Annotated in this window: 37 protein-coding genes and 1 tRNA gene (1 of these 38 only partly in view); 18 read left to right on the forward strand and 20 right to left on the reverse strand. The window is 56.5% G+C overall.

Annotated features, from left to right (window positions below; all coding sequences use genetic code 11):
* Window positions 1-50: 50 nt before the first annotated feature.
* Complete coding sequence (locus tag D0Y96_RS15175; protein ID WP_117301533.1) at window positions 51-1,670, reverse strand: SpoIIE family protein phosphatase; 1,620 nt, start codon at window positions 1,668-1,670, stop codon at window positions 51-53.
* A 208-nt stretch (window positions 1,671-1,878) separates the two neighbouring features.
* Here D0Y96_RS15175 and D0Y96_RS15180 point away from each other — a divergent pair, with 208 nt between their 5' ends.
* A complete protein-coding gene (locus D0Y96_RS15180) occupies window positions 1,879-4,146 on the forward strand; it encodes a serine/threonine-protein kinase (protein WP_147325088.1) in 2,268 nt (755 codons plus the stop codon).
* A gap of 442 nt (window positions 4,147-4,588) precedes the next feature.
* On the opposite strand, the gene D0Y96_RS15185 is transcribed toward D0Y96_RS15180, so the two are convergent.
* Window positions 4,589-6,037 (reverse strand): C25 family cysteine peptidase, encoded by a 1,449-nt coding sequence (locus D0Y96_RS15185; protein WP_117301537.1) that lies wholly within the window; start codon window positions 6,035-6,037, stop codon window positions 4,589-4,591.
* Window positions 6,038-6,156: 119 nt separating this feature from the next.
* Here D0Y96_RS15185 and D0Y96_RS15190 point away from each other — a divergent pair, with 119 nt between their 5' ends.
* Window positions 6,157-8,637 carry a CHAT domain-containing protein gene (locus D0Y96_RS15190; RefSeq protein ID WP_117301540.1) on the forward strand — a complete coding sequence of 827 codons (2,481 nt, stop codon included), beginning with the start codon at window positions 6,157-6,159 and terminating at the stop codon, window positions 8,635-8,637.
* 21 nt (window positions 8,638-8,658) lie between these two features.
* On the opposite strand, the gene D0Y96_RS15195 is transcribed toward D0Y96_RS15190, so the two are convergent.
* The 6 genes from D0Y96_RS15195 to D0Y96_RS15220 form a co-directional block, all read right to left on the reverse strand.
* Entirely contained in the window at window positions 8,659-9,822 is a 1,164-nt protein-coding gene (locus tag D0Y96_RS15195; protein WP_117301542.1) for a tetratricopeptide repeat protein, read from the reverse strand.
* A gap of 136 nt (window positions 9,823-9,958) precedes the next feature.
* Complete coding sequence (locus D0Y96_RS15200; protein ID WP_117301544.1) at window positions 9,959-13,705, reverse strand: carboxypeptidase-like regulatory domain-containing protein; 3,747 nt, start codon at window positions 13,703-13,705, stop codon at window positions 9,959-9,961.
* A 454-nt stretch (window positions 13,706-14,159) separates the two neighbouring features.
* On the reverse strand, window positions 14,160-15,026 hold the full coding sequence (locus tag D0Y96_RS15205; protein WP_147325089.1) for a hypothetical protein: 867 nt from the start codon (window positions 15,024-15,026) through the stop codon (window positions 14,160-14,162).
* Window positions 15,027-15,286: 260 nt separating this feature from the next.
* Window positions 15,287-17,467, reverse strand: a complete 2,181-nt coding sequence (locus D0Y96_RS15210; RefSeq protein ID WP_117301549.1) for a pyrroloquinoline quinone-dependent dehydrogenase — start codon at window positions 17,465-17,467, stop codon at window positions 15,287-15,289.
* A gap of 102 nt (window positions 17,468-17,569) precedes the next feature.
* Window positions 17,570-18,715 carry a mannonate dehydratase gene (locus D0Y96_RS15215; protein WP_117301551.1) on the reverse strand — a complete coding sequence of 382 codons (1,146 nt, stop codon included), beginning with the start codon at window positions 18,713-18,715 and terminating at the stop codon, window positions 17,570-17,572.
* Window positions 18,716-19,081: 366 nt separating this feature from the next.
* Entirely contained in the window at window positions 19,082-20,458 is a 1,377-nt protein-coding gene (locus D0Y96_RS15220) for a mandelate racemase/muconate lactonizing enzyme family protein (RefSeq protein WP_117301553.1), read from the reverse strand.
* A gap of 448 nt (window positions 20,459-20,906) precedes the next feature.
* On the opposite strand from D0Y96_RS15220, the gene D0Y96_RS15225 reads away from it, so the two are divergent.
* Window positions 20,907-21,755 carry an IclR family transcriptional regulator gene (locus D0Y96_RS15225; protein ID WP_117301555.1) on the forward strand — a complete coding sequence of 283 codons (849 nt, stop codon included), beginning with the start codon at window positions 20,907-20,909 and terminating at the stop codon, window positions 21,753-21,755.
* Between the two features lie 144 nt (window positions 21,756-21,899).
* On the opposite strand, the gene D0Y96_RS15230 is transcribed toward D0Y96_RS15225, so the two are convergent.
* Window positions 21,900-22,997 carry a mannonate dehydratase gene (locus D0Y96_RS15230; RefSeq protein ID WP_252263820.1) on the reverse strand — a complete coding sequence of 366 codons (1,098 nt, stop codon included), beginning with the start codon at window positions 22,995-22,997 and terminating at the stop codon, window positions 21,900-21,902.
* A 458-nt stretch (window positions 22,998-23,455) separates the two neighbouring features.
* Here D0Y96_RS15230 and D0Y96_RS15235 point away from each other — a divergent pair, with 458 nt between their 5' ends.
* Window positions 23,456-24,409 carry an RraA family protein gene (locus D0Y96_RS15235; RefSeq protein WP_117301560.1) on the forward strand — a complete coding sequence of 318 codons (954 nt, stop codon included), beginning with the start codon at window positions 23,456-23,458 and terminating at the stop codon, window positions 24,407-24,409.
* Between the two features lie 160 nt (window positions 24,410-24,569).
* On the opposite strand, the gene kdpC is transcribed toward D0Y96_RS15235, so the two are convergent.
* The 5 genes from kdpC to D0Y96_RS15260 form a co-directional block, all read right to left on the reverse strand.
* Window positions 24,570-25,139 carry a potassium-transporting ATPase subunit KdpC gene (kdpC, locus tag D0Y96_RS15240; protein WP_252263821.1) on the reverse strand — a complete coding sequence of 190 codons (570 nt, stop codon included), beginning with the start codon at window positions 25,137-25,139 and terminating at the stop codon, window positions 24,570-24,572.
* Window positions 25,140-25,159: 20 nt separating this feature from the next.
* On the reverse strand, window positions 25,160-27,190 hold the full coding sequence (gene kdpB, locus D0Y96_RS15245) for a potassium-transporting ATPase subunit KdpB (protein WP_117301566.1): 2,031 nt from the start codon (window positions 27,188-27,190) through the stop codon (window positions 25,160-25,162).
* A gap of 17 nt (window positions 27,191-27,207) precedes the next feature.
* Window positions 27,208-28,923 carry a potassium-transporting ATPase subunit KdpA gene (kdpA, locus tag D0Y96_RS15250; RefSeq protein ID WP_117301568.1) on the reverse strand — a complete coding sequence of 572 codons (1,716 nt, stop codon included), beginning with the start codon at window positions 28,921-28,923 and terminating at the stop codon, window positions 27,208-27,210.
* Between the two features lies 1 nt (window position 28,924).
* On the reverse strand, window positions 28,925-29,014 hold the full coding sequence (gene kdpF / locus D0Y96_RS15255; protein ID WP_117301570.1) for a K(+)-transporting ATPase subunit F: 90 nt from the start codon (window positions 29,012-29,014) through the stop codon (window positions 28,925-28,927).
* A 391-nt stretch (window positions 29,015-29,405) separates the two neighbouring features.
* Complete coding sequence (locus tag D0Y96_RS15260) at window positions 29,406-30,095, reverse strand: response regulator transcription factor (RefSeq protein WP_117301573.1); 690 nt, start codon at window positions 30,093-30,095, stop codon at window positions 29,406-29,408.
* Between the two features lie 31 nt (window positions 30,096-30,126).
* Between D0Y96_RS15260 and D0Y96_RS15265 the strand changes: the two genes are divergently transcribed.
* Window positions 30,127-31,584 (forward strand): ATP-binding protein, encoded by a 1,458-nt coding sequence (locus D0Y96_RS15265; protein ID WP_158562424.1) that lies wholly within the window; start codon window positions 30,127-30,129, stop codon window positions 31,582-31,584.
* Window positions 31,585-31,685: 101 nt separating this feature from the next.
* On the opposite strand, the gene D0Y96_RS15270 is transcribed toward D0Y96_RS15265, so the two are convergent.
* Complete coding sequence (locus tag D0Y96_RS15270; RefSeq protein WP_117301579.1) at window positions 31,686-34,145, reverse strand: PKD domain-containing protein; 2,460 nt, start codon at window positions 34,143-34,145, stop codon at window positions 31,686-31,688.
* 299 nt (window positions 34,146-34,444) lie between these two features.
* Between D0Y96_RS15270 and agaR the strand changes: the two genes are divergently transcribed.
* The 6 genes from agaR (at window position 34,445) to D0Y96_RS15300 (ending at window position 46,601) form a co-directional block, all read left to right on the forward strand.
* Window positions 34,445-35,221, forward strand: a complete 777-nt coding sequence (gene agaR, locus D0Y96_RS15275) for a transcriptional repressor AgaR (protein ID WP_350449090.1) — start codon at window positions 34,445-34,447, stop codon at window positions 35,219-35,221.
* Between the two features lie 526 nt (window positions 35,222-35,747).
* The gene (locus D0Y96_RS15280; protein WP_117301581.1) at window positions 35,748-38,990 is read left to right on the forward strand and encodes a TonB-dependent receptor; all 3,243 of its coding nucleotides are present in this window, start codon (window positions 35,748-35,750) and stop codon (window positions 38,988-38,990) included.
* Between the two features lie 132 nt (window positions 38,991-39,122).
* Window positions 39,123-40,235: an amidohydrolase family protein gene (locus D0Y96_RS15285; RefSeq protein ID WP_252263822.1), complete on the forward strand. Its 1,113-nt coding sequence runs from the start codon at window positions 39,123-39,125 to the stop codon at window positions 40,233-40,235.
* A 638-nt stretch (window positions 40,236-40,873) separates the two neighbouring features.
* Window positions 40,874-44,227 (forward strand): TonB-dependent receptor, encoded by a 3,354-nt coding sequence (locus D0Y96_RS15290; RefSeq protein WP_117301586.1) that lies wholly within the window; start codon window positions 40,874-40,876, stop codon window positions 44,225-44,227.
* A 107-nt stretch (window positions 44,228-44,334) separates the two neighbouring features.
* Window positions 44,335-45,819, forward strand: a complete 1,485-nt coding sequence (locus tag D0Y96_RS15295; RefSeq protein WP_117301588.1) for a hypothetical protein — start codon at window positions 44,335-44,337, stop codon at window positions 45,817-45,819.
* 182 nt (window positions 45,820-46,001) lie between these two features.
* Window positions 46,002-46,601, forward strand: a complete 600-nt coding sequence (locus D0Y96_RS15300; protein WP_147325090.1) for a hypothetical protein — start codon at window positions 46,002-46,004, stop codon at window positions 46,599-46,601.
* A 66-nt stretch (window positions 46,602-46,667) separates the two neighbouring features.
* Here the strand turns inward: D0Y96_RS15300 and D0Y96_RS15305 are convergent, their stop codons facing one another.
* Window positions 46,668-47,129, reverse strand: a complete 462-nt coding sequence (locus D0Y96_RS15305) for a MarR family winged helix-turn-helix transcriptional regulator (protein WP_117301592.1) — start codon at window positions 47,127-47,129, stop codon at window positions 46,668-46,670.
* A gap of 45 nt (window positions 47,130-47,174) precedes the next feature.
* On the opposite strand from D0Y96_RS15305, the gene bioB reads away from it, so the two are divergent.
* On the forward strand, window positions 47,175-48,146 hold the full coding sequence (bioB, locus tag D0Y96_RS15310; protein ID WP_117301594.1) for a biotin synthase BioB: 972 nt from the start codon (window positions 47,175-47,177) through the stop codon (window positions 48,144-48,146).
* Entirely contained in the window at window positions 48,146-49,942 is a 1,797-nt protein-coding gene (locus D0Y96_RS15315; protein WP_117301597.1) for a TonB-dependent receptor plug domain-containing protein, read from the forward strand. Before bioB ends, D0Y96_RS15315 begins: the two co-directional genes overlap by 1 nt.
* 115 nt (window positions 49,943-50,057) lie before the next feature.
* Here D0Y96_RS15315 and D0Y96_RS15320 read toward each other — a convergent pair.
* Window positions 50,058-50,132 (reverse strand) — tRNA-Val (locus D0Y96_RS15320).
* A 161-nt stretch (window positions 50,133-50,293) separates the two neighbouring features.
* Here D0Y96_RS15320 and D0Y96_RS15325 point away from each other — a divergent pair.
* From D0Y96_RS15325 to D0Y96_RS15335, 3 genes are all read left to right on the forward strand, one after another.
* Entirely contained in the window at window positions 50,294-51,088 is a 795-nt protein-coding gene (locus tag D0Y96_RS15325) for an RNA polymerase sigma factor (protein WP_252263823.1), read from the forward strand.
* A 13-nt stretch (window positions 51,089-51,101) separates the two neighbouring features.
* Window positions 51,102-51,605 (forward strand): anti-sigma factor, encoded by a 504-nt coding sequence (locus D0Y96_RS15330; protein ID WP_117301599.1) that lies wholly within the window; start codon window positions 51,102-51,104, stop codon window positions 51,603-51,605.
* Window positions 51,606-51,751: 146 nt separating this feature from the next.
* On the forward strand, window positions 51,752-52,465 hold the full coding sequence (locus D0Y96_RS15335; RefSeq protein WP_158562425.1) for a DUF3106 domain-containing protein: 714 nt from the start codon (window positions 51,752-51,754) through the stop codon (window positions 52,463-52,465).
* Between the two features lie 65 nt (window positions 52,466-52,530).
* Here D0Y96_RS15335 and mgrA read toward each other — a convergent pair whose 3' ends face one another.
* From mgrA to D0Y96_RS15350, 3 genes are all read right to left on the reverse strand, one after another.
* Window positions 52,531-53,562 (reverse strand): L-glyceraldehyde 3-phosphate reductase, encoded by a 1,032-nt coding sequence (mgrA, locus tag D0Y96_RS15340; protein ID WP_117301603.1) that lies wholly within the window; start codon window positions 53,560-53,562, stop codon window positions 52,531-52,533.
* Between the two features lie 179 nt (window positions 53,563-53,741).
* Window positions 53,742-54,581, reverse strand: a complete 840-nt coding sequence (locus D0Y96_RS15345) for a proline dehydrogenase family protein (RefSeq protein WP_252263824.1) — start codon at window positions 54,579-54,581, stop codon at window positions 53,742-53,744.
* Window positions 54,582-55,361: 780 nt separating this feature from the next.
* Window positions 55,362-56,141, reverse strand: coding sequence for a dolichyl-phosphate beta-glucosyltransferase (locus D0Y96_RS15350; protein WP_350449091.1), 780 nt, complete (start codon window positions 56,139-56,141; stop codon window positions 55,362-55,364).
* Window positions 56,142-56,298: 157 nt separating this feature from the next.
* On the opposite strand from D0Y96_RS15350, the gene sppA reads away from it, so the two are divergent.
* Both sppA and D0Y96_RS15360 read left to right on the forward strand, forming a co-directional pair.
* Window positions 56,299-57,219 carry a signal peptide peptidase SppA gene (sppA, locus tag D0Y96_RS15355; protein ID WP_252263825.1) on the forward strand — a complete coding sequence of 307 codons (921 nt, stop codon included), beginning with the start codon at window positions 56,299-56,301 and terminating at the stop codon, window positions 57,217-57,219.
* A 179-nt stretch (window positions 57,220-57,398) separates the two neighbouring features.
* Window positions 57,399-57,671, forward strand: partial view of an integration host factor subunit beta gene (locus D0Y96_RS15360; protein ID WP_117301612.1) — the 5' portion only. Its footprint extends 60 nt past the window's final position; 273 of the gene's 333 nt are visible here — the first part of the coding sequence; its start codon is at window positions 57,399-57,401; its stop codon lies off the right edge, out of view.

Here is a 57,671-nt window from a genome sequence, read left to right on the forward strand (position 1 = left end):
CTGCCTGCCTTCGTCCATATATATAGATATGGACGGTGCCCTTTCCGCTCTTACGCCGTTCGCTGAATAGTCAGAATCGTCTGATCATCCTGTTGTCCGGTTCCCTGGCAGAACGTGTCAAGTGCTGCGAACAGTGCGGCAACGGCGTTCTGTTCGTGCAGGTAATCTTCAAGCTGTGCCGGACCAAACTGCGCGCCGTCGCAGTTTTCCGCTTCCGTAATGCCGTCGCTGAGCAAAATCATACGGTCCCCGACCTCAAGATTTACGGGCACGGAATGGAAGTGTGCGAAATCCATCAGTCCAACGGGAAGATCTCCCTCCCGGACGATTTCAACGACTCCGTTTGCGCGGACAACGAATGGGCAGATATGTCCGCCATTGATCAGCTCGATCTGCGCTTCTCCCGAACCCGAATGGATATAGCGAAGCGCAACCAGCGTCAGATATTTTTCCCCAGGAGTTCGGGAGCAGACAAAAGTATTGATGGACTGCACCATGTCCACCAGCGAGAAGTCTGTCGTCGCCTGCATGCCGACCTGAGCATGAAACATCCCCTGCACCATGGAGGCAAGAAGCGCCGCCGGCACTCCCTTGCCGCAGACATCCGCGATCACGGCGACAAAGCCATCCGCGGTGGTGATCACGTCATAGAAATCCCCGCCGACGCTGGTACACGGAACAGTCCGGGCTGAAAGATGCGCAAACGAGAATTCAGGCAGCGCCTGGGGAATGATCTGCCGCTGAATGGCAGCGGCAATATCGAGTTCCCTGCGCAGCAGGGCAGCCTCGCGTTCTGTTTCCAGCATGCGCAGATTTTCAACCAGCGTTGCCGCCTGATGTGCAATGGCATGCAGAATGTCATTGCCCGTTCGTGTGAAATCGCCGCTGCCTGAATGGCTGTCGAGATAAAGCACGCCGAGAAGCCGCCCTGAGTTCTGACCATGCAGAGGGATCGCGACAACACTGCGAATCGCATTCAGAATGATGCTGTCGCGCCCCTCGACAATCTTTCCCGTCAGATCGGAAAGAATGAATTCAAGCTGGGAAGAAACCGCATCGCGCACAATCGAATAAGAGATGGCTGGATGCCCCGGAATGTCTGTGCCCTCGCGGTCCTGCCCGCACTCGAGGCGGAGACTGTCGGCACTATCTCCAAGAAAGACAAAGCCGCGCTCTGCTCCAGTCAGGCGAAGCGTGTATTCAAGCATGCTGCGGAGCACGTCATGCACAGCGCCATAGGTGTTCAGGCTTTGCGCTGCCTTCAGAAAAAGGGAAAGCTTTTCAAGATCATTCTGGTCTCCGGTGCTCGCGCCGCTCTGCGAAAGCTGGCTGAGCAGGGTGCGCGCCGTGCTTTCTTCCTCGCCTTCCTCAAAACGCAGTGTGTCATGGCTGGTTCCCAGCGTAATGAAGTCGCCCGAGCGAAGGCGCGTTATGGTGACCGCAATTCCATTCACGAAGGTGCCGTGGCGGCTGCCCATGTCGCGCAGCAGGTAGCCATCGGCATCGCGCTCGATGCGGGCATGCTCGCGTGAGATCTGAGGATGATGAAGGATGAGATCGCGGCCCACACCTCGCCCAATCGTAAACGGGAGGGCATCGATTGAAACCGTGCTCCGGCTTCCGTCGACAGAAAGAACGAGCCGGGCATTAGCCTTTTGAACAGGATGCATACTGGCCAGCTCCTTCCCCCGAACTTAACCGGATAGTATCACCAGGAGAAGGCAATTCTGCGTCTTACGCCGCTCAGTACGGACTATAATCCAGTTTCGATGACTCGTGATCCTGTGGTGCCCGCACACCCCCAAAGGCCCCTGCACCTGAGGATTCAACTCCCCTCCGGTTATCCCATGGATCTTGTTCTTCACGGTCGCAGCCCGTATGCACGACGATCCAACGCGTTCCTTTGACGGCCCCGTAACCGCGCCCGCCGGCCTGCCTCCAGGCCGCGATACATGGGGAGATTTTCGCCTGCTGGCGCGCGTCGGACACGGCGGGTTCGGCGAGGTCTACCGTGCCTGGGACCCCCATCTGGAGCGCGAAGTGGCCCTGAAGCTCCTGCTGCCCGGTTCGGTAAATGGTGAAGCGGAATACAGCGCCATATTGCGCGAGGCGCGAGCACTGGCCGCTGTCCAGCATGCGAATATCGTGCACGTCTACGGCATCGACCGGCACGACGGGAGAGTCGGCTTCTGGACTGATTTCGTGCATGGAAAGACGCTCTCCGTGCTGCTGGAAGCCCAGGGGCCCTTCGGTTACCGTGAGGCAGCGCTGATCGGGCTGGACGTGGCAAAGGCCCTGAGCGCAGTGCATCGCACCGGCATTCTGCACCGGGATATCAAGACGGAAAACGTGATGCGCGAAGAAGGCGGACGCATCCTTCTGATGGACTTCGGACTCAGTGCTCTGCCGCAGCGCCTGACAGGCATTGCCGGAACGCCGAACTATATGGCTCCCGAGCTCTTCACAGGTCATCCCGCAACCGTAGCCAGCGATATCTACGCCATGGGCGTGCTTCTCTATCACCTGGTAACAGGCGAATACCCCGCAAGGCTGAGCGGGATAACGCCCGCGGAGGCCGCGGACGCAATCGGCAAAAGAAAGCCGCTGCTTGATGTCAGGCCCGATATTCCGGAACCATTCCTGAAAGCCGTGAACATGGCCATGGAAGTTGATCCGGCGAAGCGGTTCGGCAGTGCCGGGCATCTGGCGGCAGCACTTACTGAGTCGCTCGGTGCCTCTGTATCCGACAATGCATCTGGTCCAAAGGCCGGACCAGCGCCGCGCAGAAAAATGTTGTTTCCGGCCGCTGGCGTGGCGGCCATTATTCTCGCGGTTGCGGCACTCGCCGGTATGCGAAGCGAATCTCTGCGGCGATGGCTTCATCTAGCCGGCAACCAGACCGCATCCGTAGTGCCTGCAAACGTCTCAGACGAATTTCTCAAAGCGCAGGACTTGCTGCAGCACTCCTACAAGGGTGCCAATCTCGCCGCTGCTGTGACGGGCTTTCAGCAGGTGCTTCAGAAAGATCCTTCCTTTGCCCTGGCCGAGGCCGGTCTGGGAAGCGCGTATTTCGGCCAGTTCAGGAACAGCCGGGATCCAAAGCTCCTCGATCAAGCGACAGAACATATCGACAAGGCTCTCCAGCTTGATCCAAATCTTGCCTCGCCCTACGTAACGCAGGCCAGAATCGCCGCGATGGAAGGGCACACGTCTCTCGCAATGCAGCAGATAGAGAAAGCTATCAGCCTCGACCCGCACAACGCCGAGGCCTACGGCTCTCTGGCGGAAATCTATAAGGCTAACGGACGGCTAAACGACTCCTTCACCGCCCTGCAGAAAGCAATCGACCTCGCTCCGGATGACTCACGATGGCCTCTTCGGCTGGGCTCGTACCAGTTTGGTGCAGGCAATCTGCAGGAAGCGGTTCGTCAGCTTCAGAGCGCCATCAGCCTCGCTCCCGATAATGCGACTGCATATTTTGATCTCGGGGTTGTCGATATGCAGCTGGACAAGCTGCCGGAAGCAAAAGCGAATCTCGAGAAGTCTCTTGCGCTCGATCCCTACTTTGACACGTATCAGACACTTGGAACCTTAGCCGAGCTCGAGGGCCGGTTCAGCGATGCTGTCGCGATGTACCGGAAGGCAATCGATCTCAACCCGAACAGCTATGAGACATGGGGAAATCTCGGAAGCGCATATCTATGGAGTGGCGCAGGAAAGGACAAGACTGGCCAGGCATATCGTAAAGCGATAGAGATCGCCGAGGCCGAGCGCAAAAAAACTCCGGAAGATGCTCGTCTTCTTGGAGAGCTTGCAAATTACTATGCCTCCATCGGCAACAAGACGCAAAGCAGCATTTTTGTCCGCCAGAGCCTGGCATTTTCCAATGACGATCCAGCAATTACCTATCGCGCCGGGGAGACGTATGAGATTCTCGGGCAGCGCGAGAAAGCCATTCCACTGATAGCGGAAAGCGTAACCCGGGGCTATGATCTGAACGAATTCCAGCGCAGTCCGGAGCTTGCGTCCCTCCGCAGCGACCCGGCCTTCCAGGCAGCACTCGTTATGGCGAAAACCCCAAAAATGATCACCATGCAGACAGCAAAACAAAGTGAACCGAGGTCAATTACCAATGGCAAACACTGAAATTACAATCTCAAACAGCGAAGGCACATTGCTTGGCAGTCAGCCTTCGGTTACTGTGACGGACGGCGATATAGTAACTTTCTCAATCGGCAGCGGTCAGGCCTTTCTCTTCTTCTCACCCGGTGCAGCCGCCGTTCTTTCTCCTTCACCCAGGGGCCCGGTTCCAGTCGGTCCCTCCGCTCAAGTCGCGTTTACATTCACTTCTTCTCAGCCGGGTGCATACAGCCTCTTTTTCGGAACGGATGCCTCTTTCGCACCACCAAATTTTCAGGTCGAGGAATCCAGGCAGCTTTGGTTCGGGATAAATGCTCCTGCGCCACCAGTGGAGGCGGTACCAGTACCACCGGATATCAATTTCGGCGGTCCCAGTACCGGGACAAGAGACATTACTTCAAAAAGTGGCTCTTAAGCACCGTTACGGATTGATCAGCGCCACTGGCGTTCACTTCAGATCGGCGATCCGCAGCCTCGCTGCCGGGTCGCCGAGCACAATGTAGTTGCGGGCATCGTCGCGTGCAATGGTAAGAGCGCTGTGAGCAGCGGCACTCAGCGGCTGTGGTGCCTTTGGATCGCTGGACGCAGTGCGGTTTTCAGCTTCAATCAGCTGCGAACAGAGGTGGCTCCAGCGATCGCTCAGACAGTCAGCGGCATAACCGGCGCGGCGGCCCAGCATCAGATACGTCAGCGGGTCGCGGATAGCCTGCACCTGCGGCGTGCCGGTGACATCCTGAAACGCATAAGGGAAAGCCATGTCGATATGGGCAATCACAGCAAGCGCTCCGTGACTCAGAAGCGCCTGAGGTAAAGCCGCTACCAGCGGCGCAGGTGCAACTGGAATCTTCGAGCCATCGGGCTGAAAGTAATAGTTATTGTCCGCGGGGCAGCCGCCGCTGTAACAGGCAAACAGGAAGGCCATGGTTCCCTGCAGCCGCGCGTCCGCCGGAATATCCTCGGCAGAGAAGAGATTATCCGCTCCCGCCGGCGTTCCGCGAACCCACTCCTGGGTAAAAAGTGAGCCCTGCATTCGCCGCTGCAGGGCCGGATCAGCGATCGGATACTCCGCACCGTGCGAGCCGGTAAAGAAGACCGCTGGCGGCCCGCCCGGAATATCTCCGCGCAGGATATCGATCAGCTGCTGTTTGGTAGCCTGTTTGGCGCTTGAACCGGTAAACGCATCGAGCGTGAACCGTGCAGCTCCCGAACCCAGCGGCCTGTGCACATCCAGAAAATTCGGGCAGAGCGCGCCCGAGAGCATGGCCGTGGCCACGTCGCCCTCATTGCGCGTAATCCACACGGCCGCATTCTTACGTTGCACAGGCTGAAAGGCCGGTGCCTCGTACTGAACGACCGCTTTTGCATAGCGCCCGTAATCCTCGATATCGTCGAAGGCCAGCCGCCCGACCGCCCACTGCATCTTGAGCAGATTCTGGAAGTCGAAAGGGATGCGATCGGGATGCCCTATCAGAAGCACGTAATAGGGAACACCGGCGAAGGGATCGACCTGCGCAGTGAGCGATACCCCCCGGTACTCCGCCCAGTTATCCGCAGTCTGTCCTGGCTGAACGCCGGTATTGCCCTCAAAGACTTTGAAAAGGTTGTCGTCGCCGACCTGGCTGCGTCGAAGATCGATAAGCGGCTGAAGCTGCGCCTTGATCGCTGGATCGGCATCCGAGGCGAAGAGGATGCACCAGCCTGTCTGGCTCAGATCATCGGGGTCGCCAACGCTGGAATCCGCAGCCAGATGGCTGGAATCGCGGCTGCGCTGGTCGGCTCCGGGAAGATCCCTGCCCACCGAAGGAATGCTCTCATGCGAGAGCGCCTGCGCCGGCGTCCCGGTCTGTGCATGAACCAGCAGTGGAATGGGAAGCGTATCCATCGGGGGCGTATTCATGAGTGACCCTGCGGAGTCGCCGTTTGATCCTGAGTCTGCATCGCTGTATATGGTAGCGTGTCTGCATGCCGTTTTACCGGAAGACTGCGATTGTTCAGTTTGAGCTCCCGAGCGGCGCAATGGAAAGCAGCCTGCCGCTGACCTGCGAGCGCGCATTCTCCGTCATTCTGCTCATTGAGGGAAGAACGCATCCGGCGCAGACCTTCCGGTCTCCGATCAACGATGAGCAGTGGCGCGAGTTCATACGCCAGCTCCGCGACTGCAATGTGAACCGCGATGTAAAGACGGGCTATCGCGGTGCGACGGCAATTCGCGCCCTGGCCCGCTCGCTCTATCAGGCGCTGGCGCAGATAAGCCCGGCCCTCCGCGAGTTCCTCGATCGCGCAGGTGTGCCGCGCCGGCTCGTGATACAGACCACCCGTCCGGAGCTGCATCTGCTGCCCTGGGCCGCGATGTACGACGAGTCGGGTCATCCGCTCGCCGCGGGCGATCTGTCTGTCGTGCAGTCATGGCAGGATTTCGACGAGTTACCCGTATCGATGGGAAGCCGTCTGCAGTTGCTGAAGGTGCTCGGCGCGGATACAAACCAGCGAACCGCGGCGGCGCTCGATTCCCTGAAGCGCACGCCCGAGATCGTTCAGATCGATGCAACCAATGCCTTTGACGCAGGCCGCGCCGTCGATCAGATCGATATTCTGCATCTAGAAGAGCATGGCAATGCCGTTCGCGGCACAATCGGTGATGTGTCGGCTGCAGCGCTTGGAGCCGAGTTCGCAAAGGCGAAGATAGCTCTCTTGTGGAGCTGCTATTCGGGCGCAGCCGATTCATGGGGAGAATCGCCGGCGCTCGCACTGCATCGAAGCGGTGCGGAGCTGGTCTTGTCCTTTCTCGCCGAGCTGCACAACGAAGATGCCGGGTCGATTTCAGAGGCATTCTATGGCGATGTCTTCGGCCCCGCTGCAAGCCGCGATCCTGAGTCGGCTCTTGTCCGCATCCGTACCGCGAAAATGGCAACGGAGTTTGGCTTCGCCAACTGGGCCTCGATGACCGTCTGCCTCCGCAGATCTCTCGACCTGAGCGCACTGCCGCTGAATGGCCCGAGAGTCCCGGCACAGGCATGGGTCGAAGACACAATTCCGGAAGGCACCGCAGCCGCCGGTTTCTGGAAAGACGTCGCAGCACAGGTGAGCCGGCTGCAGCCCGGAACGAAGAACGTAATCGACGCATCCTCGATCGCATACGCGAAGCTGCCGGTGACCGCATTCCAGGCATGGCGCGGGAATGTGATCCGCATAGACGAAGGTATGGACGTCATGCCCGATGACGCCACGCTGCGCGAACTGGGACTGGCCGCCGAAGCTGCGCCCAACGCCGATCCTGTCGACAGGCTGACATGGTTTTTCGCGCAGATCGCCCGCTTCGGTTCGCCCCTCATCGTATGGACCGGTGCCGAGCCGCGTCATCTGGAGTTCCTGAAAACGGTTGAGCCGGGAGCGCAGCTGACCTTCCTCCTGCTGTATGGGCTGAAGCCGAATCAGCCAGGCCTGATGGAGCTCGTGGACGAAAATCGTCTGGAAGAGGCGCTGACCCTTTGCGGCGGATTATCGCAGGACTGCGGCGATGAGCAGTTATACGCGGCATACTACGCCTGCGTGCGAGGCGAGCACCCGGAGCAGGCGCTGTCGTATCTTGCGCGCATTCAAAGCAGGCAGGAACGGCTGCTGCTGATGGGCAATTATCTAAGCCGTAATCCGGTAGTTCCGCTGAGCGAAAGCCTGCTTTCATCGTTTGGTGAATGGGCCCGGGGGGAGCGTCCCACGCGTCCGGAAGACTTCTATCGGCTGGCAATGAATGTGCCGGAAGGCGAATCGTCTCTGCGTGAGACAGGCCGGTCAAAACATGAGCTTGCCTGGATGATGCAGGCTACCGGACAGCCGGATACGGCTGAGCTGCTCTTCCGTCTTGCGCTTGCAGACATAGAGGCATCCGGGCAGGACCCGGATACAAGACGCGATTCGCGGTGGTATTTTGCCCTGTCATCCATACTGCGCGATTGGGCCGATCTGCTCGCGCAGACACCGGAACGGCTTGAAGAGGCTTCGCAGCTTCTTCATCGCGCGATGGCCGTCCAGTCATTTCACGGAATGCGTCTCGAGCTGGCATATTCCACGATGACGGCAGCGCGCATCGCACTTGCGGGGAGCCATTACACCAAAGCGATCGATCTCGCCGTCGATGCAGCAAATCGTTTTGTGGAATGCAATAACGGACGTGGCTGGTGCGAAGCGCTCAGCATCCTGTTTGACACCTTCGCAGAGACACGTCAGACGGCCCGTATGTTGAGCCTTGCGGCTCTGGCAGAAGAGAAATTAACGCTGTCGAATCTTCCCGGAAAAATACGTGAAGAACAGATGCGGGATCTGGCATTTCAGCAGGCGCGAGCCTTCTGGATCGCAGGCGACCTTATCAATGCCCGCGAAAAGCTGCAGGCTCTGCGCAGCGCAGCGGATCTAAGACAGGTGAATCTCGATCCAAAGATTCTTCGATTGTATGACTTTCTCCGTCCTTTTCTTCATTCTGATCCGGCTCAGCAGCACTAAGCGGACCTGGAAAGGAGCCGGCTAACGCGCATCGACCACCCCTGCATCCTTCAGGGCTCGTCGCTCTGCTTCCAGTGCTGTTGTATGCAGTTCGATAACGCGATGCATCGCCGTCTCCGATTCCTGTGTCTTGCCTTCTGTCCGCAGTGCTCTGGACAGCAGATAAAAGACTTCCGACTCATCCGGATTCATCTCTGCCGCCTGGCGAAGCAGCCTGATCGCGGTAGATGTATCGTGCAGCTGGAACTCCGCCTTTCCCAGATAGAAGGGAATCGCCCAGGAATCAGGCGTCATCTCCTGAGCCTTTTTGAGGTAAGGGATGCCCTCCTGATAGCGATTCGTCTGAATCAGCAGCGCTCCCAGGTAATAACAGGCGCTTCCATCCTGTGCATCGGCATCGATTGCCTCATGCAGCTCCTTCTCTGCAGCTCCGTACTGCTGAAGACTGATATCCACCTTCCCCAGTTCGCGATGCGCACCAGGAAAGGTTGGGTCTGTCTGCAGAACTGACTGGAAAGATCCTTCTGCATCGCGAAAGCGTGTCGCGTCGTAGTAGGCCTTTCCCAGCAGAAAATTAGACTGAGCCGGACTGACGGCATTCGAGAAAATCTTTGCGAAGAGCTCCTTTGCCTGCTGTGCCTGTCCCGCGCGTGAATAGGAGACGCCGAGAAGATAGAGGGCCGCCGGATCGGGATGATCTTCCTGCTCAAGCGGCTCCAGAAGACGGATGCCCTCGTCAGCGTCCCCGCTGAAGGTGAGGCAGGTAGCCAGAAGCATCGTTGCCTGCGGGTCCGAGGGGTTCTGATGGTGCAGCTCGCGAAAGTAGGGCAGCGCCTGATCGTAATCATCCTGCTTCAGATAAGCCAGGCCCAGATCCAGCTCGATCGCTCTCTGATGAGGATCAATGCGCAGCGCATGCTCGTAGGCATCGATCGCTTTCGCATAACGATGCGTTCGCGAATAAAGAACGCCGAGATTGGCAAATGCGCTGATATTGTGCGGATCAAGCTGAAGCACTTTGCGAAGCCCTGCCTCCGCTGCCGGATAATCGCCGGCATTCAACGCCTGCATTGCCGCGTCAAAATTTTGCTTCGCTGTCTCGGTGCCCGCGCCAAAGCATGGCTCTGCGGCAGCGAAACTCAAAAGAAGAAACAGCGCGGTGATGGCGGCTGAGCGAACTCGCATAACAAACTTTTGTCGTCCAGTTTAGATCACTCCCCCGTATGCAGGAGAGCGCTCTCCGTCGTCAGGAAAAAATCATATCTGCGCCAAAGAAAAAGACCGGGCTCTGTGAAGAACCCGGTCTGAAGATGAAGAGAGATCAGAAGTAGAATTTTCCTCCAAGCTGAATCTCGCGAGGGTCGCGTGCAGCATTGATCTGACCCGCGTTCCCGGCATTGGCACCGGAGAACGGAGTGCCTGGATTTGGTGCGGACAGGCTGTTATTGACCGTCGCCCACTGTGTGTGATTGAAGACGTTGTAGAACTCAAACCGCAGCTGGAACCGCACGCCTTCGGTTACATTCAGGTTTTTGAAGAGCGACATATTCCAGTTATTGACGCCCGGACCATACATCGTATTGCGATGGTAGTTTCCGAAGCTGCCATTAGCTGGCTGCGCAAAGACCGCAGGGTTGAACCACATCGGATTTGAGCCTTTGGGCACATTGTGAGTGTGACTGACCAGCGTGGGAGCGCCGCCGATGTAATCCGGACGAATATGACCGAATCCGCCGTTGCCCAGATTGCCCGTAGACTTCAGATCGCAGGAGTCGTTCGTCGGACTGGATGTGCTCAGGCAGGGGGTTCCGCCCCAGAACTGCGTAGTGCCTGAGAATTCCCATCCACCGGCCGTCAACTGTACAAATTTGTTCTGCCCCCGGAAGTCAGAAAAGTTATATACGTACTGGAAGTTGAAGACGTTCCGGCGATCAAAACCGGCCGCCGAGTAGAACTTGTGTAGTTGCGTGTAATCAGGAAAGACATCGGCATCGTAATCGACGTCGTCAAGATCGATTGCCTTGGACCAGGTGTAGTCCGCTGTCATCGTAAACCTGCTGCTGAATCTGCGAGTAGCCGTAACCTGCAGACCGTTGTAGCTGCTGCTGGCGCCGAATTTGTTGTAGTGGATCGAGCTGTAGCCCTTATAAGGCAGAATCGCCTGCGTCACATTGTTGACCGTCGAAAGAATCGGGGTGCTCGTTGTCAGCCCGAGTGGCAGTTGCTCCAGCTCCTGATCGTACATCTGGTGCCGGCTGACATTCCCGATATAGTTGATATTCACGCCAATCTGATAAGGCAGCTCGCGCTGTATGCCAAGATTGTAACCGTATGTGGTCGGAATCTGGCCGTTTCTGTCCGACGACAGCACGCCCGATGCCGGGGTCAGAGGCGCACCGTTTACCAGCGACGGAGACAATGTGCCGATATTGCCGCCGTAGATAGTAGGCGTATACACCAGAGGTGGATTGCTGACGCCTCCGAAGTTAAAGACGTTTTGCTCATAGCGTTCGTAGAAGACGCCAAAGCCGCCGCGCAGAGCCGTTTTCCCATCGCCGAACACATCGTAGGCAAAGCCCACACGAGGCCCAATGTTGTTCCAGCGATAGTTCAAACCACCCTTAGGCAGGCCATTGGAGCCTTCCCGGATCATGCCGTTATAAGGATTCCCCGATCCAGGAACAATCGATCCCTGAGTCGGCGCCTGTCCCGGTATGTTGGGGGCTGTGTTGATCGTCACCGCATCCGCCGGGTTATAGGAATTCGGCTCGAAGTAATACATGTGGTACGGAGACGTTGTATAAGTCGGCCCGATGAACTCGTAACGAACCCCATAGTCGAGAGTGAGTTTGGGCGTCGCCTTCCATGTGTCCTGAGCGTAGCCTTCATACTGGAAGAAGTGGAAGTGTCCGAAGGCGAACAGGTTCGTCTGATTGACCGTCGTGTAATTCCCCAGAACCATGTTGGCGATACCCGAGTTGCTGTTATTCGCATTCTGGTTGCTGGCGCCGAAGTTGAAGGCCGGTGCCTCCTGCCAGCTTCCTTCCTGGCCGTTCTCATTCAGATCGGCGAAGAGCCCGAACTTGATCACGTGGTTTCCCCAGACATTGGTCACGTCATCCGTCGCCACGACTGTGTTGCCCGTCGATGTCCATCCCGAAGGAAACGGGCTGATGTTCACATACCCATCGCCGGAATTGAGATTCGGGGCCAGATTATGCGTATTCGTCGACGCGTAAAGATCCTGATAGGTGAAGCCCAGAGCGGTCTTGTCATACGTTGACGGTGATGTGCCCGGCACAATGTCGACAACCTGTGTCAGATGCAGCCATCCCACTGTGACCTCGTTCGTCAGCGTCGGAGAGATGACATTCACAAGACTCCACGCATAGCTCTTCCCAGGTTTTTTGCGGAACTGCGGAAGCACAGGGAAGCTGTTGCCCGAAAAGATGCCGTAACCATCGCTCTCCTGTTGCCGGTCATCCACGTAGCGGAAAAATGCGTTGGCCTTCGGACTGAAGGTATAGTCGACACGAGCGACGTACTGATTTTTGTGAAAGACATAGGTGTCCTGAAACGGAATACGCAACTCGTCGTTATATCCGTTTGGCTCAAACCCCCAGTTGTAGTTGCCGCGATAGCCAGGATTGATGTACTTGATCATCGCCGCATACTGGCTGCTGAACTGCGAGGCCGGAACAATATTGCCCTGGTAAACAGTGCCGGTCTGTACTTCACCGTAGGAATTGTACTGAATCGTCCCCGGAACAAAAACGGAGCCGTTCCGCACGGTGTTCCCGTTGGTGTCCGTGATGTATGCCTGGCATGTGCCTGTGCCTTCTGTCACGCACTCATTGCCTGTTCTGTAGAGCGGCGAGAAGTCTGCCTGGCCGTTGGGCGTATTGATCCCAAGCATGACCGGGTTAGGCATGTCGTAATAGGTGCTGCCATTAGGACGGCTCGCACGCGTGCCCTCGTAGTTAAAGAAGAAGAAGGCTTTCTTGTTGTCGCGGGGAGAGATTTTGGGAATAGGAATGAATCCGCCGACGTTCCCGCCGAACTGGTTAAAGTGCAGCGTCCCTGTCGGCTGATCCTGATGCGCCCTGAACCAGTCGTTCGCGTCGAAATCGGTATTGCGGTCGAACTCCCAGGCGCCGCCGTGAAAACGGCTGCCGCCTGACTTGGTATTCACCAGAATCATCACACCAGGGCTGCGGCCGTATTCGGCGTTGAAGTTGCCGGTGAGGGTTTTAAACTCGCCGACCGCATCAATGCTGAGGTTGGTGTATTCGCCGTCATTGGCACCCACGTCGGTATTGATCACACCATCCAGAAAAAAGTTATTGGCCGTACCGCGCATTCCGTTGACATAGAAATCGTCGGTCTGATTGAAGACCAGGCGGAATTGAGAGCTGTTATTGGTGACGACGCCCGGCAATGTCGTCATGAGCGATTCGAAGTCGCGTCCGTTCAGCGGTTGTTCCGTAACCTGCCGCGACGAAACCACAGCCGAATTGTTCGAGCTGGCTGTTTCAATCAGCGGAGTCTGCGCCGTGACCGTTACGGTGGCACTCGCCTGCCCGATGGTCATCTTGATCTGGCCAAGACCGAGTGTCTGCTCCTGGTCCAGAACAATTCCACGGCGATCCAGCTTTTCCATGTCCTGGGCCGTGATGCTGATGCTGTACGTTGCAGGGGGCAGGTTCAGTGCGCGGAAGGTACCGCTGCCATCGGACTCGGCCTGGCGAACCAGAACACCCGTAGCCTGATCCGTCACACTCACCTGAGCGTCCGCTATGGCGGCGCCGGTGGGATCGGTCACAGTACCCGTGATCGATCCAGTCTGAGCGTGGAGCGGAACAGAGGCGAAGCACATCATCAGGCCGGCAAGCATAGCCAGATGGAAGGGGAAACCAAAAATGCGATGACTTGTTTTATCTGACCTTCGCCTGTCACACAGGCAGTTCACGTCTGCATCGGCAACCGGATGATTTGAATAAAGCCTGTTCAGTAAAGGTTTCCGCAGCATGCGGAACCTTCCGGAAAACCCTGTTGGTCTCCAGAGCATATGACCTCCCTTAACAAGTGGCTAACTCAGCTAATGGCCAGCTGCATTGATGAAAGTCAGCAGCAGCTTCATACAGACGGGAAGAAAACTAGTCGCTCTGCGAGGGGAGTGTCAAGGGCAAATCAGCAGTATCTGGAAAGCCATACCACTATATGAGAATGTAGTGGATAAAACTCTTTATTTGGGCGTAAACGAGAAATGCGCGCTTGAAAAGGACGCCTGCCATTCGCATCCAAAAACAATTCTGCCGGATCAAAAAGGCGGATTATGACGAGACGAGCATATCAATTTCCCGCACGCCGCCACCTCCGGTGAAAGGGAATGATGGCAGATGAATTACTACAAATGACAAGCCCGCGATCTGCACGATCGATTCGAAGAAGTGGCGCAGACAGAGATGAAATCATTCTGCGCACTCCATCTGCGTAGCACAGCCATGCATCCCATCGTCTGTTTATTTGGTAAAGAAATGGTAATGAATATTCCAGCTCTGCGTATCTCCGGGAAGAATATTCAGATGGACATAAGCCTCCGGACAGATTGTGGGGCGAATCGACCACAGATTGAAGCGGGACAATGGTCGATCGCCGGACTGCTCCACTCCAGCACCGCTGCTCGTATTCTCCAGCGTAAAGTCATAATCGGATGAGCTGTCCGAGAACCCGGTGAGATAGCTCGTAACAGTCTGCTTCGTCTGAAGCTCCTGCCGGTATACGATGTCTTTCCCCACGACCTCCGCGCCTGGATCGAGTGGGCGATCGTTCTTTGGCGGAAAGTTGAAATGAATGACCATGCCCGGCCCGGTCGGTGCGTTATCGAGCATGAAGAAGTCGTGATCATAGACCTCTGTGTCGATAGCGACTGAGCCTGTGTTTTTCAAATGGTGTTCAAGCGTAAGGATCGGCTTGTCTTTGTCCAGCTTCAGAATCTTTTCATACACGTAGGCAATCCCCAGCGGCGAGCGCAGCGTCTGGGTAAAAATCACTTCATTCCGCTTTACCTTCACCTTCCACCTGCCCCCATCGACAAGTGGATAGTGGGTCATGAACTGATAGGGCTTATCGCTCATCTTTCGCAATGTGCCGACGCCGATCTTTACAAACAGCTCTCCAGGCTTTGCGTCCGCATAATGCATGCCTCCATCCACAGATCGAAATTCTTCGACCGGGCCCGTAATCGAATCCGCAATCATCGGATCGTAGTGCTGGAACCAGACTCCGAAATAGGTGTGTCCCTTATAGGTAAGGCACGGAACCACCCCGGACCAGTCGAAGCGAGAGGCACGGTAATAACCATTCTGAGGATCAGGGAGATAAATCACTGCCTGAACCTGTCCATTTGTAATCACAGCTTTTGGAAATGAGCTGTGAATAGCGCTTTCGCAGGGTGATGCGCCCGCCGAGGGACTCGCCGTTGTTTCAGCAGTGGCGTCGTTCCCTGCAAAGTAAAAAGCTGCGAGTGTAAAACACGCAGCCCACGTAACGATCCGGCGGCAGAGCCGGGAAGTCATCGTCTTCCTGTCCGAACGTTCTGAAAAATGCGCTTTACCAGGAAAGGCTTTCACGCTCGTGATCTTATTTGTCATGGCAGCGAGAAAGCAATATAGACGCCCCCGGAAGGCTTTCTGCTCGACTGGCCACCGCCCGCGGCAATCACGATGTACTGCTTTCCGTTGACCATATAGGTGGACGGAGTCGCCAGGCCTGAATAAGGCAGTTCCGTCTCCCAAAGCAGCTTTCCTGTCTTGGCGTCATAGACATGAAATTTCTGATCGAAAACGCTTGCGCCAATGAAGAGCAGACCGCTCGCAGTTACAACCGGGCCTCCATAATTATCAGACCCGGTGTCCGCCATTCCCTTTGCAGCCAGCTCTGGATACTCTCCGAATGGAATCTTCCAGAGATACTTTCCCGTATTCATGTCGATGGCACTGAGAGTGCCCCAGGGGGGCGCGGTTGCCGGATAGCCATCGGGATCGAGAAAGCGGCGAAACCCGATCGTCTTATAAGGCATATCATTCTTTGCGCTTTCATCGCCTGCTTCCGCCGCGACAGGCTCAGAAGAAGAGGACGCCGCCGCCGCCTTCTGCGTTCTGGGCTGCTGTTGCTGCTGAGGCTCCCTCGTTAAATAGCGAACCAGCGACTGAATTTCTGTATCTCCCAGGCTGTTGAAGGGAGGCATTCGCCCTTTGCCCTGGCGAATCGTGTCAGCGATCTCCTGATCGGTAAGAATCCCTTCAATGCCGCGCAAAGCCGGTATCGCCGGCGGCGAGCCTGCACGATTAATTCCATGACAGATCGCGCACTGATTCTGATAGATCCGTTCTCCCGGACTCCCCGGCGGCGGCGGAACAGTAAGCCCAACCAGCCACGCCGTATCGTTCGCATTCACGTAGAGAACACCGGTGTTTGGATCGACAGCAGGTCCGCCCCACTCTCCGCCGCCTGCGAATCCCGGCATATCAACGGTCAGCTTGTCCACACTCGGAGGAACAAACTGCCCTCCTCCGATGAAGGTGCTGAACTGCTTTTCGGCCCATGCATGCGCTTCGGGCGTTCGATTGGTCAGCGTATCGGCCGTCACGCTCTGCTGGGTGTACGGTGCCGGAAGGGTAGGGAGTGATTGCGTAGGCGACGTCTTTTCTCCTGGCACACTGCTCGAAGGATAATGCTCTTCCTGAAGAGGAAAGAGCGATCTTCCATTCGTGCGGTCTAGCAGAAAAACATAGCCGGACTTGGTGGTCTGCGCAATCGCATCCACAGGCTTCCCATCGCGCATCACCGTCAGAAGCACAGGAGGAGCCGGAAAGTCGCGATCCCACAGGTCATGATGCACGCCCTGAAAGTGCCAGATACGTTTGCCCGTCTCCGCATCCAGGGCCACGAGTGAATCGGCGAAAAGATCGTCACCAATTCGATCCCCGCCATAAAAATCAAATACGGCCGATCCGGTAGGCACATAAACAATGCCGCGCTTTGTGTCGACCGTCATTCCGGTCCAGTTATTCGCGGCGCCTGCATCTTTCCATGCATCCTTCGGCCAGGTGCCGTATCCAAACTCGCCCGGATGAGGAATGGTATGAAACGTCCAGTGCAAAGCGCCGGTGCGCACATCAAAGGCTCGAATATCTCCCGGAGGCGCAGGATGCGTCTCAGGAGCCTCACCGCCCACAATGATCAGGTCTTTATATATGGTGCCTGGAGAAGTCAGAGCAATGGACTGCTGCTCATAATCGCGTCCCAGCCCTTTGCGCAGATCGATTCTTCCATTTTCCCCGAAGGTTGAAATCGCCTTTCCGGTCTTCGCATCGAGTGCGTAGAGATAATTCCGGACACCGGCAAAGATGCGGCTTTCGCGGCCATCGGTCCAGTAGGCGACACCCCGCACCGGTCCTCTTGCCATCACACCGGAATCGAATTGCCAGATCAGCTTTCCGGTTGCGGCATTCAGTGCAATCACACCCTGGTTCGGTGTTCGTGCCCACATTACGCCGTCAACAATGATCGGGTTTGTCTCGAGACCGCCGCGCTGCCCCGTGTCATACTTCCACGCGACCACGAGCTTATTTACGTTGCTCCTGTTGATCTGCGTCAATGAGGAATAATGATTTTGTTCCGGGTTACCGTCATAGACCTGCCAGTCTTCGGTGGATGGCCGCGAAGCCCTGGCTTCATGAGATGTTTCCGATGTGGCAGCAGGACAACTGGCGATGCTCAGAACAAATCCGGAGAGGATGGCTATCGCCGGCAATACTCTTCGCATGTATCTATACTCCATCCTTCCGGGTATCGTGACACATTCAGTTTGGGCCTGTCTCGAAGCGCTATGAAAGATACGCATCGGCAGATATCAGTGTATCCACGGCTATGCCAGCGCTTCTGCGTTGGCGCGATTCAGCAGAGCTTTCATATATGCGAAGCCGTAAGCCTGTTCCGGATAATGCCCGCCGACAACCGACGGCGTATGATCCAGAATAATAATCCCGTCAAAGTTCACTTCGCGCGCTGCCTTCATGATTTTGTACATATCGTAATACCCGTTATCCATGAAGGTTTCAACAAAGTGCGGCAGCGGAGCGCTCACGTTGCGGAAGTGCAGCTTCCATATCTTTTCAGCGCCAAAGTACCGAATCATCTCTGCCGGATCTTTGTGCATCAGCTTCGGTCCGCCTTCATTCCAGCACCCGCAGCACAGACAGATGCCGACATTCGGGCTGTTCGCAATCTCCATCGCGCGTTTATATCCTTCAAAATTTGCAAAAATGCACCGCGGTACTCCAGCCAGAACTGGTACCGGCGGATCATCGGGATGAATCCCGATCCGCACGCCATTCTCTTCGGCCACCGGGGTCACCTGTCGAATGAAATAGGTGTAGTTATCCCATATCTCTTCCTGTGAAAACACACGGCCGTGAGAAAGCGGTTCGTAAAACTTCTTCCCATCCCAGACGCCGACCTTGTTGGGGCTTGCCATATCGAACTCGCGCGCATTGGCCCCGCGGATCTCCGCTCTTCCGCTGCTCCAGATGCCGTTGCCCATATGCGCATACGTGGTGTAGCGAATGCCGGCCGCTCCAAGGTTGCGCAGATACTGTTTGTACTCTTCAATCTTTTCATCGCGTCCCGGAAGGTTGAGCGTAACCTCAGGCATGTTATGCACGCTCGTGTTGCCAATATTCCATACGGTGATGCCTGCATCTGCATAACGCTTCTGAATCTGCCTGAACCCATCCGCCGTCCGCAGGTCCGGAGTCGACCCGACGCTGACATATTCAGCGCCCATTTGCTTCAGGAAGAGCAGCTCATCATCCGTTGGCTTGGCGGAGGCCTGCGCGCACAATTTGATACCCGGTGCATTCTTATATCGAATCGCCACTGCTGTCTGCGCTGCCGGCAGCAGTGCAGTTGCAATCGCGCCGCCGAGAGCCAGCTTTACAAACTCCCGTCGATCCGGCTGGAAAACAGGATCGGCCGATTCTGTCACTGGCTGCTCAGGGTTGCGGTCGTTCATGACTCGTTCCTCCAGGAGATTTACGACGGCTGCGCGAAGAACGTCTCCCGGTCCTGCTTCTGGCAGAAATAAGAACGGGCAGAGAGTTCAGGTATGGAGCGTACCCTCTTCATGAGGAAGCATGGAAGTCGCTGTATACGCAGTGTTCCGTCGGAAGTCACGCTAGAGGCATAGTCGCGCGAGTGTCAATCGCAATCTGCAGTATCCGGTAAGCCATACCATTATCCAGGAAGACGCGAGCCCGAATCATGCAGGAAACCTGTGAAAAGCGAGAATTTCTGTTGATCGGCGCAGCTCCACGGAACTCAACGAGAGTTCCTGTTGGAAAAATATCTGCGCCGATCGACAGAGCCTGAGAGGCTTTGGTTAACTGAACAGTGCATCATCCCAGGACTGCACGCTGTCCCACTGTGTCGTCGGTTCGAAGTAGCCGGTGCCCGCTCTCAGGTGTTTTCTTACAACATCTTCGTTCAGCGTAACTCCCAGCCCAGGACCTTCCGGAACAGTAATGAAGCCCTTGTTTATGATCGATTTCTCGATGCCTTCCACCAGATCCTGCCACCATGGAACATCCAGCGAATGGTTCTCCAGCGCCAGGAAGTTTTGTGTGGCCGCCGCACAATGAACGTTTGCCATACAGCTGACGGGTGTACCGGCAAAATGCATGGCCATGGGAACGCCGTATTTGAAGGCCATATCCCCGATCAGGTGCGTTTGCTTGATTCCGCCCGACGTGGCGAGGTCAGGGTGAATCTTGCTCACGGCATGATTCGCACAGAGTTTTTCAAAGTCTTCAATGTTGTAGATATCTTCACCGGTGATCGTTGGCGTCGGCATCGAATCGGTGATGTGTTTAAGCATGTCGGTGTAATACCAGGGAATCACATCTTCCATCCATGCAAGGTTGAATTTTTCATATGCCTTGCCCAGCCGGATAACCGAATTGACCCCGATGTGGCCAAGGTGGTCCATCGAGAGCGGAATCTCCATGCCGATCGCGTCGCGCACCGCGGCCACGTATTCGCAGAGCCTGTCAATTCCCTTGTCTGTCACCTCGGTCGCCACGAACGGATGCGGTAGTGAGTTTCGCTCCCATCTGCTCAGTCCGGCGGGTTGTGTCACGGCATTGGGAATGCCCTCCAGCACATTGATTCCCAGATCCATCTTGATCCAGGTTAGCCCCATGCCCTGCGCGCGCTCTTTGGCGCGCTGCCCATACTCCTTCGGGTCCATCGATTCGGTGGTATCTGCATACACGCGAACCTTATCCCGCCACTTACCGCCCAGCATCTGATAGACCGGGACGTTATAAACTTTGCCGGCAATATCCCAGAGCGCCATCTCGACAGCACAAACTCCACCCGCCTGGCGCGCTCCCCCGCCAAACTGCTGGATCTTCTGAAAGAGATAGCTGATGTTCAGCGGATTCTCCCCGAGCAGTCGGCTCTTCAGCACCATCGCGTAGTTCGGTCCGGCAACATCTCTGACCTCTCCCAGGCCATATACACCCTGATTGGTATCCATGCGGATGATCACGCACGGACTGGGCCCCGGCTTCTCCACGACTGCATAACGAAGGTCGGTAATCTTCAGCTTCGACGGGCCTGAATTCGCATTCACGTTCTGGATGAAGGGTGCCGAGGACGCCTCGGCAGTGCCGCTCAGCATGGCCCCTGCAAGCATGGCCGCTGAGCCTTTTAAAATACCGCGGCGATTGAATACGAAATCATCTGAACTGGGCATGATCTGAACTTCCTCCGTAGCATTTCAGCGTTTGGTTAAGTCTTTCCCGTCACATGAGACATTCAGTCAGCGACGAAATTCTTCGCCGCGGCACGTCTCTGACCGTTTCTGCTTCTGCGAGAGGCCGGCCAGGCTCGTGTACTCGTTTGCAGAACCTGACGGTTCCCGGAATACGGCAGTTGAAATTAAGTTCTTTCCCGATAACAGTCCGTGTCATTCAGAGATATGGCTCGAAAATATCCCCGTCCGAAACCTTTCATGGCTGAGATATCAGGCCACGGAACGGCGGCAGCATTTATAAGCCTGCTAAAAACGGGCTGTCAACCTCCGTCTCAGACAATGGGACAGCCACGCAATATATGGGAAGTCTTTCATCAGCTTTATCTTGTCAAAGAGTGTCACTCCCTGTACCCTGGTAGGCGCTTTGAGTTCCGCAGGGAACTGAGTCATGGAAATCCGGTCAGATGACACGGCGGGTGTGGCAATGCATGAGCAGCCTCTTTACGCGCCTTATAAGTTGCAGGCTCTCGATCGCGCCTTTGCAATTCTCGATCTTCTCGGCGACAGCCCCGCACCTGTCGGGCTGGGAGAGGTCGCCGACAGCCTCGGTCTCCATAAAAGTACCGCTCATCGTTTTCTGATGGTGCTCGAACGGCATCGGATGGTGGACCGTACCGTCTCAGGAAAATTTCGCCTCGGGCTGCGCCTCTTCGATTACGGGAATCGTGCAATCGAACAGTACGATCTTCGCGAGTGCGCGCAGCGCCATATTCGCATGCTGGTGGAGGAGGTCGAAGAGACGGCGCATCTTTGCGTCCTTGAGAACATGCACATGGTCTACATCGATAAGCTGGAGCCCAAACGCAGCGTCCGCATGATCTCGCGTGTCGGGTCGAGCAGCCCCATACACTGCACAGCGGTAGGAAAGGCAATACTGGCCTCAATGCCACTGGAAAACGCGGCGGAGATAGTCAAACGGCTGCGGCTCGAAAAGATGACCAAAAAGACTCTGATCACTCGTGAAGCGCTCATGCAGGAAATCGCGCGAACCAGACGGCGCGGATACGCCGTCGATGACGAGGAAAGAGAAGAGGGTGTTCGCTGTGTAGCCGTGGCCATATCGGACGCCGCCGGCAATCCCGTCGCCGCCATCAGCATCTCGGGACCCGTCTTCCGCGTCACCGGGCGAAAACTTCCCTTTGTTGTGGAGAAGCTGATGGACTGCGTAAAGGGCATTCGCAAAGATATCGGATACAACATGCGCCACATGCGCGAAGCAAAATCATCCTCCGGCTAGCGGAGATAACTCGTGTAGAAGAAGTTCTCGCACCCCCACCTTGCCAGCAGATCGTACCGTTGTAACTTCTCCGAAAGCAAAAGAGAAAAAGCCGTTGGTGCGATTCCACTGCTGGCCCCAACGGCTGTCTCGCAAATACTGTGGCTAATGTCTCTCCAGCAGCAGAGCCGCCTGCAGCATGGCTTTTGCGTAGGCAATGTCATAGAGATTACCTGCATAACCGCCGCCGCCGGGATAGCCGGGTATGGGTCCCCGCTCACGATCGTAGTCAATGGCGCGTGGATGTTCCGGATACACCTCCCTCGTGTACTTCAGCTTCACGAGTTCGCGCATCACCGCCAGCATGTTCACGTCTCCCTCATCGATGAAACCCTCGTCATACTTTACGTACGGCTTCATCACATGTGGATTGCGATAGTGCACGTGGTTGATTCGATCTCGGCTGCCGAAATACTGGCACACCGTCACCGGATCTTCGCCCATCTCTCGTGTAACACCGCAATCAAAGGTGATCCCGTTCGAAGGGCTGTCCACAATCGTGATCAGATGTTTCCATCCCGCGACAGTTCCCATAATCTGCTGCGATCCGCGGCTTAACGGATAGGGCGGATCATTCGGATGCAGAGCAAGTCGCACATTGGACTTTTCAGCGGCTGGAATGACAGCTTTCAGAAAGTAAGTGATATTAGCCCACATTTCGGAAAGCGTATGAGCGCCTTCCTCAGGCAGCGGTGGAAGGTTTTTCATGCGGTCATAATCTGATCCCGTTAATCCGGCACCGCCTCTGCCGGTCTCTCCAAAATAGCCTTCCATGGCGCGATGTGCATAGAAGTTATACTCGACGACCGGAACGCCGACTTTGCCAGCCGTCTCGATCGAATGCTTCACCTTTTCAATCTCTTCATCTCTGCCCGGACGCCCGTAAAGCGTATTGGTGAAGCCGGCAATCATCAGATTGCCAAGCTGCACCCCATTGGCTTTGAGCTTGTCGACAATGGGCTGCAGTTCATTTACTTCCCACGGTATCTTCGGGCCGCCGGAGAGCGCGTGATAGACGCCGATCTGTACAAGGCCGCGTATTTCCTTATCGGTGACGCCATCGCCAAGGCTGATGGCGCTCGCAATCTTCGGAGTGCCGCTACTTTCCTGAGGCATGCCGTCACCTAGCCACCAGGGCTTTTTCTCCGCCTGCGCCGCGGCGAGAACAGGTGAAAGCACAGGCGCTAACGCTGTCGCCGCCATCCCCTTAAAGAGACTTCTCCGTGAAAACCCGGATTTCATAATGAATCGCTCCCGAGATCAGTTGTGATCGTTGAAGTTATCAGGCTGCTTGTTACGCCATTCGGCTTTCATTCCCGGCTTCGGGTCACTTCCGCATGCAGATACTCTGCGGCTTCGGATTCTTCCACACAAAGTATCGTTTCGTCTAATGACCGCTTGTGGCGAACACGCATAGTTCAAATTCAGCAATTTTATTTCGAGTCCGAAAGTTCAGGGTTGATATTCCCATCAGGCTGTCTGGAAAGCGGATGATGCTTGCAGAAACATGCAATCAACCCCGCCCCACAGCGCATCGTCATCAATGAAAAAGGAAGGCAAACTCGCGCACGTTGTATCTCTCCGCTCTGCCGTGCGTGATAAGGCGCTGTGTATAATGGCCCCGCGCGTCATCCTGGATCGGAGCCGATCGTTCAAGAGTTATGAAAAGAATGATAGTTGCCGCAGTTATCGCCTCGACCTTTCTCGGAATGCATGTCCACGCTCAGGTCAGACAAACAAAAGAGCAGATTATGTTCTATACCGCGGACTGGAAAGGGGACCGCTTTCCGGATGGACGCCCCAAAGTCCCGGATGATCTGCTTACTCGCGCCCTCGATGTTTCCATTGAGGACATATGGGACTTCCTCCGCGGTCATGGTTATCAAAATCAGTTCGAGAGCGACTGGCACGCATTGCATGCAGACAAGCCGACCGCCGGGCGTGCTCTGACCGCACAGTACATGCCCTCCCGTCCCGATATCGCCAAAGCGGAGGCCGCTGAAGGCAAAGCGGAAGGCCGCATTACATGGAGCAATAACAACAGCTGGCCGATTCAGGAGCTGGTGCAGGGCGACATCTACGTCGCCGACGGCTATGGCAAGGTCGTTGATGGCACCCTCATCGGCTCCAACCTCGGAAACGGCATCGCCGCGCATACGCACAATGGATTTGTCTTTTACGGCGGCATCCGTGATGAGGCAGAAAACCGTGAAATCCCCAGCTTCAATGGATTCTATAAAGGCTACGATCCTTCAGCCTGGGCGCAGGAAGAGCTCACCTGTATCAACTGCCCCGTCCGCATTGGCCGCGCCGTTGTTCTGCCCGGAGATCTGGTGATCGCGAATGCTCAGGGAGTAATCTTCGTTCCCGCTATTCTGGCTGAGGACGCCATCAGCTCCGCGGAATTCACCAACCTGATGGATGCCTATAACTTCGAGCTCAATAAAGAGGGAAAGAATGGCGCTCAGTTTGAGGGCGGATGGAATGCACAAAAATTCGCCGGCTTCAAACAGTGGGTCTATGCCCATCCCGAAAAGCTGAAGATGTCTCGCGCAGAATTCGACACCATGTACACGGGAAGAATGGAGCGCATGACTCGGCATCCTGAGCAATAAAATGCTTCCTGAATTCCTGCGCACGAATATGCCGTGCAATTTTATAAATGCAATTGGGCTCATCCCCTCTGCGATGAACAGCAGCGGAATGAGCCCCTGAATCTTCTGCTCAGTGTCTGAGCTATTTCTGCGTAAGCGCACTCCGGAAAAGACAGAGGCTCTAGTTGGAGCCCTTCTCTGCATCGAGTGCGAGATTCAGTTCAAGAACATTGACCCGCGGTTCGCCGAGAATTCCAAACTGCCGTCCCTCGATATGGGACTGCACAAGATCGCGCACCTGCGCTTCCGGTAAGTGACGAGCCGCAGCAATCTGGGGCACCTGATAATAAGCCGCTGCAGGAGAGATATCAGGGTCGAGCCCCGAGCCGGACGCCGTTACCAGGTTGATTGGAACAGGCTTTCCGGGGTTCGCTTTCTGATAAGCGGCTACATCGCCGGAAATACGATCGATGAGCTTTTGATTGGTTGGTCCGTAGTTCGACCCGCTGGATGAAGTGGCATCATATCCATTGCCCGCGGCCGAAGGACGGCTGTGAAAGTATCGTGCAGAAGTAAAACTCTGGCCGATAATCTCCGAGCCAATCACCTGGCCGTCGCGCACAATGAGCTGACCGTTCGCTTTGGAACGCATCGTGAGTTGTGCGATGACCGTGATCAGCAATGGATAGCCCACGCCGAGCAGAATCGTGGTGAAGATCGTGTAGCGAATTGCGGTATTGAGCGTGCGCATAATGTCTCCTCCAGTTGAGCTCAGGCCAGATGAAGACCAGTCAGAACCAGATCGATGAGCTTGATTCCGATAAACGGCACGACGATGCCGCCGACGCCATAGACAATAAGATTCCGCCGCAGCAGCGCCTGCGCCGACATAGGTTTATATTTCACGCCCTTAAGCGCCAGCGGAATAAGCGCAATAATAACCAGCGCATTGAAGATCACAGCGGAAAGAATGGCGGAATGCGGCCTGGCCAGATGCATGATGTTCAGCGCATTCAGGACCGGAAAAGCTCCCGCAAACATGGCCGGAATAATCGCGAAATATTTTGCGACATCGTTGGCAATCGAGAAGGTGGTGAGCGCGCCGCGCGTCATCAGAAGCTGTTTGCCAATCTCTACGATTTCAATGAGCTTGGTCGGGTTGGAGTCGAGATCGACCATATTCCCGGCCTCTCTCGCCGCCTGAGTCCCGGTATTCATGGCGACGCCCACATCTGCCTGGGCCAGGGCAGGAGCGTCATTCGTCCCATCTCCGGTCATGGCAACAAGCTTGCCTTTCGCCTGTTCCCGCTTGATCAGGTCCATCTTGTCTTTTGGTTTCGCTTCTGCAAGAAAATCATCCACTCCGGCTTCGCGGGCAATCACGGCTGCGGTAAGCGGGTTGTCGCCCGTGATCATGATGCTGCGTATGCCCATCGCGCGCAGGCGCGCCAGACGATCGCGAAGTCCACCCTTCACAATATCTTTTAGATAAACCACGCCGAGGGTGGTGCTGTTTTCCGATACCACCAGCGGAGTACCGCCGAGCCGGGCAATCTCTTCCACACGATCGAGAACGGGCCGGGGAAGATTTGAGCCCTGCTGCTCAAGAAATCGTGTAATCGCATCGGCCGAGCCTTTGCGAATCCTGGTGCCAGGCAAATCGACACCCGACATGCGGGTCTGTGCCGTAAAGGGCACAAACTCGCAGCGCATGCCCGAGACGTCCCGTCCCCGCAGATTGTATTTCTCTTTGGCGAGAACAACGATCGACCGTCCCTCTGGTGTCTCATCGGAAAGAGAAGCAAGCTGCGCCGCGTCAGCGAGCCGCTCTGCGCTTATCCCAGGTGCCGGAAAAAACTCCGTAGCCTGGCGGTTCCCCAGAGTAATCGTTCCTGTTTTATCCAGCAGCAGTGTGCTGATGTCACCGGCTGCTTCCACTGCGCGGCCGGACATGGCCAGCACGTTGTATTGCACCAGCCGGTCCATGCCCGCAATACCGATAGCAGAAAGCAGAGCCCCGATCGTTGTGGGAATAAGACACACAAGCAGCGAAACCAGCACAAAAATGGTCTGCGGTGCATGAGAGTAAATCGCGAATGGCTGCAGTGTCGCAACGGCGAGCAGAAAGACAATCGTCAGTCCGGAGAGCAGAATGCTCAGTGCGATCTCATTTGGAGTTTTCTGGCGTTGCGCTCCTTCCACCAGCGCGATCATGCGATCGAGAAAAGTCTCGCCGGGATTGGAAGTGATGCGCACTCTGATCCAGTCAGAAAGAACGCGTGTTCCTCCCGTAACAGCGGAGCGATCGCCGCCAGCCTCACGAATCACCGGAGCGGACTCGCCTGTGACCGCCGATTCATCCACCGAGGCGACGCCTTCCACCACTTCACCATCGCCTGGAATAAACTGGCCGGCCTCTACGCGAATCATGTCCCCGGCGCGAAGCTGAGAGCTCGATACGGGTTCGATAGAGCCGTCAGGACGAATACGCCATGCGATAGTCTCGCCGCGCGCCTTGCGCAGCGTATCGGCCTGTGCTTTTCCACGTCCCTCCGCAATAGCCTCGGCGAAATTGGCAAACAGCACCGTGAACCACAGCCAGAGAGTGATCTGAAGATCGAAGCTGATCGGCTGATGGCGCAGCAGCTCTTCAGCGAGCAATACAGTAGTGATGACACTGCCGACCTCAACGACGAACATGACGGGGTTCTTCATCATGAGGCGCGGGTCGAGCTTGCGAAAGGAGTCGATCACCGCGTGCCGGAGGATAACTGGATTCCAGAATGTCTGCCTGTCTGTCATAGATGTTTCTCCGTGCCTCAGGAAAACAAAATTCCGTGCTGCAGCAGCAGGTGCTCCAGAATGGGGCCAAGGCTGAGCGCCGGGAAGAAGGTCAGTGCGCCGACGATCAGAATCACGCCGGTCAGCAGGACTGTGAACAAAGCCGTATTCACAGGAAAGGTTCCAGGAGAAGGTGGCACGCTCTTCTTCATGGCAAGGTTTCCCGCGAGAGCAAGCATGGGGATCATCATGAGGAACCGGCCGGCCAGCATCGTGAATCCGAGGCTGATGTTGTACCAGTGCGTATTGGCGTTAAGCCCTGCAAAAGCCGAACCGTTGTTGCCTGCTGCTGATGTGAAGGCATACAGAATTTCACTCAGACCGTGAGGACCCTGATTGGCAAGGGAGCTCAGCCCCATCGACGGAGAAAGCAGAGAGATGGCGGCGAAGGTGAGAATCACCAGAGGGAAGATGAGAACGTACAGCATCGACATCTTCACGTCGTACGCTTCGATCTTCTTGCCCAGATATTCCGGTGTACGCCCTACCATGAGCCCGGCAATAAAGACCGACAGGATGACGAAGATCAGCATGCCGTAAAGGCCCGAGCCCACACCGCCGATAACAATCTCGCCAAGCATGATGTTGATCAGTGGAATCATGCCTCCAAGCGGCATGAAGGAATCGTGCGCGGCATTTACTGCGCCGCAGCTGGCATCGGTCGTGATGGTGGCGAAAAGAGCAGATTGAGAGATGCCGAACCGCGTCTCTTTGCCCTCCATATTGCCGCCGGACTGAAGCGCGCTGACATGCTGATCGACACCATGCAGTGCGGGGTTTGGGTGAGCCTCCGCCCAGTACGCGACGGTAAATCCGGCGATAAACAGCAGCGCCATACAGGCAAAAACCGCCCAGCCGTGCCCGGGCGATCCAGTCATGCGCCCCAGCGTTACAGTGAGTGCAGCGCCGATAAGAAAAATTAAAAACATCTCCAGAAAATTGCTGAAGGCCGTTGGGTTTTCGAAAGGATGCGCGCTGTTGGCATTAAAGAAACCGCCACCGTTGGTGCCGAGCATCTTGATCGCTTCCTGAGAAGCGACGGGCCCCTGAGCGATTGTCTGTGTCTGGTGTTCAAGAGTATGAGCGACCGTGTATCCGTGAAGGTTCTGCACCACTCCCTGGCTGACCAGAACAAGCGCGCTGGCGATGCAGATTGGAAGCAGTACGTACAGGCACGCGCGCGTGGTATCGACCCAGAAGTTGCCGATCGTCTTCGATTCGCGGCGGGCAATGCCGCGAACCAGTGCGATCGCAACTGCAATGCCGACGGCTGCGCTGAAGAAGTTGTGATACGCGAGGCCGACCATCTGCGTGAAATAGCTCATGGTCGTCTCTGGCACATACGACTGCCAGTTCGTGTTGCTCGTGAACGATGCAGCCGTGTTCCACGCAAGAACAGCTTCCACGCCCGGCAGGTGTTGCGGATTCCAGGGAAGGAAGTGCTGAAGCCGCTCGATGAAGTAAGTAAGCAGCATGGAGACAAAGCTGAAGAGAAGCATCGCCCCGGCATAATCCCGCCAATTCATCTCTTCGCTGCTGTCGATACCCGAGACGCGGTAAACAAGATTCTCGACGGGACGAAGAAAATGGATTTCTCCCGCAAAGACCCGCGCCATGTAGATGCCAAGCGGGCGCATCGCCAGAAGGAGTACCACAAAATAAATCAGGAACTGGAGCCATCCGTTCAGGGTCATGTCAGAATTTCTCCGGATACAGAAGCGCCGCTACCAGATAAGCGAGCAGTAAGACCGTAATCACCAGAATCACGAATGTTGTCAGAGCCATGGCATTACCTCAGCTTTGCGCACGCGCTCACGTAAAGCAGCGCGACCAGAAAAAACAAAATGGTGAAAGCAACTGTCAGCAGGTCCCACATAAGGCCTCCTCACCGGAATACTTGTTGAGCACTGTATCGCCACGCCGAAGTTGCAGCCGGTGTTCAGCGTCAGCGGGAGCGGGCGCAGTTATGCGACGCTGCATGGGTACGCCATGATTTGCATGAGCATGCGCCAGGATTCGTGTGGGACAGGATGGGGGGAGGAAGAGAAATGTGTGCCGAAACCTACCGGCGGAGAGACAGGGAAGCTCCATAAGACGTCCTTAGCTGCCTCTTCAGTAGAACCCCCGAGTGCTAAGTTGTCCGTAAGCGAGGCATAAAGAAGTCATAAAGACGGCACTATTCAGGAGTGCCGTCAGGCAGAAATCGATATCCTACCCAGGGCTCAGTCTGGATATATTCCTTCTGTGCATCGCCCTGAAGTTTTCGGCGAAGCTGTCCTACAAAAACGCGAAGATATTCAGGCTGTTGCGCCGAGTTCGCGCCCCACACTGCTGTGAGCATCGTGCGATGCGTGAGCACGCGGCCGGCATTGCGAACAAAAAGCAGAAGCAGATCGAACTCCTTCGGCGTCAGGTGCACGGAATGACCGGAAACAGTCACAGTATGGGCCGATGGATCCACGCGGAAATCGCCAGTCTCAATCGGAGCATCGGCAGGACGATCCGGTGCGCGGCGAAGATGCGCGCGCACGCGGGCAAGAAACTCCTGAATGCCAAAGGGTTTTGTGACGTAATCATCGGCTCCGGCGTCCAGTGCCTCTACCTTCGACTGCTCCTGATCGCGCACGGAAAGAACCAGAATCGGGGTCCGGTTTTTCTTTCGTATAGCACGGCAAATGTCGACTCCCGTCATGCCGGGCATCATCAGATCGGTGACAACCAGATCCGGATGCCACTCCTCGAAGAGACGCAGCGCTTCCTCCGGTTCATTGGCTGTTCTTACGTCATATCGCTGAGCGGAAAGCGCGGCTCGCAGCACTCGCGTGATCTGCGTTTCGTCGTCGATTACCAGAATTCGTTCCGTCATGGTGGTGCCCCGGGTAGTATCATCCCCTGTCATGGAGAAGCATACAGCACGCGTCTGGCAGGCTCTCACTCGCTATCTCATCCTGACAGCGGCATCCTGCCTTCTGGTCGCGATATTCAAGAAGCTGATTCCCGTCAACCAGACGACCGTGGCGCTCAGTTTCCTTGTACTGATCCTGATTACGGCATCGCGATGGCGTCTCGCCTATTCGGTATATCTGTCCCTGCTTTGCACGTTGCTCTATAACCTGTTTTTCCTGCCGCCGGTAGGTACACTTACCATTGCTGATCCGCAGAACTGGATCACCCTCACTGCATTTTTATGCACAAGTGCATTGGTCAGCCATCTCGCTGCAAAAGAGCATCATCAGTCTGAAATGTCAGAGGTGCGGCGGCGCGACATAGAGCTTCTGTATAAGTTCAGCCAGCAGATTCTGCTTCAGGGAGACCTCCCCGGTCTCATTCGCAGTATCCCGTCAGTCGCCGCTTCCATATTTGGCCTTCGTGCTGCTGCTTTGTATGTTAGAGGCGAAGATACAGTATTCTATTCCGATCCGCACAACGAGTTAATCCCCCTCGTTGACCTTAAGCTGGTCGCGGAAAAGAGCGAAGCGGCAGTTTCTCAGACAAACGGAATTCATCTCATTCCTCTGCTGCTCGGCATGTATCACTCGCTCGGCATACTTGCTGTAACCGATGGCGGGTTTTCATCTGAAATGTATGAAGCCATCGGTAGCCTTGTTTCCATCGCGATGGAGCGCGCGACGGCCCTCGAACGAACCAGCCGCCTTGAGGCCTCTCGTGAGAGCGAGCGTCTGCGCAGCGCGCTGCTCGATTCCGTCACTCACGATCTCCGCACCCCGCTGACAGGAATTCGTGCCGCGGCCACAACATTGCTTAGCCAGACTGATTTACCGGAACCCGAGCGCCTCGAGCTTGTTGCAGTCGTCGACGAAGAAAGCATGAGGCTCGATCGGCTGATTGGTCAGGCCATGGAGATGGCCCAGCTCGATGCAGAAACGCACAAGATCAACCCGAAGATGCAGGACGTAAAGGATCTCGTCGAGATGGCTGCGGAGGAGATGGCGCCTGTGCTCCGTGGTCACCCTGTCAAGGTTCATGTTTCAGAGAATGTGCCTGCGGTGCCGATGGATCGCGAGTTGATCTATCGAGTCCTGAGACATCTGCTGGAAAATGCTGCGAAATATTCTGCTCCAGGTTCGCCGATTATATTGCAGGCGGAGCGCGATCCATCGCGCCTCCTCGTTTCGGTCATCGACAAAGGCCATGGCATCGATCCAGAGGAGCAGCCCTTTGTCTTCGATAAATTCTTTCGCGGCAGAAAGCACCAGCCCCTCGTAAACGGTACGGGCATGGGACTCGCCATCGTCAAAGCAATTCTGGAAGCACACGGCGGAGGCATCGAACTCACAAGCACTCCAGGAGAAGGTTCGCGCTTCCGATTCTGGTTGCCTCTGCATCCTGCATGATCACGTGCTGTATCTCTGAACCTGGCAATAAAAAAGATCGGCGTGTCACAAGGAGCATGTAGCCTCACAAGACACGCCGATCTGCTGGTTGAAAGTATCGATTATTGTGCTTCCGGTGCAAGCCTCCGCTGCGTGTCCGGATGGAAGCGGGTGGGCATCGAGCCGGTGATCGAGATGGCAGCGTGTGCCTCGGCAGAGACTTCACCGAGTCCCACCGCCGTGAGCGTCACCTGATATTCACCCGCTCGCGTATAGGTGTGGGTCAGGTGCTGACCCTCTGCACTCGTCCCATCGCCAAAGTTCCAGCGATAATGCAGAACCGGATTGTCCTCGCTGGCCTCAGGCGCGTTGAAGTCGATACCGACGCCGGCCGTGCCGCTGGAAGTAGCAACGATCTCTGCGACAGGTTTCTGTTCCGGTGCAGAGGTATCAACCAGCTTCAGCAGGCGGACCGAATGAGGCGGCTGTTCGATGTGCAGCGTACCCTGCGCCTTCGTCGTTGTGGGCGACGACGCCAGGATTTCTGTCACGTCATACGCTGCATTGCCATTCAGTCCAGTCTGGGAGAGAGAAAGATCGTGCGTGCGAGATCCTTCGGTCCAGTTGAAGACAGCGAGCATGCTCTGGCGGTTGCTCTCTTTGAGAAGAAAGATGCTTGGCTGAAGATCTTCCTTCGCATACGTCATCAGGTCCACCGGTTTTGACGCGCGGCCCAGCTCCACCATATCGAGCAGATCGCGGTTCTTCAGCCAGGCAAGGCGATCGGGCGATTTGCCCAGCGTTGGCAGGTCATCGCCGATCTCAAACAGACCGCCTGAAACTGCCGACAGAGTCATAGAGACCATGGCCTCGTCCGAAGACAAAGGCTTCGTGCCGCCATGCCATGCGTGATCTTCGATAACCTGAGTGGAGACGGTGAACGCATCCGGATCTGCTACGAAATAATTGCGATTCATATAGAACCGCGCAGCAATGCCCGTGGCCGCGTCTTTACTGGATGAAAAGGAGTGGCCCGTGTCCTGCGAAATGCGGCCCATGTCCAGAATGCCTACAGGGTTCAGCATCTCGGAACCGTCTTTGTCCAGCAGCACAGAGTCGCCGACGGCATCGCGGATCGTCTGCAGACCGATGCGTTGCGCTTCGAGCGCCGTGGTATGAGGGCGGTAATAGTACCCTTCCACCGCGCTGTCTTCCATAAAGTCCATCTTGATGTAGCGAAGATTCCAGTCGCGGGTCAGCGTGCGATAGGTTTGGTGAAGATATTCCTGCGCACCCGGGTTCGTTGTATCCAGTTCGAAAATTAGATCCTTCTGCTGAGAAACCGAGCCAATGTGAATCGGGTTCCCCTGCGCATTCTTCACAAGCCAGTCCGGGTGATGGGTATACACCCATGAACGTTCGGATACCTCGAACGGCGCTGTCCAGATTCCAGGTGTCAGCCCGAGATTCGTGATCTTCCTTTCGACGGAAGCCAGCCCGTGCGGGAACAGATCGGCGTCCGGCGTGGTGTATTCGCCGCGGGCATACTGGTATCCCTCGTCGATGTGAAAGAACGTGTAGCCGTACGATTTGAGATTATCCGCGAGCCACTCTGCATTGGTAAGGGCCGCGCCTTCATTCAGTCCGAAGTAATATGCCGTCCAGCTCCACCAGCCAAGCGCCACAGGAGCTGAAACCCGGGCATGATGCAGATCGCGGATCAGGTGGCCATAAGTTTCGAGCTGCTTTACCGGATCATTGCCGAGTCCGAAGAGAAGCCGTTCAGAGTCGAGTGTTGCCCCCGGCTCTACGGGAAGGCTGAGCATGACGTGATCTTCCGGCGGTGACCGCCGCAGCGAGTTTTCATTCAGCAGTTCGGTTGTGCCCGTGTCTTCCACTTCATACGAGGCCAGTTTCTGCGGATTGTCCGGAGAAACATGCATGCGAAGAACGGTGAGGAACTTGTCCGATGTGAGAGTCCCTACGAACCAGCTGCGATGGTTTTCGAGGTTGTAGACGATCTGACTTCCCACGCCGCGATGCATGCCATGAACCGGATCGCTGAAGTCATGAATCTTCATCGCCGGGCGATCTTCGCTGAAGCTGTCGGAAAGCACACGCTCCTCTGCGTGTGAGCCGCCAAGGTTAAGCGAGTCAGCTCCCGCATCGATAGCGCGAATCGCCTGGACCACTATTTGTTTTCCGGTCGTGTTGACGACGCTTACCTGTACATCTCCAAACGGCTGGTTCTGATAAGAGCGAAGTCGAATCTGCAGATCGGGAGCGTCTGATTTGCCGGTATAGGTGAGAGTCCACTCCTCCGCCGGCCCAAGTTCGCCGGTCGAAGTGCTTTTCGCGAGCGTGTGCTTCGGATAATCCGATGCCTTCAGCCATGCTCCGTTCACCTCTGCGGCTGCACCGGCCTCCAGAATGGGATGTGCAATCTCCTCCGCAGAAATGCTGTAGCGTCCGTCTGCCTGGTTGGCTTTGATCTGCAGGTGCCCGGTCTGGCCGTTCAGCGGCAGGGTGAGCGCGGCGGCGGACAAAATGAAAGAAGTAAGCGAGGTGCGTAAACCGTGCATCGTCTGCCTTTCTCGTGGGCTCGATCGTCTTTTCCGGTAGGTAGCGGAGAAGATTATCGAGGTTTTCCTGTTATTTCGATTTCTTACTAATGGTTAGCATTTATACAGTGGCTAAAAAGATTGTCAAGAACTCTGTTTGAGGGCGAAAAGACTGAAATGGCCGTTTCTGCCGCATACTCGGCCGGTCTCTGCTCGTCTTGCAGGGAATCGAAGGCGTGGTATTTTAGTTTCGCAAGGAATTGAAACGATCGCTGGTTGTCGTGGGAGTCGATGTGACTGGAAAGCCGAAGAAACGGAATGTGGACCAGAACTCAATGCTGATCGAGGAGCGCCGTCAGCATGTGCTTACCACGATCAATCGTGACGGCCGTGTACTGGTATCTGAGCTTTCGGACGCTCTGGGAATTTCGCGCATCACCATCCGCAAGGATCTGGCATATCTCGAAGAGCGGGGTCTGCTGCAGCGCACACATGGCGGAGCACTCGCGCCGCGCAGCGGAGCACTCCTCGATCCGACGCTTACCGAAAAAGAGCAGCAGAGGCTGCAGGAGAAGCACCGTATTGCTGAAGCTGCCGTAAAACTCGTGAGCGAGGGAGCCTGCATCATCCTCGACTCGGGCAGCACCACAACGATGATTGCCCGGGCCCTGCGCAGCTTCTCGAATCTCACCGTAATTACGAATGCTGTGAACATCGCGAGCGAGCTCACCAACACTACGTTCGAAGTGATGCTGACCGGCGGCATGCTGCGGCGCAACTCCTACTCCCTGGTGGGGCCGCCCGCCGAAGACACACTGCGCGATATTCATGCCGACATTCTTTTTCTCGGCGTCGACGGCTTCGATCCGGAGATCGGAATCACCACACCAAACGTGCTCGAGTCGCGCGTGAACCGGGCCATGGTGCGTGTCTCGCGAAAGGTAGTCGCCGTATGCGACTCCACCAAATTCAGCCGCCGCAGCCTGGCGCTGATCGTGCCGCCCTCGGCTGTCCATACCGTCATTACAGACAAGGGCATTTCGCCTGCTGATCTCGAAGCTCTTCGAAGCGCCGGGATCGAAGTCATCGTGGCATAGCTCACACGCTTCCCGCCCCGGCCGCCATTTGTGCAGGTCGCGGGCTGGCTCTTCAGCATCGAGTTGGGCGCAGCCTGCAAAGACGCTTCAGCCGCACGCCGAAGAAGCGTGCGCATTCGTCGGCAGCCCTGCCGCCGCTGCTCGCAAAGGCTAATGACCCGTCGAGAGCAAACGCTCATAAAAGAACCTGCGTCGGGGAGCGTACTCAATCGTTTCACTATGAGAGACGGGCAGCGAAAGCAAGCGAAATAGAGTTTCGGCATTGCTGAAGCTCCATCGCCGGATCTGACCGAGCCTCTCCTGTCTCGTTTATCTCCCGCATTAACGATAGGAATAATGGATCGGACCTTCGCCTGCGCTGATAGTCCCGGCTTGAACGGAGTAGAAACGAAAAAATACGAAATAGCTTGACATGGGTAATAAAAGACAATAAAAAATCAAACACAAAGTAAAACGAAACAAAGACCCGCAGCAAAAAAGTCATGCAGGGCTCTTAATCACCCAACTTAGTTTCCCTGGAGGTTTCATGCGTCCGTTCCGAATGGCTCTCGCGGCTCTTTTGCTTTTTGCAGCGAATCTGCCGCTCCACGCTCAGCTCACATCGGCCACAATCACCGGGCAGATTACCGATAATTCAAAGTCGGCGATACCGGGCGCCTCCGTTGTTGTGGTCGATACCGCAACCGGTCTTACCTACAAGGCGACCTCGGACAGCCAGGGAGCCTATGTTCTGACGAACCTGACGCCGGATACCTACCGGCTGACCGTCTCCATGGCCGGCTTCCAGACCAGTACCCAGGAAAATCTGATCGTCAGGGTCGGTGATCGGGCGACGGTGGATGTGATGCTTCAGGTTGGCGCCATCACTGAAAACGTCACGGTGCAGGCTGCGGCCGCGTCAGTCGATCTGCAGTCGCCCACCGTCTCCACGGTGATCGACAACACCATGACCAAAGAGCTGCCGCTGAATGGACGCGATGTGCTGCAGCTTGCGCAGCTGGCGCCCGACTCGGGCCCAACCTCGCCTGGACCGTATAACCAGGGCGCATCGCGGCCGGACCTCAGCAACGCGTATGTCGGCATCAGCGGTGGCCGCGGCGATTCGACCGCCTTCTATCTCGACGGCGCTCTGAACGAGGATGTGCTGACGCAGATTGCGAACGTCTTCCCAAACCCCGACGCTATTCAGGAATTCAGCCTCGACACAAGCACCTTCAGCGCGAAGTTCGCCGGGCTCGGTGGTGGTGTGATGAACGTGGTCACGCGCGGCGGCGGTAACCAGATACATGGCACCGCGTTCGAATTCCTCCGGAACAGCGCGCTCAATGGCCGCAACTACTTTCAGGCCACACAGGATGGCCTGAAGCGTAACCAGTTCGGTGGAACCATCGGTGGGCCGATCCGTAAGGATCGCGCATTCGCCTTCTTCTCTTTCCAGCGCACCACCGTGCGTCAGAATCCCATCAACTCGACCACGGTTCTCACGCAGGCGCAGCGCAACGGAGACTTCTCCTCGAGCAGCAAGCAGCTGTCCAACCCGTTTACCGGAGCTAAGTATGCGGGAAATCAGATTTCGCCTTCTACTTTTGATTCGGCAGCATCGCAGATCCTTGCTCTCCTCCCGGTCGGTGCGCCCGGAAGTGGTCTCGTCTTCTATACCACTCGTCTGATACAGAACAACAACCAGTTCGTCACTCGCGTCGATGTCAACCCGACCGACAAGCTGCATCTGTATGCGAGTTACCTGTATGACCAGCTCAATCAGCCCGATCCTTCCACGCCTGGCAACATTCTGAGCGCGGGCACCTCCGCTGGCTCCGGTCCGGTATCGAGCTGGCTCAGCCAGTTTGCTGTGCTCAACTCCACCTACACCTTCACGCCGAAGCTCACGACCACAGTGGTCGGTTCCATGAGCCGCCGCAGCAACAAGGCGCTCTCCTCTCCGGGTTTTCCCGGATGGTCACAGCTGGGCGTCCAGATCCCAAGCCTCGTCACTCCGGGCTATACCGCAATGAGTCTCGGAATCTCAAACTACTTCAGCGTCTCCTGGACCGGCGTCTATCGAATCCCATCGACGGAAGGCGGCTTCTCCAACATGTGGACCTGGGTCCATGGAAGGCACACCTTCGAATTCGGAGGCGATACGCTGTGGAGCAAAGTCGTTAAGGCGCAGGATTACGAGGGCGACGGCGCATACACCTTCAGCAATTCACGTTCGGGCGATAATGCGCTGGACTTCCTGCTTGGTGCTCCGACTCAGTTCATTCAGCAGGCGTCGTTCTATGAAGTGCCGACCCGCATGTTGCCGGCGGCCTATTTTGTGGATACCTGGCAGGTCAACAACCGCCTGGTTCTCACCCTTGGAGTTCGCTGGAACCCCTTCGTTCCCGTATTCGACTCCGCATATCACCAGGAAGGCATCTTCAGCGCGAAAGCGTATGCGAACGGCACGCGCTCCACACTCTATCCCACTCTGCCTCCGGGCCTTCTGCTTGCCGGCGACCCTGGTGTACCCAGCCGTGTGATCGACACCAACTATCACCTCTTCAATCCGCGCATAGGTTTTGCGTGGGATATGTTCGGCAACAATAAAACGAGCCTGCGCGGCGGCTATGGCCTCTATCAGGACCAGATGACCGCGAACATGATCAACCTGAACTACAGCCCGTTTAACGTCAACGTCACCATCACCAATCCGGCCAGCACCGAAAACCCATACGAAGGGCAGGTGGACCCCTTCCCGATCACCAAGCCGACGCCGCAGTCCACGCCATTCCAGGTCCCTCTGGCTGCCGGACCATTCGTTCCGGATATGAAGCCCCCCACAATTCAGCAGTGGAACCTCACGCTGGAGCAGCAGTTGCCTCTCAGCACCGTCTTTCGCCTCAGCTATCAGGGATCGACGGCCTATCATCTCCTCGGCGCAATTGAAGGCAACGCCGCAGTCTATAACCCGGCCCTGACTCAGAAGCAGAACGTCTCCAATTACAATGTGCGTCGTCCAATGGGGCAGTTTTACCAGGGCCTGTCACTGAACGAAGACATCGGCACCTCCAACTACAACGCAATGGTTGCAGCCGTGCAGCGCCAGATCGGGCACGGATTTACCTTCCTCGCCGGATACCGCTGGTCCCGGTGTATGACGACTGCTGATCCCGGAGGCTTTAACTCAGACGTGTATGCCACGCCCGTCCGGTCTGCAGACTACGGACGCTGCAGCTACGACGTGCGCAATCAGTTCAAGACCTCGGCTGTGTGGCAAATGCCCCATACTCACTTTCAGTTCGCGCCGGCCAATGCCGCACTCTCCGGCTGGGAAGCGAACGGAATCCTCACGCTGCGTACCGGCGAGCCCTACACCGTGCTCTCAGGTGTAGACAATTCGACGAGCGGCATCGGCAAAGACCGTGCCGATCTGGTCGGCAATCCCACCCTGTCCACGTCGCGTTCTCATGCGCAGCTCGCTGCCGCTTTCTTCAACAAGGCTGCCTTCGCGCCGAATGCGCTGGGCACTTACGGCGATACTCCGCGCGACTTTCTGACCGGTCCTGGATACGAGGATCTGGACTTCTCCCTCAATAAGGCATTTGCCCTCCCGTTCCATAAGATGGAGGGGGAGCGCCTGCAGTTCCGGGCTGAGGCCTTTAACCTGCTTAACCGTGTCAACTTCAATAATCCGAACGCGACGATTTCATCGAAGAGCGCCGGAACCATCACCTCGGCAAATGATCCTCGCATTCTGCAGTTCGCACTGAAGTACATGTTTTAAGCATGCTCCAGACAGGGCCGGTACATTTCCTTACCGGCCCTGTCTTGCATGTAACCCTTCGGTGCATATAATTTTCAAAAAATCTGTGTGCGCTGTTCCGTGTGCCGTCAGCGATGGATTACAGGAGGATGTATGGCTGGAAGATGGTTCACCTGCGGTATGGCATTCGCCGCATTGCTCACAATCGGCTCGCCACAATCCACGCTTCTGCATGCGCAGCAGAATCAGAGCGCCCGGGGCTTTAGTGAAACCGATCTGAAGACCTTTGCTGCACTCCGCCCCATCGACAGCCATACCCATATATATGAGTACGCGCCTGAGTACGTGGCGCTGCTTGCGAAGCTTCACATGCACACTCTGGACATCATGGTGGTCTCAGACAACGCCAATCCTGAGCGGAAGGGCCTGACCAAAGAGAGTCATGATGTATTCGATCTGGTGCACAGAAGTGATGGCCGCGTATTTGCCTGCACCACCTTCGATGCCTATCGCTTTAACGACCTCGGCTTCGCGAAGAATGCAATCGCCGGCCTGGATCGCGCCTTTGAAGAAGGAGCCGTCGCGGCAAAGGTGTGGAAGAACATCGGCATGGAGATTAAGGACAGGCAGGGCAAATACATTCTCCCCGACGATCCGGCACTTGCTCCGATCTATCGTGAAATCACCGCAAAGCACAAGACGCTGATCATGCACATCGCTGATCCGGATACAGCGTGGCAGCCGCCCAACTCCAATGCGCCCGATCAGCAGTATTTCATCGAGCATCCCGAGTGGTACATGTATAAGATTCCGGGATCGCCTTCGAAGGAACAGATCCTTGAAGCCCGTGATCATGTACTGCGCGATAATCCTCATCTGAAAGTGGTTGGCGCTCATTTAGGCAGCATGGAAGGGGATTTCGACAGAATTGCCGCTGATCTCGATAAGTATCCCAACTTCGCCGTCGATATGACCGCACGCATGCCCTACATCATGAGGCTGCCGCGAGCCAAAGCCATTGCATTTTTTACGAAGTATCAGGACCGCCTCATCTACGGCACCGACGATACTTTGTATCCGGATAACGACGTTTCAAAGTTCGTGCGCGGAGCAGAAAACACCTACGCGCGCGATTGGCGCTTTCTCGCAACCGACGCGCAGTTCTCGTTCCGCGGCATTCAGTCGCAGGGACTCGCTTTGCCGGAAAGCATTCTGCGGAAGATCTATCACGACAATGCCGTGCACTGGTATACGGGGATGCAATAGCCGGCGTTCGAAAACGCATAGCCGTACCCGCATCCCTTTACTGAGACGCACAGATCCCGCAGTCTGCAGAGCGGAACATAGCAGGGCTGGACATAGAGAAATATCCCTCGCAGATTTTCCGAAGTTATCCCGGCTATATATACGGCGCCGCCTCCTGCGGCCGCATAAAAACGTGGCTTCATACGGTCCCCGCGAGCGTAAGAAAAAGGGGAGGGAGCGTTTTATTTCGTTTTCCCGATCTCGCCGCATTCCCGCCTTGCAACGAAAAGATTCAAAAGGTATTAGGTTCGCCTGATTCTGGCCAATGCGAGGCGCCCTCTGGTCCGGATAAATTCCGGTACCGGAGGTATGATTCGCTGTGAAAGCCTTTTCATTATTGCTCAGAAAGGGCCCATCCATAAGTCGGCAACCGGTCCGGTTTCTGAAAAATTTCCCATTTGAAAAGAAATTTGCAGATATTCCATTGACAGAGTTGCTGTCGATCTTTACTTTGCTTTCATTACGTTTTCTATCCATTAAGAACCTTTAGAAAAATCGGAAATTTTCAGGCGCTGGCATTTGCGCGTGTATGGGTTCACCTCACCGTTCATCAGCGCCGCTATTGCAGTTTCTATATCCGAATTGTGGGGGACTGTGTAATGAAGAAGCTCGCGCTTATTGCGTTAGGGCTGTTTGCTCCGTTTGCCATCGCGGCATTTGGACAAACAACCAATGCCACGTTGTCGGGCACCGTTCTCGATCCTCAGGGAGCGGTGATTCCAAACGCATCCGTCGTAGCCACACAAATTGACACGGGCCAGGACCACAAAGCTCAGAGCTCCTCAGATGGTCAGTACATCATCTCGAATTTGCCTATTGGCAGATATCGATTGAGCGCCGAGGCGCCGGGCTTTAAAAAGCTTCTTATTCCATCGATCGTGCTGCAGGTAAATCAGTTGGCCGAGGTCGATCTGAAGCTTGCTGTCGGCGCTGCCACTGAGCAGGTCACCGTAACAGAAGAAGCGCCGCTGATCAGCACCGAAGATTCATCGATCGGTCAGGTCGTACAGCAGCAATCGATTGAAAGCACGCCACTCAACGGCCGCAACTTCTGGCAGTTGATCGCACTGGTCCCCGGGGCCAGCTACACGCCCGGCGGCCAGGGAACGGCGACTGGTGGAAGCTCGCTTCGCGCCTCTGTCGTCAATGTCCAGATCAATGGCACCGGCTCGATCTGGAATGGCTGGCGAATGGACGGCTCCGACATTACGGAGTACGAACAGGGCGGCACGAATATTCAGCCGAATGTGGATGCTCTCTCCGAGTTCAAAGTCTTTTCAGCAAACATGCCGGCGGAGTACGGTCAGTCGCCTGACGTAGTCAGCGTGACCATGAAAAGCGGCACGAACAGCCTGCATGGCACGGTTTACGAATTTCTCCGCAACGACATCATCGACGCGCACAACTACTTCGCCACAACGTCAAAGAATGTTCTGAAGCGCAATCAGTTCGGCGGCACGCTCGGCGGGCCTATCCGCAAAAACAAGCTCTTCTACTTCCTCGATCTTGAGGAATCCCGTCAGCTGCAGGGCATCACCTTCTCCGATATCGTTCCCACGGATGCTGAGCGCACCGGCGACTTCAGCGGAAGCACGAAGACCATCAGGAATCCATTCACGGGAACGCCCTTCGCCGGCAACATGATTCCGCACGACATGATATCCAGCCAGGCGCAATTCTTCCTGCCGTTCATGCCGACCACCAGCCAGGCGACATTCAATGCCAATCAGGTGCTGAACATCACAAAGGGCGACATAAAGGTCGACGCTGTATTGACCGGCTCCGATCACCTTCTTGCGCGCTATTCCATCGCCGACAATCACGAGACAGATCCCAACCAGTTTCCCGCGCTCAAGACGCAGGACCTCACCAGCAGAGCTCAGAACTTTGCCTTCAATGAAACACATACCTTCGGGAGCCGCTGGCTGAACGAAGCGACGGCAAGTTACTACCGCGACTACTTCGTCTTCGGTCCCATCCTCGGAGGAACGAACTATACACAGGAAGCCGGAATCGCCGGTTTTCAGGAAACGGAACTAAGCCCCAGCTTCCCTTACATCTCGTTATCCGGTTACTCGTCTTTCAATGGTTCCGGGACCGGCAACTTCCCCAAATCAAATCGAATCCGTACCTGGCAGTATGGCGACACGCTCAGCTACACGAGCGGGAAAAATGATATCCGCTTTGGCGGTCAGATGTGGGTGCAGCGGCATAGCTTTTACAACGGGCAATACCAGGAAGGCCAGTTCGGATTCTCGACCCAATTCACCGGAGATGCCTTCGCAGACTACCTGCTGGGATTGCCCGCCACTGTGGGGCGCGCCTATCCGTTAACGCTATTTGGAAATCGCGCCATTCAGTGGGCCGCATTTTTTCAGGACAATTATCGCGTCAACAGTCGGCTGACATTGAACCTTGGTTTCCGCTGGGAATACAACCCCTTCTACCGGGGCATCAACTCGCAGACATCCGCATTCGAGCCGTCGACAAGGACAGGTTTTAATCCCAACTCGAACGGAAAGATCATCATCCCTACAGACAAGTCGGGACACCTGCTCGATCCAACAGCGCAGCCGGTAACCTCGCAGCTCATTCCACTCTTCACCGATCGGTTCGATGGAACAGGTCCGCTGCATCTGCCCGAATCCATTAGAAAGACCGGCCCAGGTTTATATGTTCCACGCCTCGGCTTTGCCTTCCGGCCAATGAACGATGAAAAGACCGTCATTCGCGGCGCATTCGGAATGTATCCGGTCTTCCTCGACACCAATATGGCTCTTCAGTGGGCCAAGGTTCCGCCCATCACCAGCCAGCAGTCTCTCAACAATCCCGTTCCGGCTCCCGTCTTCGTCAATTCACCGGCGACAGGCGAATTCTTCTGGTCGAATCCCTTCCAGTTTGTCGGATCATCCCTAGTTGCTCCGAACCCGAATCCTGGACAGCCCTGCACAGGTTCAAGCTGGCCCGGCGGTGTAGGCCCCATGCTGCTCAGCTGTGTACAACCGGCAATCTCTTCCGCATCCGCCGAGATGAACCACACCATGATGTATCAGTACAGTCTCGCGGTACAAAGACAGTTATTCAAAGAAGCGTCGATGACCATCGCCTATACGGGCAACAGGACAAGCCACAATCAGTTGATCGATACGCCGGAGAACGTTCCGGAGCCCGGTCCTGGCAACATTCAAAGCCGCAGACCCTTCCCGCAGTGGGGAGTCGCGTCCATCGGCACAACTATGGGTATCGCGAACTACAACGCACTGCAGGCCACATTTGAAAAGCGGTTGAGCTCCGGCGTCTATGCGCTTGTCTCCTATGCGTGGAGCAAATGCCTCGATAACGGATCGGTGGAAAGCTCGCCGCCTTCGCTCGAGCTGCTGCACCGCAACTACGGACCCTGCAGCTACGACATCGCCAGCAACCTGACCGTCAGCTCCGTCTATCAGTTGCCCCTCGGAAAAGGTCACTTCCTGCTGGGCGACTCCGGCCGGGTCATGAATGCCATTGTTAGTGGCTGGGAGTTTGCCGGAGTGCTGACCGATCACACCGGCCAGCCCTTCACTCCCACGCTTTCAAGCGATGTGGCAAACACCGGCATCTCCGGAGAGTGGCCTAACAGAATTGGCAGCGGAAAGCTCTCTCATCCCACGCGCACTCGCTGGTTCGATACTTCCGCGTTTACAATTCCTGCCCAGTACACCTATGGCGATTCAGGACGCGACATTCTGCGTGCCGATGGACTTGTGGATGTGGATGCGACGCTGAAGAAAACCTTCGGGCTTGGTGAATCTCAGGACCGCAAGCTTGAGTTTCGGTTTGAGAGCTTCAATGTCGCAAACCATCCGACATTTTCAACTCCAAACGCTACGATCGGATCTTCGTCTGCCGGAAAAGTCACCGGTACGCTCAATGCCAACCGTATCTTCCAGGTTGCCGGAAAGTTCTACTTCTAAGGCTCAGACCTGAACTATGAGATGACGCTGACAGGATAAAAAGCAAAACCCCTGCCGGTACGGAATAACAGTGACAGCGCTTCAACAACCGAAAGGAAAATGTCGAGATGGATCGCAGGGAATTTATGCAGGGTGCGGGCGCCGCAGCGTTAGGACTGATGCCGGCGGCGCGAGCGGTGGCCGCAGCAACAACGCCTGATCCAATGGTCGGAATTCAGGTGGGAGCCGTATCGTTCGTGGATGAAGGTGTCGAGAAATGTCTTGACATCTTCCAGCAGGATGGCGCCGTCAACACGCTCTTCGTCGCTACGTTCACTTACGGCCGCGGTATCGCCGGCCGTCAGGTGCCCGGCCAGCCTCTGCCTGACCATGGCAAGCAGCAGTACGACACCGCTACCTTCCATGGTGGCTGCTTCACTGACCTCAATCCAAAGTACTTCGCCAACTCTCCTCTGAAGGTGAGCGACTTCCGCGCTCCTGACTTCGGAAACTATGACGTTTTGAAGGAAGTAATCCCCGCGGCGAAGAAGCGCGGCATGAAAACTATCTGCTGGTTTGAAGATGTGTTCCGCCGAGACATCCCCAACATCGACCAGTTCCAGGAGAAAGAGCTCTCCGGCGCGAACGCTCAGACGCTTTGCTTCAACAATCCCAACTACCATAACTGGCTGCTGGGCATGGTTGAAAACTGGGGTCATTCCTATGACGTCGATGGAATCATGTGGGGCTCGGAGCGTCAGGGAGCCTTCGCTAATGTGATTGAAGCAACCCACGACGAGGCCAGCTCGCCGCTGCGTGCAACCTGCTTCTGCCAGTACTGCCGTGCAAAGGCGAAGGAGCGCGGCATCGATCCCGAACGCGCCCACAAAGGCTTTATGGAGCTGGTGAAGTACGTCGACGCAAGCCGAAAAGGGCAGCGCCCCACCGATGGCCATTTCGTCACGCTCTGGCGTTTCATGCTCTACTATCCGGAGCTTCTTGCATGGGAGATGTTATGGACCCAGAGTCTGCGCGACACCTATGCCGCCATTTATGCAAAAGTAAAAGAAGTCCGGCCATCCCTTCAGATAGGCTGGCATATCTGGCATAACAACTCATTTAATCCGATTTATCGCGCTGAGCAGGATCTTCAGGCAATCGCTCCTCACTCTGACTTCCTGAAAATCGTCATGTATAACAACTGCGGCGGCGAGCGCATGGCCGAGTACATCGATAACGTCCACAGCACCATCTACGGCGATGTGCCGGAGGAAGAACTCCTTCAGTTCCACTACCGCGTCCTGAACTATCAGGAAAAGGGCCTCGCTGAAATTCCTTTAACGGGTCTCTCTTCCGACTATGTTTACCGCGAAGCGAAGCGCGCGCACGAAGGACTCAAAGGCACAAACACTCGCCTCTGGCCTGGCATCGACATCGATATTCCGACCGCCAAAGGTCACAGCACCTGCACGCCGCAGGGCGTTCACGATGCCGTATTGGCAGCTCTGCACGGAGGCGCAGACGGCGTGCTGCTCTCTCGCAAGTACTCCGAGATGAAGCTCGCCGATCTCAAAGGCGCCGGCGACGCCATTCGGCAATTCAGAAAAGCCTGACTCCCGTATCCAAAAATCCTCAGCAGGCCAAAGATGTGCAGATGCACTTTGGCCTGTTTTTTGTTCTATAGCGGCCGTCTGCCGCAGGGAAATAGAGAGCTCTTCCTGCTGCCCGTGCAATACAACTCGGGAAAGTTGGTAGTCTTCCGGTCTTGAGCGATCATGGCTTTGAGGGAGCCAACTTGATCTTTCGAACCATGCGGAGAGCGGCAATCGCCTCCGGGCCTACCATCGTGGCCGGCAGCCTTATTGCCGGCAATGTCGGACTCCTGATCCGTCATGGCTTCCATCCAAATCTGGAAACAGTGGTGGGACTCCTGTGGATCGCATCCGACTACGCGCTGCGTCAGAAGCCGCGTCATCCAGTGGCGGCGCCGCGTCTCAATGCTGCCGGCGTTATCCTTGGAAGCATTCTTCTGTCGGCAAGCGGCATCCACGCTCACTCCATAGACTGGTACCGGGTGCGCACGCCTCTTGGTTACATCCCTGCCGTAGCGATCATCGGACTCCAGAAGGAATTACGCGAGGCAGGAGCCACACTGTCCTCATCGCCGCGCCTGCTTCGAAGGCTGCTCAGCGGAATCCTCGCGCATCCTTACACCGCCGCCGCCGTCGTCAACGGCTACGGCGTTCTGGAACTCGCGCGCAGCGCGCAGGGGGCACATGACAAAGGTCTGCTGGGCATCAGCATCGCCTACGCACTGGCGACCCTGGCGCTTCCGCTGCTCGACTTCGACAACGAGCCTCTTCCGGTCTCGCTGCCTGCACGCGTATCCCTGTGAAGATGTCGACAATGCGGGCAGGCCACCTGTAAACGGCCAGACTGGCTCTCATCTTATGATCTTAATTCAGTTTTCTTCACCGATCACTCGGTTGAGCGCAGCATCTCCCAAAGATCGGATTACCAGGAGCGCCGACTGCAGCGTGTCCCTGCCCACTTCGTTTTCAAACTCTCGCTGAACTTTGTCTAAGGCGCCTATTACTCGGATCGCCGTCTTCCTCCCCGGCGGCCTGAGCGCGAGATGGTATGCCCTTGCATCCTCCGGATCGATTTTTCGCTGAACCAGACCTTTTGCCTCCAGCGAAGAGATGCAGTGGCTTACATTCCCCCTCGTGGTCCCGAACGTTTCAGCAAGTTGAGAGGGTTTGACGACCGCCGGCGATTCAAAAAAAAGTGTTGCAAGGATCAACGCCTCAAGAAAGTTCAAGCCATCCGCATCGAGTATCCGCGCCGTAAGCGCATCGAAACGGCGGGCTGCAAGGCCAACGCAAAACATTGGGCTCTGTTTCAGAAAGGTTTCAATTCGCATAGACATTTGATTGAAACAATAAATTATCTACGATAATACAAAACCATGCTTGAAAGTTCTTTCCCCGAGCCACAAGCTCTGGGAGAGGTATCTGTGACTCCGCTTCTTGAACGCGCTCTCGAGCTCTACCATCTCCCGCTCTTCGACTTGATCGATCAGGCCCACCAGGTACATCGGCAGTTCCATCACTCCGCAGATATTCAGCGGTGCGTGCTGCTCTCCATTAAAACCGGCGGCTGCCCGGAGGACTGCGGCTATTGCTCACAATCGGCTCACCACGATGCCAATGTGCCGCGTCAATCTCTCCTCGCGCTTGAGGAAGTGCGAGCGGCGGCGCTACGCGCGAAGGAGCGTGGAGCAACTCGCTTCTGCATGGGGGCCGCATGGAGAAGCCCCCCAAATGGTGAGCCCTTCGAGCGAGTGCTGAACATGGTTCGGGAAGTCAGGGCAATCGGTCTTGAAGCGTGCGCAACGCTCGGGATGCTGAATCAGGAGCAGGCCGACAGCCTGAAGGAAGCAGGTCTCGATGCATACAACCACAACCTGGACACAAGCCGCGAGTTCTATGGGCAGATCATCACGACTCGAACGTATGACGATCGCCTCCGCACCATTGCAGCGGTGCGCAAAGCTGGGATCGCCGTTTGTTGCGGAGGCATTCTCGGGCTGGGGGAAAGCGAGCTTGATCGCTGCCGTCTTCTCGCTGAGCTCGCTTCGATGCAACCGCAACCGGAATCGGTCCCGATCAATCTTTTAGTTCCGATTGAAGGAACGCCCCTTGCGTCTGCTGATCCCGTGAAGAGCACGGATCTGATACGAGTCATCGCCGTAGCGTGCATTCTCATGCCGCAGTCGCGGGTGCGCCTTTCCGCCGGTCGTCATTTCCTCAATCGTGAAGCGCAGCTGCTCGCATTCTTTGCCGGAGCGAGATCAATCTTTATTGGAGACAAGCTTCTAACGACGGCCAACGTTGCAGAGGACGACGACGCATGTCTCCTTGCCGAGGTGAGCGCCTGATGCACCCGCGACTTCTCTTTGTCATCGTTTTTCTGGCAGCTTCCGCTGGCGCGCAACAAAAGCCCACATTGCCGTCCGTCAACACAACCGTTGTTGTTCTCGGCAGCCCCGTCCCTGTCTCCGAACAGGATTCCGCTCGGGCGGTGGTGAGTCTGGATACGCAGCGCGCCCCCCTCGCGTTTCATCAGATTGAAGACTACCTGCGCACCGATTCATCTGTGGACATCCAGCAGCGCGGTGGCGGTGGAATCATGGCTGATATATCCGTGCGAGGCGCATCCTTTGAACAGACGCTCGTGCTGGTCGATGGCCTCCGCATGGACGACTCCGAAACGGCTCATTTCAACATGGATCTGCCGATCCCTCTCTTAGCCATCGAGCGCCTTGATGTGCTGCATGGCGACGGTTCAACGTTATACGGCTCCGATGCCATCGGCGGTGTCGTCGACCTCAGCACCGTTAAGCCTGCGGATACAGATATTCGTCTCAGGACGGGAGCCGGCAGCTTCGGCGAAAACGAGCAGGCTGCGATTGGCTCCATCACGAGAAAGAAGTGGAGCGATGTACTCGCTGGAGATCGCGAGCTCTCGACAGGTTTCATGACCGACCGTGATTATCGAACCGAAAACGCCAGCAATGAATTCCGCTTTGCCTCCCTGCTTGGTCATAGCGACTTGCTCTTCGCTGGAGATGACCGAGCCTACGGTGCCAATCAGTTTTACGGACCCTATGAGTCGTGGGAAAGAACCAAAGGGTGGTTTGCCGCCCTAACCCAGCAACTCAACTCCAGCACGCAGCTCGCAGCGGCATACCGCAGGCATTCCGACATCTATCTGCTGGAGCGGGACCAGCCCGAGGGATATAAAAACCAACACATCGATGACGGATTTGAAGGAGCGATTCGCGATCAGCGCACACTTGTCAGGAATCTGACACTCTCGACCGGCCTCGAAGAAGATACCGATCAAATCGTCAGTACCAACCTCGGACAACACGGCAGAAACCGGGGAGCAGGCTATGCGGCAGCTGAGTGGCTGGAATCGTCGCGCGGCTCAATCTCACTGGGGGCACGCGAAGAGATTTTCAGCGGTGGCCGCTCCGTGTTCAGTCCAATGATCTCCGCTACGCGGTGGCTTTCCAGAAGCACCACGCTTCACGCCTCCGTCGGTCACGGATTTCGCATTCCCACATTCCTCGATCTTTACTACAGCGATCCGTCAACCCTCGGGAATCCAAATCTCAGGCCGGAATCGGCCTGGAACTTCGACGCCGGTGCCAGCTGGTTTCCGGCAGCTCGGGTGGCCGCGACCATTACCGCTTTCTATGCGCGGCAGCACGACACCATCGACTACACGCGCGCCTCTGTTGCCGACCCGTGGCAGGCCAGCAATCTGCCTGGTGTGCGGTTCACCGGTGTTGAGGCATCCGTCACATGGCAGCTCAGCTCAACTGAGCGTCTCGCCGCAGGCTGGACCAATCTTGTTGGAGCTCAAAGCGCCCTGCACGGCCTGCAGTCCGAGTACGTCTTCAATTACCCCGTTAACAACGGCCGTATGGACTGGATGCAGCAGCTCTCACGACAGGTGGTGCTGGATACGCGCCTTGGGGTCGTTCAGCGCTTCGAGAAGAGTCCCTATGCCGTCTGGGACGTCTCGGTCGCGCGTCAGCTGGGCCGGGTGCGGCCCTATCTTCAGATGACCAATCTCGCGAATACGGGATACGAAGAAATCGTGAACGTGCGTATGCCTCCGCGGGGATTCGTCGGTGGACTCGAAATCATGCTTGGCGGGTTCTGAGAGATATTGCAGAAGCAAACGACATCGAAGCAGAGCAAAAAACACGGCTCCCGCGATTTGCAGCAAAACGCAACAAAGCCCGATCGCGAGACCGGGCCTAAGTCGTTGAAAAATATGGTGGGCACAGCAGGATTCGAACCTACGACTTCCACCGTGTGAAGGTGGCACTCTACCGCTGAGTTATGCGCCCGAAAAAGCGGGGATCGGGGTGGGGTTTGACTCTCAACAGAATATCATCGTCGAAAGCCGCCGCCAAACCCGCGAAACCGTTCCGTTCCGTCACGGTTTCCTCGTAGAATCTTGAGAGCAGGTATGGCCCCCCGTGAAGATTCGCCATTTTCGGACGACTCTATGCGCCCCGAAACACCCGGCGATGGCGATTTCGACGATCCGCCTCCGGAAGACTGGGAAAACACCGCCCGGGAAGATGGAGAAGAGGCCGTAGAACCGCAACCTGATGAACCCGGTCGGGTTCACAGGGATATGGCGACCGTAGCTCTGGATCAGTCACTTTTGAAGGGTGCTCGGGAAAAGGCAGCCGCCCGTTCCGGGGTTGCGGACTGGAGCACCATGACCGATGCGGAGATTATGCTCCGCGTGCGGGACGGCGACGATGCCGGATTTAATATCCTCATCGAAAAGTATCGTAAGCCGATCATTCACTTTATGTTCCGCATGGTCCATAATCAGGCCGTTGCCGAGGAGCTGGCGCAGGAGGTCTTCCTGCGGGTCTACCGTTCGCGGCAGACCTACCGGGCAGAGGCCCGCTTTACGACCTGGCTGTATCGCATCGCAACAAATTTAGGGGTCAACCACGCGCGCGACACAAAACATGAGCGCGCGGCGCAAAATGTATATCTGGATCAGCCGGACCCGGAGACGGGCACCACGCCGGATGTAGCGGACAGCCGGCCGACCGTTGAGTACGAGATTGTGCGGGATGAGCGGATGCGGGCCATCCGGCAGCATGTCATGGCTTTGCCGGAGCGGCAGCGCACCGCGGTACTGATGCACAAATATCAGGGGCTGGATTACAGGGAGATCGGAGAGGTGCTGAAGCTGAGTGAATCAGCCACCAAGTCGCTCCTCTTCCGGGCCTATCAGACCCTGCGGGAAAAGCTGAAGGACTTCGTTGTGGAGAAATAACTGGGGAAACACTATGATCTGCCGAAATGTGAAATCGAACCTTGCGAATCTGCTCCTTGAGCCGGAGGCGGTGCCGGTCGAGGTACGCGCCCATGTGGCCGGCTGCGCAGAGTGCGGAAGGGAGCTGGCGGAGCTGAAGGCCACCATGGCGATGCTGGATACATGGGAAGCGCCCGAGCCCGGTCCCTTCTTCGACGCTCGCATGGGCGCTCTGCTCCGCGAGGCACAGCAGGCGGAGCCTGCCGGATTCTTCGAGCGTCTGCGCACGCGGCTGATGTACGGCAATACGCGGCATCTGCGTCCGCTGGCAGCGGCTGCTCTGGTATTGCTGCTCGCTATCGGAGGCGGAACCTACGCCGGCTTTGTGAGCTCCAGTCATCCGGCGCCGGCAGCGGCCTCGGCAACCGTCAGAGATCTGCAGTCGCTGGATGAGAATGCTCAGGTCTTTCAGCAGATGAATCAGCTCGATCAGCAGGACGACAGCGATAACAGTCAGGCCTCTCCGAACAGTCTGTAAGGACTCGGGCGAAGGACTGAAAATGCAGGAATTGGGCCAAACGATCAGAGAGAACGGATGGCCTGTCAAAAGGCGCGGTTTTCTCGGGAATATAAGACATGCTGGAAGAAAAAGGGCACAGAACGATGAGCCGCCTTGCGCGGTGGATGAGCAGAAGCTTGTCCGGAGTGCTGATGGTTCTTCTGGCCCTTCCCCTGGCGGCAGAGGCGCAGCGCGGAGCACATCCGGCGCCCGCGCCCGCACCGCACTTCCAGCCATCGCGTCCCGCTGTCCAGCCCGCGCGGCCGGCTCCTCAGGCGCAGCGCCAGCAGCCATTCGGTGGAGAGCGGCCCGGCTCGCCCGGTAACAGTCAAAGACATTTCGACGCGTATCGTCCCAGCGCAGGCCGCCCCGGTCAGCAGCATCTCCCGGAGTGGCTGAACAATCACCAGAATATGACGTCGCGCCAGCGGGAAGATGCTCTGCGGCGCGAGCCTGGCTTCAGCCGCCTTCCTCAGGCCCAGCAGCAGCGGCTGATCGATCGCATGCATACCCTCGAAGAGAAGAGCCCGCAGCAGCGTGAGCGCATCCTCGGCCGGCAGGAGGCCTTCGAGCAGCTCTCGCCCCAGCGCCGGCAGGAGGTGCGTGGCGCGTCCCAGGCCTTCAGTCAGATGGCACCCGGACGGCGTCAGCTCATGGGGCGGGCCTTCAACGATCTCCGCCGCATGCCCCCGGAGCAGCGCCAGCAGGTGCTGAATTCTCCGCGTTTCGCCGGCCAGTTCTCGCCGCAGGAGCGCACCGTCCTGGGAAACCTGCTCTCGATCGAGCCCTATCAGCCGCGTCCCCAGGCGGTTCCTCAGCCTTATTTCGGGCGCCCCTGAGACTCTTTCTGATCACAGCGGGCGCTTAAGGCATCCGCTCACTCCTGCCTAAGCCCGTTTTTCCGTTACTCCGTTCCTTCGCGGGCGCCTTTCCACAGATCGATGTCGCTCTCCTGCGCATAGCGGTCAATCTCCTTCAGCTCCGCCTCCGTGAACGCCAGCTTTTGCACCGCATCGAGTGAGTTGTCGAGCTGTTCCACATTCCGGGCTCCGATCAGTGCCGAGGTCACGCGCCGGTCGCGCAGCACCCATGCAATCGCCATCTGAGCCAGAGTCTGCCCGCGTCCCCGCGCAATTTCATGAAGCGCGCGCACCCGGCCCAGATTCTCCTCGTTCAGAAACTCCCGGGGAAAGGAGCCTTCCACGCCCGCGCGTGAGCTCTCCGGCACGCCTTTCAGGTACTTGTTCGTCAGCAGTCCCTGCGCCAAAGGAGAAAAAGCAATGCAGCCCACTCCCAGTTCGTCCAGAGTCTCCAGCAGTCCCGTTTCGATCCAGCGATTCAGCATCGAGTACGACGGCTGATGAATCAGCAGCGGCACGCCTTCGCTCTTCAGAATCCGCGCCGCCTCCCGCGTGCGCTCCGGGCTGTACGAAGAGATGCCGGCATACAGCGCCTTGCCCTGTCTCACCGCCTGCGCCAGCGCGCCCATGGTCTCTTCGAGCGGCACCTCCATGCTCGGCCGGTGCGAGTAGAAAATGTCGACATATTCCAGCCCCATGCGCCGCAGGCTGTCGTCGAGCGAGGCCAGCAGATATTTGCGCGAGCCGCCAATGCCATACGGTCCTGGCCACATATCCCATCCCGCCTTCGATGAAATCAGCAGCTCATTCCGCAGCGGGCGAAAATCCTTTCGCAGAATCTCCCCAAAGTTCTCCTCCGCCGACCCATACGGAGGGCCGTAATTGTTCGCCAGGTCGAAGTGCGTCACACCCCGGTCAAAGGCGCGCCGGACCATCGCTCGTCCGGTCTCGAACACATCGCTGCCGCCGAAGTTCTGCCACAATCCCAGCGATACCGGCGGCAATACAATGCCGGACCGGCCGCACCGCCGGAACTGTGCCTCGTCATACCGCGTTGTCTCGGGTACGTAGCTCATTCGTCTGTCTCCTCACTGCGCTCAAAGATTTCAGACTACCAGCCTGGCCCTGGGCCCGTGTTACAGACACTGCATGACAGGCGTTGCATCGTTGCGCGGCAGCAGTGAACACGCATGTCAAATGGCATGTTTATCCTCCGGCAACCGCCGCGGCATTTTCTTTTGTAAGGTGCCGACAATTATTTCTTCAGCATGTTCTTCGCCAGGAAGAGCATGTTGGCAGGTCGCTCGGCCAGCCGCCGCATAAAGTATGGATACCACTCCGTTCCGAAAGGAACATACACGCGAACCCTGTACCCGCTCGCGACAAGCGAGCGCTGCAGGTCGCGGCGAATTCCGTACAGCATCTGGAATTCGAAACTGTCGGATGCGATGCCCTGCTCCTGCACATATTGTTTGGTTGCAGCAACCATCGCTTCGTCGTGTGTGGCGATGCCGTGATAAATCCCGCTGCGAAGCATCGTATGCATCAGCTTCACGAAGTTCGCGTCCACATCTTTCTTGTCAGGAAAGGCAACCGCGGGTGGCTCTTTGTAAGCCCCTTTGCAGAGGCGGATGCGAATGCCCTCGCTCGTCAGGTCTGCAATGTCCTGAGCGCTGCGGCGAAGATACGCCTGAATCACAACACCGACGCGGCCCTTGTTTTCAGGAGCCGCATGCAGTCGTCGGACAAGATCGATGGTGGCCTGAGTGTATGCGGAGCCTTCCATATCCACCCGGACAAAGCTGTCGCTGGCTGCGGCATGCTCCACAAGGCCGGACACAATCTCTTTCGCCAGCTCATGACCCAGATCCATGCCCATCTGTGTCAGCTTCACGCTCACGTTGGCATGCAGATGATGCTGCCGGATGATATCGAGAAGCCGATGATAAATAGCGGCTGAGCGATGTGCCTCCTCCGGCGAGCCGACATTCTCACCCAGGCTGTCGAGCGTCACCGCCATCCCCTGGGAGTTCACCGCCTGGGCCGCGCGCAGAGCATCGTCCAGGGTAAGGCCGGCAACAAACCGGGAAGACATGCGCCGGCCCAGGGCTGAGCTTTCCGAAAGGTGACGGAGGGTGCCATTGCGGGAAAGAGAGATGAACGTTGAGCGCAGCCAGGGCATAACCGGTAGGAGATAGAACTGCTCATTCTCGCACACTGTAAAAAAATAGGATTTTTATCGAATTTTATGGAAAAATTGCCAAACTGAGCGAGAATAAGCGCACAGTGCTCCGTTTCCTGATGCATTTCCGTTCGTAAGAGCACAGAGTCCCCCTGTATGCGGAAAACCACAGATGCGCAGTAAAGCATCTGAACTCCGGGAAGAAGAAATACGTATTTGGGCGGGGAAGGTTGTTAGGCCTTCTGCACTTTATGGGCTTCGCCCCGTAATCCATCAGGAATGTGAACCCTGTAGTAGCGCACGGCGCCGAACACGGCGAATGCGGGAGACTCCCCATGGTCAATAATTGTGCTAATCCTAAATGCGCGAAGCCGCTCCATTACCTGCGTGAAGGCCGGGTGTTCGCCTTTGAAATTGCGGAACCTGCCCCTGTGGAAGAGAAACGCACGCGCCGCCTGGAGCATTTCTGGCTTTGCGGTCCCTGCTCTCAGGTCATGATGCTGACCCAGAGTGCGGATGGAATCCGCCTGGTTCCGAGACCGGCCCTCCGGTTTACAAACGGGCCCATCAAGACCGCGATTGCAAGCTGATTTCAGCCGAAAGTCCAGCAGCAAAGGCGTCCGGTTTCCGGACGCCTTTGTTTTTCGCCGCGAAAGTGGCTTTAGAAGAAATGCCTGGCTTTCCTGAAAATAGTTAGTTGCGGACGGCAGGTAACTTCGGAATATCCGGCATAAACTCACGGACCGGGCGCCTGTAAACGCCCGTGAGCGCATTCCAGCGGATATAAACCAGCTCCTGAAGCATCTGAAGGCCGTCACGCAGGTAACTGATGCGCGAGCGTTCGTCATGGCCCCAGGTGACGGCAATCTCTCTGACCGAGTAGCCCCGCTTGAGCGCGATGAACAGAATCTCCGGATCGAAGCCCCAGCGCTCGATCTGCTGCAGCCGGAAGATCGTCTGAGCCGCGCTGCGCTGAAATGCTTTAAAGCCGCACTGCGTATCCGCAAAGGGCAGGCGCATAATCATGCGCGTAACTCTGTTGAAACACCGGCCAAAGAAGCGGCGATAGAGCGGCTGATGCGCCGTCTGCCTTCCGCGATCCAGCCAGCGCGAGCCGATGGCGACATCGACCCCTTCGCGGATGGCTGCAAACAGGCGCTCGGCTTCCTCGATCGGAGCGGACAGATCGGCGTCTGTGAACATCACGATCTCGCCCGATGCATGCAGAATTCCATTGCGCACGCTGTAGCCTTTGCCTCGGTTGCCAGGGTTCTGCAGCAGGTGAACCTCAGGATGATCAGCGGCAAAGCGCTCCACAATGGAAGCAGTATCGTCAGTCGAACCGTCATCGACCACGATCACTTCTGCGGGCCACCGTCGTATCCGGATGACGCGGAGAACTTCCTCGAGAGCGTATCCGATACGAGCTGTCTCGTTATATGCCGGTATAACGATGCTGTATTCAGGGTTCACGAGGGGACTCCGTAATCTGCCACGTTCGTATCTTAAACCCTTTATGATCAGGCTGCAGCCGGGTGACTGTCCAGAGCCTGTTCCGCTCACCGAGCGGGCTGAAAACCGGGTTCAGAGAGTTCGGACAGGGGCTGCAAACGGTGCTAAACTCGCCGCTATGAGTGAAGAGAAGCGCCGGTCATTCTGGTTCTGGCTGCTGCTGGGCGGCGGAATATTTGTCGCTTTTATAGTTGTTGTGTCGGTATTGGGATATGTTGCCGTACGTTCCGTCAGCGGTAATTCCTCCTCTGCCTTTTCCGGAGTCGGCAGCAGTATCGCCGTGGTCGACGTCGACGGCGTCATCATGAACGCGGACAGCACCATCGATCAGCTTCGGAAGTTCGACGACGACAGTTCCGTCAAGGCGATTATCCTGCACATCGACTCCCCTGGCGGTGCCGCGGCCCCTTCACAGGAGATCTACCACGAGGTCGTGCGGATTCGCAGTGAGAAGAGAAAGCCCATCATTGCTTCGATTGAGAGCGTGGGCGCCAGCGGAGCCTATTACGTCGCCTCCGGAACCAACAAAATCTATGCCAACGATGCCAGTCTGGTCGGCTCCATCGGCGTGATCATGGAATGGACCAACTATGGCGATCTGCTGAAATGGGCAAAGCTGCGGCCCGAAGTCATCCACGCCGGTGCGCTGAAGGATGCAGGCGATCCGTCCCGTGACATGACACCCGAAGAACAGGTGTATTTTCAGGGTCTCGTCAACAATATGTATGGTCAGTTTGTCGGCGATGTCGCCAATGGCCGTCACCTCAGTGTGGATCAGATCAAAGCGCTTGCAACCGGCCAGGTCTGGACCGGCCAGCAGGCCATGCCGCTTCATCTCATCGATAAGGAGGGAGGCTTCCGCGATGCGCTGCTCGACACCGCGAAGAGTGTCGGTATCACCGGCGAGCCGTCCGTCGTCCGGCCCATGGTCAGACACCGGTCGCTGCTGGATATTCTGACAAACAACGCCGACGACCTCTTCCCCAATCCGAGCCAGTTGCTCGAAAAGAATCCGGGCTTTTATTTTCTATGGCGGTAGCGCATCCGGCGCGTTCCTGCATCTACAATCATTATCAGGGGTTAAGGCGATTTTCAGGGATGGCGGCAGTTCAGGCGCTGTGCGGGTCTCACGTCTGCGCGGAGCCCTCCATCTGTTGCCGATGATTTCGCTTTGGCCGTTTTGTACAATGCTAACCTGAACTGGGGGCAAAACTTAACATGACCAAAGCAGATCTGGTGGAGGAAGTTACCCAACTCGGCGACCTGACGCGGCGCGACGGTGAGGTGATTGTGGACACCATATTTGATTCCGTCATTGGCGCGCTGAAATCCGGCGACAAGATTGAGATTCGTGGATTCGGCAGTTTTCGTATCAGGCAGCGCAAACCACGGGTGGGACGCAATCCGAAAACCGGTGAGAAGGTGGATGTTCCGGCAAAGCGGGTTCCTTATTTCAAGCCGAGCAAGGAATTGCGCGACCTTGTAAACCCC

This window comes from Paracidobacterium acidisoli, from assembly GCF_003428625.2.
GTDB lineage: Bacteria > Acidobacteriota > Terriglobia > Terriglobales > Acidobacteriaceae > Paracidobacterium > Paracidobacterium acidisoli.

Excerpts from the sequence above, each read along its gene's own strand:
- D0Y96_RS15215 (WP_117301551.1), bottom strand. The coding sequence starts at position 18,715 with ATGAACGACCGCAACCCTGAGCAGCCAGTGACAGAATCGGCCGATCCT.
- D0Y96_RS15185 (WP_117301537.1), bottom strand. The coding sequence starts at position 6,037 with ATGAATACGCCCCCGATGGATACGCTTCCCATTCCACTGCTGGTTCAT.
- D0Y96_RS15315 (WP_117301597.1), top strand. The coding sequence starts at position 48,146 with ATGCACCCGCGACTTCTCTTTGTCATCGTTTTTCTGGCAGCTTCCGCT.
- D0Y96_RS15270 (WP_117301579.1), bottom strand. The coding sequence starts at position 34,145 with ATGCACGGTTTACGCACCTCGCTTACTTCTTTCATTTTGTCCGCCGCC.
- D0Y96_RS15345 (WP_252263824.1), bottom strand. The coding sequence starts at position 54,581 with ATGTCTTCCCGGTTTGTTGCCGGCCTTACCCTGGACGATGCTCTGCGC.
- D0Y96_RS15290 (WP_117301586.1), top strand. The coding sequence starts at position 40,874 with ATGAAGAAGCTCGCGCTTATTGCGTTAGGGCTGTTTGCTCCGTTTGCC.
- D0Y96_RS15195 (WP_117301542.1), bottom strand. The coding sequence starts at position 9,822 with ATGCGAGTTCGCTCAGCCGCCATCACCGCGCTGTTTCTTCTTTTGAGT.
- D0Y96_RS15280 (WP_117301581.1), top strand. The coding sequence starts at position 35,748 with ATGCGTCCGTTCCGAATGGCTCTCGCGGCTCTTTTGCTTTTTGCAGCG.
- D0Y96_RS15295 (WP_117301588.1), top strand. The coding sequence starts at position 44,335 with ATGGATCGCAGGGAATTTATGCAGGGTGCGGGCGCCGCAGCGTTAGGA.
- kdpC (WP_252263821.1), bottom strand. The coding sequence starts at position 25,139 with ATGCGCACGCTCAATACCGCAATTCGCTACACGATCTTCACCACGATT.
- sppA (WP_252263825.1), top strand. The coding sequence starts at position 56,299 with ATGAGTGAAGAGAAGCGCCGGTCATTCTGGTTCTGGCTGCTGCTGGGC.
- kdpB (WP_117301566.1), bottom strand. The coding sequence starts at position 27,190 with ATGACAGACAGGCAGACATTCTGGAATCCAGTTATCCTCCGGCACGCG.
- D0Y96_RS15225 (WP_117301555.1), top strand. The coding sequence starts at position 20,907 with ATGGAAATCCGGTCAGATGACACGGCGGGTGTGGCAATGCATGAGCAG.
- D0Y96_RS15260 (WP_117301573.1), bottom strand. The coding sequence starts at position 30,095 with ATGACGGAACGAATTCTGGTAATCGACGACGAAACGCAGATCACGCGA.
- D0Y96_RS15210 (WP_117301549.1), bottom strand. The coding sequence starts at position 17,467 with ATGCGAAGAGTATTGCCGGCGATAGCCATCCTCTCCGGATTTGTTCTG.
- D0Y96_RS15330 (WP_117301599.1), top strand. The coding sequence starts at position 51,102 with ATGATCTGCCGAAATGTGAAATCGAACCTTGCGAATCTGCTCCTTGAG.
- D0Y96_RS15305 (WP_117301592.1), bottom strand. The coding sequence starts at position 47,129 with ATGCGAATTGAAACCTTTCTGAAACAGAGCCCAATGTTTTGCGTTGGC.
- kdpF (WP_117301570.1), bottom strand. The coding sequence starts at position 29,014 with ATGGCTCTGACAACATTCGTGATTCTGGTGATTACGGTCTTACTGCTC.
- D0Y96_RS15175 (WP_117301533.1), bottom strand. The coding sequence starts at position 1,670 with ATGCATCCTGTTCAAAAGGCTAATGCCCGGCTCGTTCTTTCTGTCGAC.
- kdpA (WP_117301568.1), bottom strand. The coding sequence starts at position 28,923 with ATGACCCTGAACGGATGGCTCCAGTTCCTGATTTATTTTGTGGTACTC.
- D0Y96_RS15325 (WP_252263823.1), top strand. The coding sequence starts at position 50,294 with ATGCGCCCCGAAACACCCGGCGATGGCGATTTCGACGATCCGCCTCCG.
- D0Y96_RS15335 (WP_158562425.1), top strand. The coding sequence starts at position 51,752 with ATGAGCAGAAGCTTGTCCGGAGTGCTGATGGTTCTTCTGGCCCTTCCC.
- bioB (WP_117301594.1), top strand. The coding sequence starts at position 47,175 with ATGCTTGAAAGTTCTTTCCCCGAGCCACAAGCTCTGGGAGAGGTATCT.
- D0Y96_RS15180 (WP_147325088.1), top strand. The coding sequence starts at position 1,879 with ATGCACGACGATCCAACGCGTTCCTTTGACGGCCCCGTAACCGCGCCC.
- D0Y96_RS15220 (WP_117301553.1), bottom strand. The coding sequence starts at position 20,458 with ATGCCCAGTTCAGATGATTTCGTATTCAATCGCCGCGGTATTTTAAAA.
- D0Y96_RS15190 (WP_117301540.1), top strand. The coding sequence starts at position 6,157 with ATGGAAAGCAGCCTGCCGCTGACCTGCGAGCGCGCATTCTCCGTCATT.
- D0Y96_RS15230 (WP_252263820.1), bottom strand. The coding sequence starts at position 22,997 with ATGGCGGCGACAGCGTTAGCGCCTGTGCTTTCACCTGTTCTCGCCGCG.
- D0Y96_RS15285 (WP_252263822.1), top strand. The coding sequence starts at position 39,123 with ATGGCTGGAAGATGGTTCACCTGCGGTATGGCATTCGCCGCATTGCTC.
- mgrA (WP_117301603.1), bottom strand. The coding sequence starts at position 53,562 with ATGAGCTACGTACCCGAGACAACGCGGTATGACGAGGCACAGTTCCGG.
- D0Y96_RS15265 (WP_158562424.1), top strand. The coding sequence starts at position 30,127 with ATGGAGAAGCATACAGCACGCGTCTGGCAGGCTCTCACTCGCTATCTC.
- D0Y96_RS15235 (WP_117301560.1), top strand. The coding sequence starts at position 23,456 with ATGAAAAGAATGATAGTTGCCGCAGTTATCGCCTCGACCTTTCTCGGA.
- D0Y96_RS15200 (WP_117301544.1), bottom strand. The coding sequence starts at position 13,705 with ATGCTCTGGAGACCAACAGGGTTTTCCGGAAGGTTCCGCATGCTGCGG.